Annotated in this window: 52 protein-coding genes and 8 tRNA genes (1 of these 60 only partly in view); 20 read left to right on the forward strand and 40 right to left on the reverse strand. The window is 72.9% G+C overall.

All coding sequences use genetic code 11. The features are described from left to right. Window positions 1-142 precede the first annotated feature (142 nt). The 8 genes from ACFC0Z_RS25650 to pgsA all read right to left on the reverse strand — a co-directional run bounded on the left by ACFC0Z_RS25650 (window position 143) and on the right by pgsA (window position 6545). Window positions 143-895 (reverse strand): YebC/PmpR family DNA-binding transcriptional regulator, encoded by a 753-nt coding sequence (locus tag ACFC0Z_RS25650; RefSeq protein ID WP_376442278.1) that lies wholly within the window; start codon window positions 893-895, stop codon window positions 143-145. A gap of 62 nt (window positions 896-957) precedes the next feature. Further along, window positions 958-1548 (reverse strand): pyridoxal 5'-phosphate synthase glutaminase subunit PdxT, encoded by a 591-nt coding sequence (gene pdxT, locus ACFC0Z_RS25655; RefSeq protein ID WP_376442281.1) that lies wholly within the window; start codon window positions 1546-1548, stop codon window positions 958-960. 6 nt (window positions 1549-1554) lie between these two features. Then, window positions 1555-2469, reverse strand: a complete 915-nt coding sequence (gene pdxS / locus ACFC0Z_RS25660; RefSeq protein ID WP_189804419.1) for a pyridoxal 5'-phosphate synthase lyase subunit PdxS — start codon at window positions 2467-2469, stop codon at window positions 1555-1557. Between the two features lie 114 nt (window positions 2470-2583). Next, window positions 2584-3126 (reverse strand): hypothetical protein, encoded by a 543-nt coding sequence (locus tag ACFC0Z_RS25665; protein WP_376442283.1) that lies wholly within the window; start codon window positions 3124-3126, stop codon window positions 2584-2586. 11 nt (window positions 3127-3137) lie between these two features. Continuing rightward, window positions 3138-3773: an N-acyl homoserine lactonase family protein gene (locus ACFC0Z_RS25670; protein WP_376442285.1), complete on the reverse strand. Its 636-nt coding sequence runs from the start codon at window positions 3771-3773 to the stop codon at window positions 3138-3140. Window positions 3774-3826: 53 nt separating this feature from the next. Beyond that, window positions 3827-4978: a glycosyltransferase family 4 protein gene (locus tag ACFC0Z_RS25675; protein ID WP_376442288.1), complete on the reverse strand. Its 1152-nt coding sequence runs from the start codon at window positions 4976-4978 to the stop codon at window positions 3827-3829. Then, complete coding sequence (locus tag ACFC0Z_RS25680; protein WP_376442291.1) at window positions 4975-5889, reverse strand: phosphatidylinositol mannoside acyltransferase; 915 nt, start codon at window positions 5887-5889, stop codon at window positions 4975-4977. The genes ACFC0Z_RS25675 and ACFC0Z_RS25680 overlap by 4 nt, the downstream gene beginning before the upstream one ends. Then, on the reverse strand, window positions 5886-6545 hold the full coding sequence (gene pgsA, locus ACFC0Z_RS25685) for a phosphatidylinositol phosphate synthase (protein ID WP_376442294.1): 660 nt from the start codon (window positions 6543-6545) through the stop codon (window positions 5886-5888). The genes ACFC0Z_RS25680 and pgsA overlap by 4 nt, the downstream gene beginning before the upstream one ends. Window positions 6546-6839: 294 nt before the next feature. On the opposite strand from pgsA, the gene ACFC0Z_RS25690 reads away from it, so the two are divergent. Then, window positions 6840-9047 (forward strand): elongation factor G-like protein EF-G2, encoded by a 2208-nt coding sequence (locus ACFC0Z_RS25690; protein WP_376442296.1) that lies wholly within the window; start codon window positions 6840-6842, stop codon window positions 9045-9047. A 166-nt stretch (window positions 9048-9213) separates the two neighbouring features. After that, window positions 9214-10869 carry a hypothetical protein gene (locus tag ACFC0Z_RS25695; protein WP_376442298.1) on the forward strand — a complete coding sequence of 552 codons (1656 nt, stop codon included), beginning with the start codon at window positions 9214-9216 and terminating at the stop codon, window positions 10867-10869. Between the two features lie 83 nt (window positions 10870-10952). Here ACFC0Z_RS25695 and ACFC0Z_RS25700 read toward each other — a convergent pair whose 3' ends face one another. Then, a complete protein-coding gene (locus ACFC0Z_RS25700) occupies window positions 10953-11516 on the reverse strand; it encodes an HIT domain-containing protein (RefSeq protein WP_376442301.1) in 564 nt (187 codons plus the stop codon). Between the two features lie 65 nt (window positions 11517-11581). On the opposite strand from ACFC0Z_RS25700, the gene ACFC0Z_RS25705 reads away from it, so the two are divergent. Further along, window positions 11582-12292, forward strand: a complete 711-nt coding sequence (locus ACFC0Z_RS25705; protein ID WP_376442304.1) for a potassium channel family protein — start codon at window positions 11582-11584, stop codon at window positions 12290-12292. A gap of 85 nt (window positions 12293-12377) precedes the next feature. Here ACFC0Z_RS25705 and thrS read toward each other — a convergent pair whose 3' ends face one another. The 3 genes from thrS to ACFC0Z_RS25720 all read right to left on the reverse strand — a co-directional run bounded on the left by thrS (window position 12378) and on the right by ACFC0Z_RS25720 (window position 16389). Continuing rightward, window positions 12378-14354: a threonine--tRNA ligase gene (gene thrS / locus ACFC0Z_RS25710; RefSeq protein ID WP_376442307.1), complete on the reverse strand. Its 1977-nt coding sequence runs from the start codon at window positions 14352-14354 to the stop codon at window positions 12378-12380. Window positions 14355-14512: 158 nt separating this feature from the next. Then, window positions 14513-15823 (reverse strand): hypothetical protein, encoded by a 1311-nt coding sequence (locus ACFC0Z_RS25715; protein ID WP_376442309.1) that lies wholly within the window; start codon window positions 15821-15823, stop codon window positions 14513-14515. Continuing rightward, window positions 15823-16389, reverse strand: coding sequence for a DUF4365 domain-containing protein (locus ACFC0Z_RS25720; protein WP_376442311.1), 567 nt, complete (start codon window positions 16387-16389; stop codon window positions 15823-15825). The genes ACFC0Z_RS25715 and ACFC0Z_RS25720 overlap by 1 nt, the downstream gene beginning before the upstream one ends. A 120-nt stretch (window positions 16390-16509) precedes the next feature. Here ACFC0Z_RS25720 and ACFC0Z_RS25725 point away from each other — a divergent pair, with 120 nt between their 5' ends. Further along, complete coding sequence (locus tag ACFC0Z_RS25725; protein ID WP_376442314.1) at window positions 16510-17238, forward strand: 3'-5' exonuclease; 729 nt, start codon at window positions 16510-16512, stop codon at window positions 17236-17238. Between the two features lie 67 nt (window positions 17239-17305). Here ACFC0Z_RS25725 and ACFC0Z_RS25730 read toward each other — a convergent pair. Together ACFC0Z_RS25730 and ACFC0Z_RS25735 are read right to left on the reverse strand one after the other, a co-directional pair. Next, window positions 17306-17377: transfer RNA gene (locus ACFC0Z_RS25730), tRNA-Val, on the reverse strand. 39 nt (window positions 17378-17416) lie between these two features. Continuing rightward, window positions 17417-17866, reverse strand: a complete 450-nt coding sequence (locus tag ACFC0Z_RS25735) for an SRPBCC family protein (RefSeq protein ID WP_376442317.1) — start codon at window positions 17864-17866, stop codon at window positions 17417-17419. Window positions 17867-17967: 101 nt separating this feature from the next. On the opposite strand from ACFC0Z_RS25735, the gene ACFC0Z_RS25740 reads away from it, so the two are divergent. Further along, the gene (locus ACFC0Z_RS25740; RefSeq protein ID WP_376442320.1) at window positions 17968-20523 is read left to right on the forward strand and encodes an SCO7613 C-terminal domain-containing membrane protein; all 2556 of its coding nucleotides are present in this window, start codon (window positions 17968-17970) and stop codon (window positions 20521-20523) included. Between the two features lie 59 nt (window positions 20524-20582). Here ACFC0Z_RS25740 and ACFC0Z_RS25745 read toward each other — a convergent pair. Both ACFC0Z_RS25745 and ACFC0Z_RS25750 read right to left on the reverse strand, forming a co-directional pair. Then, window positions 20583-20657: transfer RNA gene (locus ACFC0Z_RS25745), tRNA-Val, on the reverse strand. A 62-nt stretch (window positions 20658-20719) separates the two neighbouring features. Next, window positions 20720-21142, reverse strand: a complete 423-nt coding sequence (locus tag ACFC0Z_RS25750; protein WP_376442323.1) for a TIGR02611 family protein — start codon at window positions 21140-21142, stop codon at window positions 20720-20722. Window positions 21143-21331: 189 nt separating this feature from the next. On the opposite strand from ACFC0Z_RS25750, the gene ACFC0Z_RS25755 reads away from it, so the two are divergent. Both ACFC0Z_RS25755 and ACFC0Z_RS25760 read left to right on the forward strand, forming a co-directional pair. Next, the gene (locus ACFC0Z_RS25755) at window positions 21332-21745 is read left to right on the forward strand and encodes an SsgA family sporulation/cell division regulator (protein ID WP_015032345.1); all 414 of its coding nucleotides are present in this window, start codon (window positions 21332-21334) and stop codon (window positions 21743-21745) included. Between the two features lie 192 nt (window positions 21746-21937). After that, window positions 21938-22495, forward strand: coding sequence for a CGNR zinc finger domain-containing protein (locus ACFC0Z_RS25760; protein WP_376442325.1), 558 nt, complete (start codon window positions 21938-21940; stop codon window positions 22493-22495). 16 nt (window positions 22496-22511) lie between these two features. Here ACFC0Z_RS25760 and ACFC0Z_RS25765 read toward each other — a convergent pair whose 3' ends face one another. Next, on the reverse strand, window positions 22512-22670 hold the full coding sequence (locus ACFC0Z_RS25765) for a hypothetical protein (RefSeq protein ID WP_376442328.1): 159 nt from the start codon (window positions 22668-22670) through the stop codon (window positions 22512-22514). A 111-nt stretch (window positions 22671-22781) separates the two neighbouring features. Continuing rightward, on the reverse strand, window positions 22782-23195 hold the full coding sequence (locus ACFC0Z_RS25770; RefSeq protein WP_376442331.1) for a hypothetical protein: 414 nt from the start codon (window positions 23193-23195) through the stop codon (window positions 22782-22784). 148 nt (window positions 23196-23343) lie between these two features. Here ACFC0Z_RS25770 and ACFC0Z_RS25775 point away from each other — a divergent pair, with 148 nt between their 5' ends. Further along, window positions 23344-23859 carry a DsbA family protein gene (locus ACFC0Z_RS25775; protein WP_376442332.1) on the forward strand — a complete coding sequence of 172 codons (516 nt, stop codon included), beginning with the start codon at window positions 23344-23346 and terminating at the stop codon, window positions 23857-23859. Window positions 23860-23879: 20 nt separating this feature from the next. Here the strand turns inward: ACFC0Z_RS25775 and ACFC0Z_RS25780 are convergent, their stop codons facing one another. From ACFC0Z_RS25780 to ACFC0Z_RS25790, 3 genes are read right to left on the reverse strand one after another with little or no spacing between them, the layout of a single operon-like run. After that, complete coding sequence (locus ACFC0Z_RS25780; protein ID WP_376442508.1) at window positions 23880-24719, reverse strand: GNAT family N-acetyltransferase; 840 nt, start codon at window positions 24717-24719, stop codon at window positions 23880-23882. A gap of 58 nt (window positions 24720-24777) precedes the next feature. Continuing rightward, complete coding sequence (locus ACFC0Z_RS25785) at window positions 24778-25602, reverse strand: aminotransferase class IV (RefSeq protein WP_376442335.1); 825 nt, start codon at window positions 25600-25602, stop codon at window positions 24778-24780. Continuing rightward, complete coding sequence (locus tag ACFC0Z_RS25790) at window positions 25599-26666, reverse strand: chorismate-binding protein (RefSeq protein ID WP_376442337.1); 1068 nt, start codon at window positions 26664-26666, stop codon at window positions 25599-25601. Before ACFC0Z_RS25790 ends, ACFC0Z_RS25785 begins: the two co-directional genes overlap by 4 nt. A gap of 231 nt (window positions 26667-26897) precedes the next feature. Between ACFC0Z_RS25790 and ACFC0Z_RS25795 the strand changes: the two genes are divergently transcribed. From ACFC0Z_RS25795 to ACFC0Z_RS25820, 6 genes are all read left to right on the forward strand, one after another. Beyond that, window positions 26898-26970 (forward strand) — tRNA-Gly (locus tag ACFC0Z_RS25795). Between the two features lie 44 nt (window positions 26971-27014). Continuing rightward, a tRNA-Cys gene (locus ACFC0Z_RS25800) sits at window positions 27015-27088 on the forward strand. Between the two features lies 1 nt (window position 27089). Then, window positions 27090-27161, forward strand: a tRNA-Val gene (locus tag ACFC0Z_RS25805). Window positions 27162-27195: 34 nt separating this feature from the next. Beyond that, window positions 27196-27267: transfer RNA gene (locus tag ACFC0Z_RS25810), tRNA-Val, on the forward strand. 38 nt (window positions 27268-27305) lie between these two features. Continuing rightward, window positions 27306-27377, forward strand: a tRNA-Val gene (locus ACFC0Z_RS25815). 39 nt (window positions 27378-27416) lie between these two features. Continuing rightward, window positions 27417-27491: transfer RNA gene (locus tag ACFC0Z_RS25820), tRNA-Val, on the forward strand. A 41-nt stretch (window positions 27492-27532) separates the two neighbouring features. Here ACFC0Z_RS25820 and ACFC0Z_RS25825 read toward each other — a convergent pair. The 3 genes from ACFC0Z_RS25825 to ACFC0Z_RS25835 all read right to left on the reverse strand — a co-directional run bounded on the left by ACFC0Z_RS25825 (window position 27533) and on the right by ACFC0Z_RS25835 (window position 29176). After that, on the reverse strand, window positions 27533-27808 hold the full coding sequence (locus ACFC0Z_RS25825) for a zf-TFIIB domain-containing protein (RefSeq protein WP_376442340.1): 276 nt from the start codon (window positions 27806-27808) through the stop codon (window positions 27533-27535). Between the two features lie 76 nt (window positions 27809-27884). Beyond that, entirely contained in the window at window positions 27885-28856 is a 972-nt protein-coding gene (locus ACFC0Z_RS25830; RefSeq protein WP_376442342.1) for a phosphotransferase family protein, read from the reverse strand. 152 nt (window positions 28857-29008) lie between these two features. Next, window positions 29009-29176: a hypothetical protein gene (locus ACFC0Z_RS25835; protein WP_360810659.1), complete on the reverse strand. Its 168-nt coding sequence runs from the start codon at window positions 29174-29176 to the stop codon at window positions 29009-29011. 509 nt (window positions 29177-29685) lie between these two features. Here ACFC0Z_RS25835 and ACFC0Z_RS25840 point away from each other — a divergent pair. Further along, window positions 29686-30900, forward strand: a complete 1215-nt coding sequence (locus tag ACFC0Z_RS25840; protein ID WP_376442344.1) for a serine/threonine-protein kinase — start codon at window positions 29686-29688, stop codon at window positions 30898-30900. Window positions 30901-30923: 23 nt separating this feature from the next. On the opposite strand, the gene ACFC0Z_RS25845 is transcribed toward ACFC0Z_RS25840, so the two are convergent. The 8 genes from ACFC0Z_RS25845 to ACFC0Z_RS25880 all read right to left on the reverse strand — a co-directional run bounded on the left by ACFC0Z_RS25845 (window position 30924) and on the right by ACFC0Z_RS25880 (window position 42128). After that, window positions 30924-31742, reverse strand: a complete 819-nt coding sequence (locus ACFC0Z_RS25845) for a TrmH family RNA methyltransferase (protein WP_376442347.1) — start codon at window positions 31740-31742, stop codon at window positions 30924-30926. Between the two features lie 76 nt (window positions 31743-31818). Further along, window positions 31819-33051, reverse strand: coding sequence for a uroporphyrinogen-III C-methyltransferase (cobA, locus tag ACFC0Z_RS25850; RefSeq protein WP_376442349.1), 1233 nt, complete (start codon window positions 33049-33051; stop codon window positions 31819-31821). Window positions 33052-33258: 207 nt separating this feature from the next. Beyond that, a complete protein-coding gene (cobT, locus tag ACFC0Z_RS25855; protein ID WP_376442352.1) occupies window positions 33259-36837 on the reverse strand; it encodes a nicotinate-nucleotide--dimethylbenzimidazole phosphoribosyltransferase in 3579 nt (1192 codons plus the stop codon). Window positions 36838-37141: 304 nt separating this feature from the next. Next, window positions 37142-38416, reverse strand: a complete 1275-nt coding sequence (gene cbiE / locus ACFC0Z_RS25860) for a precorrin-6y C5,15-methyltransferase (decarboxylating) subunit CbiE (protein ID WP_376442355.1) — start codon at window positions 38414-38416, stop codon at window positions 37142-37144. A 162-nt stretch (window positions 38417-38578) separates the two neighbouring features. Further along, window positions 38579-39214: a GNAT family N-acetyltransferase gene (locus ACFC0Z_RS25865; RefSeq protein WP_376442358.1), complete on the reverse strand. Its 636-nt coding sequence runs from the start codon at window positions 39212-39214 to the stop codon at window positions 38579-38581. Window positions 39215-39418: 204 nt separating this feature from the next. Beyond that, window positions 39419-40282, reverse strand: a complete 864-nt coding sequence (locus ACFC0Z_RS25870) for a MetQ/NlpA family ABC transporter substrate-binding protein (protein ID WP_376442361.1) — start codon at window positions 40280-40282, stop codon at window positions 39419-39421. Between the two features lie 113 nt (window positions 40283-40395). Then, the gene (locus tag ACFC0Z_RS25875) at window positions 40396-41064 is read right to left on the reverse strand and encodes a methionine ABC transporter permease (RefSeq protein WP_225799536.1); all 669 of its coding nucleotides are present in this window, start codon (window positions 41062-41064) and stop codon (window positions 40396-40398) included. Then, window positions 41061-42128, reverse strand: coding sequence for a methionine ABC transporter ATP-binding protein (locus ACFC0Z_RS25880; protein WP_376442363.1), 1068 nt, complete (start codon window positions 42126-42128; stop codon window positions 41061-41063). The genes ACFC0Z_RS25875 and ACFC0Z_RS25880 overlap by 4 nt, the downstream gene beginning before the upstream one ends. A 594-nt stretch (window positions 42129-42722) precedes the next feature. Between ACFC0Z_RS25880 and ACFC0Z_RS25885 the strand changes: the two genes are divergently transcribed. After that, complete coding sequence (locus tag ACFC0Z_RS25885) at window positions 42723-43085, forward strand: hypothetical protein (protein WP_376442366.1); 363 nt, start codon at window positions 42723-42725, stop codon at window positions 43083-43085. Between the two features lie 2 nt (window positions 43086-43087). Next, window positions 43088-43525 carry a hypothetical protein gene (locus tag ACFC0Z_RS25890; protein ID WP_376442369.1) on the forward strand — a complete coding sequence of 146 codons (438 nt, stop codon included), beginning with the start codon at window positions 43088-43090 and terminating at the stop codon, window positions 43523-43525. A gap of 6 nt (window positions 43526-43531) precedes the next feature. Here ACFC0Z_RS25890 and ACFC0Z_RS25895 read toward each other — a convergent pair whose 3' ends face one another. The 3 genes from ACFC0Z_RS25895 to ACFC0Z_RS25905 all read right to left on the reverse strand — a co-directional run bounded on the left by ACFC0Z_RS25895 (window position 43532) and on the right by ACFC0Z_RS25905 (window position 45937). Next, window positions 43532-44026, reverse strand: coding sequence for a GNAT family N-acetyltransferase (locus ACFC0Z_RS25895; protein ID WP_376442370.1), 495 nt, complete (start codon window positions 44024-44026; stop codon window positions 43532-43534). Window positions 44027-44062: 36 nt separating this feature from the next. Continuing rightward, window positions 44063-44644, reverse strand: a complete 582-nt coding sequence (locus tag ACFC0Z_RS25900) for a sigma-70 family RNA polymerase sigma factor (protein WP_376442372.1) — start codon at window positions 44642-44644, stop codon at window positions 44063-44065. A 114-nt stretch (window positions 44645-44758) separates the two neighbouring features. Then, entirely contained in the window at window positions 44759-45937 is a 1179-nt protein-coding gene (locus tag ACFC0Z_RS25905; RefSeq protein ID WP_376442374.1) for a glycerophosphodiester phosphodiesterase, read from the reverse strand. 230 nt (window positions 45938-46167) lie between these two features. Here ACFC0Z_RS25905 and ACFC0Z_RS25910 point away from each other — a divergent pair, with 230 nt between their 5' ends. After that, window positions 46168-46839 (forward strand): lysophospholipid acyltransferase family protein, encoded by a 672-nt coding sequence (locus tag ACFC0Z_RS25910; protein WP_376442376.1) that lies wholly within the window; start codon window positions 46168-46170, stop codon window positions 46837-46839. A 71-nt stretch (window positions 46840-46910) separates the two neighbouring features. On the opposite strand, the gene ACFC0Z_RS25915 is transcribed toward ACFC0Z_RS25910, so the two are convergent. From ACFC0Z_RS25915 to argH, 3 genes are all read right to left on the reverse strand, one after another. After that, window positions 46911-48455, reverse strand: a complete 1545-nt coding sequence (locus ACFC0Z_RS25915; protein ID WP_376442379.1) for an MFS transporter — start codon at window positions 48453-48455, stop codon at window positions 46911-46913. Beyond that, window positions 48452-49006 carry a TetR/AcrR family transcriptional regulator gene (locus tag ACFC0Z_RS25920; protein ID WP_376442381.1) on the reverse strand — a complete coding sequence of 185 codons (555 nt, stop codon included), beginning with the start codon at window positions 49004-49006 and terminating at the stop codon, window positions 48452-48454. The genes ACFC0Z_RS25915 and ACFC0Z_RS25920 overlap by 4 nt, the downstream gene beginning before the upstream one ends. A 109-nt stretch (window positions 49007-49115) precedes the next feature. Then, complete coding sequence (gene argH / locus ACFC0Z_RS25925; RefSeq protein WP_376442383.1) at window positions 49116-50543, reverse strand: argininosuccinate lyase; 1428 nt, start codon at window positions 50541-50543, stop codon at window positions 49116-49118. Window positions 50544-50751: 208 nt separating this feature from the next. Between argH and ACFC0Z_RS25930 the strand changes: the two genes are divergently transcribed. Both ACFC0Z_RS25930 and ACFC0Z_RS25935 read left to right on the forward strand, forming a co-directional pair. After that, entirely contained in the window at window positions 50752-52098 is a 1347-nt protein-coding gene (locus ACFC0Z_RS25930; RefSeq protein WP_376442385.1) for a hypothetical protein, read from the forward strand. A 90-nt stretch (window positions 52099-52188) separates the two neighbouring features. Beyond that, entirely contained in the window at window positions 52189-52899 is a 711-nt protein-coding gene (locus ACFC0Z_RS25935) for a L,D-transpeptidase (protein WP_376442388.1), read from the forward strand. A gap of 25 nt (window positions 52900-52924) precedes the next feature. Here ACFC0Z_RS25935 and ACFC0Z_RS25940 read toward each other — a convergent pair whose 3' ends face one another. Together ACFC0Z_RS25940 and ACFC0Z_RS25945 are read right to left on the reverse strand one after the other, a co-directional pair. Then, the gene (locus tag ACFC0Z_RS25940) at window positions 52925-53455 is read right to left on the reverse strand and encodes an arginine repressor (RefSeq protein WP_033206443.1); all 531 of its coding nucleotides are present in this window, start codon (window positions 53453-53455) and stop codon (window positions 52925-52927) included. 7 nt (window positions 53456-53462) lie between these two features. Beyond that, a protein-coding gene (locus ACFC0Z_RS25945; protein ID WP_376442391.1) for an acetylornithine transaminase crosses the window boundary here: on the reverse strand, window positions 53463-54109 show its 3' portion. 562 nt of this gene lie beyond the right edge of the window; the window shows 647 of its 1209 coding nt (coding positions 563-1209); its start codon lies off the right edge, out of view; it ends in the stop codon at window positions 53463-53465.

Genomic DNA, 54109 nt, shown 5'->3' on the forward strand with positions numbered 1-54109 from the left:
GGGGGCACCCCCTTCCCCCCGCCGGGGCCCCCGGCCGGCCCCGTTTGGCCTAGGGTGTGGGGGGGCGGGCGCGGGCCCCCCCCCCCCCCCCCGGGGCGGGGGGGGGGGGGGCCCCCGGCCCCCCGCTGCGGAACGGCCGTGATCAGGCGTCGACCTTCGCCATGACCTCGTCGCTGACGTCGAAGTTGGCGAAGACGTTCTGCACGTCGTCGCTGTCCTCCAGCGCGTCGATCAGCTTGAACATCTTGCGCGCGCCCTCTTCGTCGAGCTCGACCTGCATGGTCGGGACGAAGCTGGACTCGGCCGAGTCGTAGTCGATGCCGGCGCCCTGGATGGCGGTACGGACCGCGACCAGGTCGGTGGCCTCGCTGATGATCTCGAAGGACTCGCCGAGGTCGTTGACCTCCTCGGCACCGGCGTCGAGGACGATCTCCAGGACGTCGTCCTCGGACAGCTCGCCCTTGGGGATCACGACGACGCCCTTGCGGTTGAACAGGTACGAGACCGAGCCCGGGTCGGCCATGGAGCCGCCGTTGCGGGTCATGGCCACGCGCACGTCGGAGGCGGCGCGGTTGCGGTTGTCGGTGAGGCACTCGATGAGCACCGCGACACCGTTCGGGCCGTAGCCCTCGTACATGATCGTGTCGTAGTCGGCGCCGCCGGCCTCGAGACCCGCACCGCGCTTGAGCGCGGAGTCGATGTTCTTGTTCGGGACCGACTGCTTCTTCGCCTTCTGGACGGCGTCGAACAGCGTCGGGTTGCCCTCCAGGTCGGCACCGCCCGTACGGGCCGCGACCTCGATGTTCTTGATCAGCTTCGCGAAGAGCTTGCCGCGCTTGGCGTCGATCACGGCCTTCTTGTGCTTCGTCGTAGCCCATTTAGAGTGGCCGGACATCTGCCTGTCTCCTTCGCGTAACCCATTACTGAACGAACCCGAGAGATCCTACCGGGATCGAGTCACCGCGCCGCGCGCACCATGTCGACGAACAGGGCGTGAATGCGGTGATCACCCGTGAGCTCGGGGTGGAACGAGGTCGCCAGGGCGTTGCCCTGACGTACGGCGACGATGTGGCCGCCGTGCTCGGCGAGCACCTCGACCTCGGCGCCGACGGACTCGACCCACGGGGCACGGATGAAGATGCCCTCGACGGGACCGTCCTCGATGCCCTTGACCGAGACACCGGCCTCGAACGACTCGTTCTGCCGCCCGAAGGCGTTGCGGCGGACGATCATGTCGATGCCGCCGAAGGTCTCCTGGCCCGAGCGCGGGTCGAGGATCTTGTCGGCGAGCATGATCATGCCGGCGCAGGTGCCGTAGACCGGCATCCCCGCGGCGATCCGCTCGCGCAGCGGCTCCGTGACACCGAAGAGCGCGGACAGCTTGGAGATGGTGGTGGACTCACCACCGGGGAGGACCAGGCCGTCGACCTCGGCGAGCTCCTCGGGGCGCCGGACCGGCCTGGCCACGGCGTCAGCCGAGGCCAGGGCGATCAGGTGCTCCCGTACGTCGCCCTGGAGCGCCAGGACACCGATGACGGGGGTGCTCATGGGTGCTTACCAGCCCCGGTTCGCGTAGCGCTCGGACTCGGGAAGGGTGTCGCAGTTGATGCCGACCATGGCCTCGCCCAGGTTGCGGGAGGCGTCCGCGATGACCTTCGGGTCGTCGTAGAAGGTGGTGGCCTTCACGATGGCGGCGGCGCGCTTGGCCGGGTCGCCCGACTTGAAGATGCCGGAGCCGACGAAGACGCCCTCGGCGCCGAGCTGGCGCATGAGCGCGGCGTCGGCCGGGGTGGCGACGCCACCGGCGGAGAACAGCACGACCGGGAGCTTGCCGAGCTCGGCGACCTCCTTGACGAGCTCGTACGGGGCGCGCAGCTCCTTGGCGGCGGCGAAGAGCTCGTTGTTGTCGAAGCCGCGCAGCTTGGCGATCTCGTTCTTGATCTGGCGCAGGTGGCGGACGGCCTCGACGACGTTGCCGGTGCCGGCCTCGCCCTTGGAGCGGATCATGGCCGCGCCCTCGGCGATGCGGCGGAGGGCCTCGCCCAGGTTGGTGGCGCCACAGACGAAGGGGGTCGTGAAGGCCCACTTGTCGGAGTGGTTGACCTCGTCGGCCGGGGTCAGGACCTCGGACTCGTCGATGTAGTCGACACCGAGGGACTGCAGGACCTGCGCCTCGACGAAGTGGCCGATGCGGGACTTGGCCATCACCGGGATGGAGACCGCGCCGATGATCTCCTCGATCATGTTCGGGTCGGACATGCGGGCCACGCCGCCGTCCTTGCGGATGTCCGCGGGGACCCGCTCCAGGGCCATGACGGCCACGGCGCCGGCGTCCTCGGCGATCTTCGCCTGCTCGGCGTTGACCACGTCCATGATCACGCCGCCCTTGAGCTGCTCGGCCATGCCGCGCTTGACGCGCGCGGTGCCGGTCTCGGGGGACTGGAAGGTGGTGGAAGGCGTGGTGGACACGGATACCTCACTCGTGACAACAGGGGTTGACGACAAGAAGAGGAAACAGGCCACCTGAGCCGCACATCAAGGGCCAATGTGGACCCGGTGGATCGTTTTCGCTGGTTAGGGGGGTCAGACAGGGCGATCCGCAAGGGCCACCGGCGGCTCGTCGTCCATTTCGAAGGCCAGCGGGAAGGGGGCGTGGCCGGCCAGCCGGAACCAGCGGACCTTGCGGTGGCGGCGCAGGGCGCGGGCGGCGCGTACGGCGTCGTTGTGGAATCGGCGGGCCATCGGCACCCGGCGCACGGCCTGGGCGAGCTCCCCCGCGGTCTCCTCGCCGCCCGGCGCCTCCCGTACGACCTCCACCTGCTCCGGCTCGCCGAAGACCGCCCGCAGCGCCTGGCTGAGCTCGCTCTCGGCGACCTCCCGCTGGTCCTCCTCCGCCTGCCGTGCCGCGTGCGCGGCCTCGTACAGCACGATCGAGGCGGCCGGGTCGAGCACCCCGGAGGTGGCCAGCTCCTGCGCGACCGAGGCCCGGCGCAGCAGCTGCGCGTCGAGCGCGGCACGGGCGGCGTCGATGCGCGTGTGCAGCCGGTCGAGCCGCCCGGCGGTCCAGCTGAGATAGACGCCGATGAGAATCAGCCCGACAACGGTCCAGATCAGGGTTTCGGTCACGGGCGCACAGGCTACCGGGGCGGCGGCAGCACACCTTCCCAAAGGTCGTGGTCATGGGCGAACAGGACACGGGCCGGGCGCCCGTCGGCGAGCTCGGCGAGACGGTCGAGCCAGGGGCGGTACGGCGTGCCGAACTCGGCCGCGACGTCGTACGCCTGGCCCGCCAGGACCGTCACACGGTCGCCCTCGTCGAGGAGCAGCGACTGATGGCCCTCGGTGTGCCCCGGAGTCGGGACGACGAGGACGCCCGGAGCGACCTCGTGCTCCCCGTCGAGCTCCTCGTACCGGACGCCGGGCAGGAGCGAGTCGATCGTGTACCCGCCGGCACGGGCGGTGGCGAGCTCGACGCGCTGGACGAGGACGGGCGTGTCGGGGAAGCGCTGGTTGCCGCCGATGTGGTCGAAGTGGAGGTGGCAGTTGACGACGAGGTCGACGTCGTCCGACCCGACGGGCAGCGGACGGCGGACCGGGCGGTAGTGGGCATCGGTTTCCGGGGAGCCGACGCCCATGCCGGTGTCGAAGAGGATCCGGACCTCGGGGTGGCGCACGAGATAGGCGAAAGCAGGCTCCACGCGCGCGTGCGGCCCGCCCCACTCGGTCGCGGGACGGGTGAGGTGACCGAGGTCGAGCCGGGTGACGGACAGCATGCCGTCACCCTGCCCCCTTCCTGGCCGGCCAACCCCGGGGTCGGCCGGCGGCCCTACAGGCCCAAGCGGGCCCTGAGGCCCACGCGTTCGTCGGTGTCGACCGCCGCCGCGCCGTCCGTCACCGTTTCGTAGACGGCGAGGATGTCCGCCCCGACCGTCGACCAGTCGAAGCGGCGGACGTGGGCCGAGCCGCGTTCGCTCAGTGCCGTGCGGCGCTTCTCGTCGCCGAGGAGCCGGATCGCCGCGTCCGCGAGCGCGTCCGCGTCCTCGTTGGCGAAGAGTTCGCCCGCCGCCCCCTGGTCGAGGACCTGCGCGAACGCGTCGAGGTCGGCGGCGAGCACCGGCGCGCCCGCCGACAGCGCCTCGACGAGGATGATGCCGAAGCTCTCGCCGCCGGTGTTCGGCGCCACGTACACGTCGACGCTGCGCAGCAGCCGCGCCTTGTCCTCGTCGCTGACCATGCCGAGGAATTCGACGCGGGAGCGCATCTCCGGCGGCAGGGTGGCCACCGCCTCCTCCTCGTCCCCGCGCCCGGCGACGAGAAGCCGCGTCCCCGGCCGCTCGGTGAGGATGCGGGGCAGCGCCTTCATGAGGACCGGCAGGCCCTTGCGCGGCTCGTCGATGCGCCCGATGAAGCCGAGCGTCTCGCCCTGCCACTCCGCCTTCGGCTCGGCGCGGGCGAAGAAGTCCACGTCGACGCCGTTGGGGATGACGACCGCGTCGCCTCCGAGGTGCTCGACGAGCGTGCGGCGCGCGTACTCGCTGACCGCGATCCGGGCGCTGATCTTCTCCAGGGCCGGCTGGAGGATCGGGTACGCGGCGATCATGGCGCGCGACCGCGGGTTGGAGGTGTGGAAGGTGGCCACGATCGGCCCCTGCGCCGCCCAGCAGGTCAGCAGCCCGAGCGACGGAGAGGTCGGCTCGTGGATGTGGACGACGTCGAAGGTGCCGTCGTGCAGCCAGCGCCGTACGCGCGCGGCGGACAGGAAGCCGAAGCTGAGCCGGGCCACCGAGCCGTTGTACGAGACGGGCACCGCCCGGCCCGCCGAGACGACGTACGGCGGGAGCGGCGTGTCGTCGTCGGCGGGCGCGAGGACGGAGACCTCGTGCCCGAGCCGGATGAGGTGCTCGGCGAGGTCCCTGATGTGGAACTGGACGCCGCCCGGCACGTCCCAGGAGTACGGGCAGACGATCCCGATCTTCACGTGCTCGGCCCCTCCCGCTCCTCCAGGTCCGCGAGCCACAGTCGTTGCAGCATGTGCCAGTCCTCCGGGTGGTCGGCGATTCCGCCGGCGAAGGCGTCGGCGAGGGCCTGCGTCATCAGAGACGTCTTCTCGGCCCGCGTACCTGACTCGGGTACGTCGACGGGCGGGTGGATCCGCCCGTGCATGGTCGACCCGTCCTCGTACCAGAGGGTCACCGGGAGCAGCAGCGCGCCCGTCTGCTGCGCCAGGATCGCGGGACCGGCCGGCATCCGCGCGGTGTCCCCGAAGAACGAGACCTCGACCCCGGAGGCGGACAGGTCGCGGTCGGCGACCAGGCAGACCAGGCCACCGGACCGGAGCCGCCGCGCGAGCGTCCCGAAGGCGGACCCTCCGGTGTGCGGCAGGACCTCCATGCCGAGCGACTCGCGGTAGGCGACGAAGCGGTCGTACAGCGACTCCGGCTTGAGCCGCTCCGCGACGGTCGTGAACGGCACGCCCTGCGCGCGGGTCACCCAGACGCCCGCCAGGTCCCAGTTGGCCAGGTGCGGCAGCGCCAGGACGACGCCCCGCCCGGCGGCGAGCCCCTCGTGCAGGTAGTGGGCGCCCTTGATGTCGACGTCGGCGGCGACCCGCTCCTTGCTCCAGGTCGGCAGCCGGAAGGACTCCATCCAGTACCGCATGTACGAGCGCATGCCGGCCTTCGACAGCTCGGCGAGCCGCTCGGGCGTGGCGTCCGGCACCACGCGCGCGAGGTTCGATTCGAGGCGCAGCACGCTCTTGCCGCGGCGCTTCCACGCGGTGTCGGCGATCTTCCGGCCGAGCGCCGTCGCCACCGGCTCGGGCAGCTTCTTCACGGTCGCCCACCCGAGGCCGTACACCCCGTCGGACAGCCTGTCCTTCCACGCGCTCACGAGCCGGCCTCGCTGCCCCGGGCCGCGGCGTCCGCCTCGGCGGACTCCCGCCGCACGGTCACGACCCGCTGCCCCAGGGTCACCGCGGAACCGACCGCGACGATCCACAGGGCGATCGGCAGCAGCACCTGGACGCCGGGCACGCCGAAGGCGTGCAGTCCGGCGAGGCCCGCGGCGACCAGCGAGATGACGAGCCGCTCGGCGCGCTCGACGAGACCGTTGACGGCGACCGGCAGACCAATCGATTCGCCACGGGCCTTGGTGTACGAGACGACCTGGCCGCTCGCGAGGCAGAAGATCGCGACGGCGCACATCACGTTGTCGTCGCCCTTGCCCGCGTACCAGAGCGCGAAGCCGCCGAAGATCGCGCCGTCCGCGACGCGGTCGAGCGTCGAGTCGAGGAAGGCGCCCCAGCGGCTGGTGATCCCCGCCTGCCGGGCCATGTTCCCGTCGACGAGGTCGGAGAAGACGAAGAGGGTGATGACGATCGTGCCCCAGAAGAACTCGCCCCTGGGGAAGAAGACCAGCGCACCGGCCATCACTCCCGCCGTGCCGATGAGCGTGACCGCGTCGGGGCTGACGCCCCGGCGGAGCAGAAACGCGGCGAACGGTGTGAGGACACGCGTAAAAAATGCACGCGCGTACTTGTTCAGCATGGCCTTCCCGAGGTTCGTCGGGCCGCGCGGCCCTTATGACCACCGGCTCACCCATCGTAGCCACGCGCCACCCCGCCGACGTTGCGGGCACCCGCTCCCGCCGCGTCGCCGTCCCCCGTCGGGCCCGTCCGCGTACGACGTACGGCCCTGTCGGTGCCCGACGTATGGACGCCTCCCGACGCCGGTGCAAAGCTCGAAGGACCACCGCGGGCACCCGAGGAGCCGCACCGCGACACGCCACTCCCCCGCGCCCGCGTTCCGCCGCACCGCGTGAGCAGTCGGGAGGAACAGACCATGGGTGACAAGGCGAACACGGCCGCCGGAGCCGCCGGCAGGGCCCTGACGGCCGACCGGCCCGCGTCCGTACGGAACGTGGTCCTGGTCGGCCACAGCGGATCCGGCAAGACCACCCTCGTCGAGGCCCTCGCCCAGGCCACGGGGGCGCTCAACCGGGCCGGGCGCGTCGAGGACGGCGGCACCGTCTCCGACTACGACGAGGTCGAGCAGCGGCGGCACCGCTCCGTCCAGCTCTCCCTCGTCCCCGTCGGCTGGGACGGGTACAAGATCAACCTCCTCGACACCCCCGGGTACGCCGACTTCCTCGGCGAGCTCCGGGCCGGCCTGCGCGCGGCGGACGCGGCCCTCTTCGTCGTCTCGGCCGCCCAGGAGGCCGACGCCCTCGCCGCCGCCACCCGCATGGTCTGGGAGGAGTGTGCCGCCGTCGGCATGCCCCGCGCCGTCGTCGTCACCCACCTCGACACCGCCCGCACCGACTTCACCGAGCTCACCGCCGTCTGCGCCGACCTCTTCGGCCACGACGACCCCGACGCCGTCCTCCCGCTCTACCTGCCCGTCCGCGGCTCCGAGGGCGCCGACGGCCACGCACCGGTCACCGGCCTCGTCGGCCTCCTCTCGGGGAAGGTCTTCGACTACGCGTCGGGCGCCCGGAGGGAGGAGGAGCCCTCGGAGGAGCAGCGCGCGACGATCGCCGAGGCCCGCGCCCGGCTCATCGAGGGGATCATCACCGAGAGCGAGGACGAGACCCTGATGGAGCGCTACCTCGGCGGCGAGGAGATCGACCTCGCGACCCTCGTCGGCGACCTGGAGAAGGCCGTCGCCCGCGGCGCCTTCCATCCCCTGCTCGTGGCCGCCCCCGCCGCCGACGGCGGCACCCAGGGCCTCGGCACCCTCGAACTCCTCGAACTCGTCACCGGCGGCTTCCCCTCCCCCCTCGAACACGAGCCGCCCGCCGTCACCACCCCCGACGGCCGGCCCCGCCCGCCGCTCACCTGCGACCCCGACGGCCCCCTCGTCGCCGAGGTCGTCAAGACCACCGCCGACCCCTACGTCGGCCGCGTCTCCCTCGTCCGCGTGTTCTCCGGCACGCTCCGCCCCGACCTGACCGTCCACGTGTCCGGCCACGGCCTGGCGGACCGGGGCCACGAGGACCACGACGTCATCGAACGCGTCGGCGGTCTCACCTCCCCCTTCGGCAGACAGCAGCGCCCGCTCCCGGCCTGCATCGCCGGAGACCTCGCCTGCGTCGCGCGCCTCGGCCGCGCCGAGACCGGCGACACCCTCTCCGCCCCGGACGACCCGCTCCTCATCGAGCCCTGGAGCATGCCCGAACCCCTGCTCCCCCTCGCCGTCGAGGCCCACGGCAAGGCCGACGAGGACCGTCTCTCCCAGGGCCTCGCCCGGCTCGTCGCCGAGGACCCCACCCTGCGCCTCGAACAGAACCCGGACACCGGCCAGGTGGTCCTGTGGTGCCTGGGCGAGGCCCACCAGGACCTCGTCCTCGAACGGCTCCGCGGCCGGTACGGGGTCCAGGTCGACGCCGTCGCCCACGAGGTGGCCCTGCGCGAGACCTTCGGCGCCCCCGCCACCGGCAGGGGCCGGCACGTCAAACAGTCCGGCGGCCACGGCCAGTACGCCATCTGCGAGATCGACGTCGAGCCCCTCCCGGCCGGCAGCGGCATCGAGTTCGTCGACAAGGTCGTCGGCGGCGCGGTCCCCCGCCAGTTCATCTCCTCCGTCGAGAAGGGCGTACGGGCCCAGGCCGCCCGCGGCGTCACGACCGGCCACCCCCTCGTCGACGTCCGGATCACCCTCCGCGACGGCAAGGCCCACTCCGTCGACTCCTCCGACGCCGCCTTCCAGACCGCCGGGGCGCTCGCCCTGCGCGAGGCCGCCGCCGACGCCTCCGTCCGCCTCCTCGAACCCGTCGCCGAAGTCCAGGTCCTCGTCCCCGACGAGTACGTCGGCCCGGTCATGACCGACCTGTCCGGCCGCCGGGGCCGGGTCGTAGGCACCGAACAGGCCGGACCCGGACGGACCCTCGTACGCGCCGAGGTCCCCGAGCGGGAGATCAGCCGGTACGCCGTCGACCTCCGCTCCCTCTCCCACGGCACCGGCCGGTTCGACCGCACCTACGTCCGGCACGAGCCGATGCCCCCGCAGCTCGCCGGGAAGACCCGTGAACAGGCCGGAAAGAGCCCCTGACTGACGGTGCGGCAGCGGCGCCCGCCCCCGGCGCCGTACGGCATTCGGCCGGGTTGTCCACAGCCGGTGACGCATCAGCCGCCACCCGGTTACGCTGTGGTGCCCAGCTCAGAAGGTGTGCGGGGCACGGCAGTTGGGAAACAGCCCGCACAAGTACTCGCGCGCGATGGGGGCGGCAGTGGCGATCAGCGGTTTCGGACCCGGGGCACAGATCCCCGTCCAGGGTTCCGGCGGTGGCACGGGGGCGACGAACGCCCTCGCCTCGATGGCGTACCGGGACAGCCCTCTCGCGGCCATCCAGGGCGCCGACAACGAGCACTACAAGACCGCGGTGAAGGAAGGGAAATGGGCCCTCTTCCGCCCCGACCTCGGCGAGGCCTTCTCCCGGGCCGTCCAGGTCCGCACGCTCGGCGGCGCCCGCAAGCCCCTCATCCAGTCCTTCGGCGCCGATCCCCAGCCCGTCGTCGAGCACTGCCTCGCGGCCACGCACATCCGACGGCAGCGTGACTCCAAGCTCACCCTCGTCACGTTCCTCTGCGGCGTCCTCTTCCTCCCCGGGCTGCTCCTCTGGCTCGCCGTCATCCAGCTCCGCCGGGCCGTCGCGGGCTCCGAGAACAAGCGCAACAACGCCATCGGCACCGCCGTCCTGATCGTCGCCGGAATCGTCGCCGCCATCGCCGTCCTCCGGCTGCCCTTCGACGGCCTCCTGCCCAACTACATCCGCGCGATGATCGTCGCCCCCGTCGTGGGCTGGTTCCTCGCCCAGCGGATCTGCCTCACCGCCGCCGTCGACCTGCGCGAGCGCTGGGCCGGTCTGCTGGGCGGCGGCGGCCTCGGCCCGCACGTCCCCAAGTCCGCCCCCCAGGACCCGAACGACAAGGCCGCGGAGGAGCTCCGGGTCAACCTGGAGAAGCTCGCCGCCGAGCAGCAGTCCAACGTGGTCTTCTACGCCGGGACCAAGGGCATCCTCGGCCTCGGCACCCGCTGGGGCAGCTGGACCCTCGCCGAGAACCTCGTCGCCAAGCCCGGCCTGCAGATCCACGACTTCCGCGCCTGGGACGTCATACGGAAGATCCACGAGCAGCTGACCCTGCTCGACCGGGGCTCCCTCAAGTCCGGATTCCCCAAGCCGACCGTCACGCACTGGATCGTCTCGCCGGTCGGCGAGGGCGCCGACGAGGTGGCCCGGCCCGAGGGCGACAGCGTCGTCCACTACCAGGTCAAGCCCCACGAGATACAGCGCATCTGCAACGAGCAGCAGTTCGACGCGGGCAACCGCCACTACCTCGGCGTGCAGTTCGCCCTCTGGCAGGGCAACCTCGTGCTCACGATGCTCGTGACCGTCACCTCGCTCCACCACACGCTGCGCGTCGAGGTCACCGGCCACGCGCTCGGCCCCCTGAGCGGCCCCTTCGGCGACAAGCCGAAGGCCAAGACCAAGGAGGTCTCCAAGTCCGTCCGCTTCTGGGAGACCAAGGAGATCCAGCAGCCCCTCCTGGAGACGGAGGACGTCGTGCGGCTCGCCGTGCGCGCCCCGCTCAGCTGGTACCCGCCGATCCTCGACTACCTCGGCGGCAAGATCACCCTCCCCGAGCCCTTCGGCCTCCGGCACGTCTGGGCCGGCCCGCCCTGGAAGCACCGCTTCATGGCCGACGACGCCATCCGCATGGCGACCCCGGTCGTGCGCGCGGTCCACGCCGCGACGATCGCGATGCTCGACGAGCACAACGTGGACACGGAGCGCTTCACCACCCGCTCCGTGGTCGTCAGCGGCCTCATCCAGGACGTGTCGGCGCGGAAGGCCGACGTCTACGACGCGTAGACGCCGGCCCGGGCTCCGGCTCCGGGATCGGGATCGGGATCGGAGGCGTACGGATCAGGGCCGTACGACCGGAGGCGTACGGATCAGATGGTGGCCGGCCAGGCGTCGGCCAGCATCTTCCGCGTGTCGGCCAGCAGCTGCGGCAGCACCTTCGTGTGCCCGACGACCGGCATGAAGTTGGTGTCGCCACCCCAGCGCGGCACCACGTGCTGGTGCAGGTGCGCGGCGATCCCGGCACCCGCGACGGCGCCCTGGTTCATGCCGATGTTGAAGCCGTGCGCCCCGGAGGCGGTCCGCAGCGCGACCATCGCCCGCTTGGTGAAGTCCGCGAGCTCCACCGTCTCCGCCGTGTCCAGATCCGTGTAGTCCGCGACGTGCCGGTACGGGACGACCATCAGGTGCCCGCCGTTGTACGGGTACAGGTTGAGCACCGCGTACACGCTCTCGCCGCGGGCGATCACCAGGCCGTCCTCGTCCGACTTCGCCGGGATCGAGCAGAACGGACAGCCGTCGTCGGCCCCCGGCCCGGTCGGCTTGTTCTCACCCTGGATGTACGCCATCCGGTGAGGCGTCCACAGTCGCTGGAACGCGTCCGGCGTCCCGACCCCGATCTGCTGCTCCGGCTCAGTCGTCATGCCGAGCAGCATATTGCGTCGTCCGTTCGGAACGTGTCGTCGGGGCGGAAGATCACTCCAGCCGCCATGCTGATCCGATGAACGACAGGCCGCCGAAACCGCCCCGCATGGAACGCTGGGACCACCGCCTGGAGATCCCCCTCGCCGTGGCCTCCCTCGTCTACCTGGCGGGCTACGCGATCCGGGTCCTCGGCCGGGGCAACCTGCCCCCGGCCTGGCTCGACCTCTGTCTCGCCATGACCCTCGCGTCCTGGGCGCTGTTCGTCGTCGACTACGCGGTACGGCTCCACCTCAGCGGCCTCGGCCCGTTCCGCTTCCTCCGCACCCACCTGCTGGACACGGTCGTCGTGGTGATCCCGCTGCTGCGCCCAGTACGGATCTTCACCTTCTACGACCGCGTCCAGCGCCGCCGCGACCAGCCCCGGCTCAGCCTGTACGCCCGGGTGATGGTCTACGCCGGGCTCACGGTCACGCTCCTCGGCTTCGCCGGCGCGCTCGCCGTCTACCACCAGGAGCGCGACGCCCCCGGCGCCACGATCCTCACCTTCGGCGACTCGATCTGGTGGACCTGCGCCACGCTCGCCACGGTGGGGTACGGGGACGTGGCACCGGTGACCCCGATGGGCCGCCTGGTGGCGGTGGGCCTGATGGCCTGCGGCCTGGCACTGCTCGGCGCGGTGACGGGTTCCTTCTCGTCCTGGCTGATCCAGGCGTTCACCCGGGAGGACGAGAGGGAGGCCCCGCCCGCGGGCGCGGAAAAGCCCCCGGGGGGTTCCCCGGGGGCTTGATCCCCCGCGTGAGCGGGGAGCACGCCGTGCCTTAGATCCGCTGAAGCATCGGGTTGGGATCACCCCCGCTCAGGCGGGGAGCAACTCACACCTGGACGCGGCGCTCCACTACATCAACGAGCTTCGCCAGCGCCTCGTCACGGGCGATGCCGTTCTCCTGCGAACCGTCGCGGTAGCGGAAGGAGACGGTGCCGGCCGCCATGTCCTCGTCACCGACGATGATCATGAACGGCACCTTCAGCTTCTGCTGGGTACGGATCTTCTTCTGCATCCGGTCCGAGGACGCGTCGACGTCGACCCGCAGGCCCAGCTTCTTCGCGTCGGCCGCGAACTCCTGCAGGTACTCGACGTGCGAGTCGCCGATCGGGATGCCGACCGCCTGGACCGGGGCCAGCCACGGAGGCATGGCGCCCGCGTAGTGCTCCAGGAGCACGGCGAAGAACCGCTCGATGGAACCGAACAGCGCGCGGTGGATCATGACCGGGCGCTGCTTGGTGCCGTCCGGGGCGGTGTACTCCAGGTCGAAGCGCTCCGGCAGGTTGAAGTCGAGCTGCACGGTCGACATCTGCCAGGTACGGCCGATGGCGTCGCGCGCCTGCACCGAGATCTTCGGGCCGTAGAACGCGGCGCCGCCCGGGTCGGGGGTGAGCGGGAGGCCCTGCTTCTCGGCCACCTGCTGGAGGACGGCGGTGGCCTCCTCCCAGACCTCGTCCGAGCCGACGAACTTCTCCGGGTCCTTGGTGGACAGCTCCAGGTAGAAGTCGGTCAGACCGTAGTCGCGGAGCAGGTTCAGGACGAAGGTGAGGGTCTTGTCGAGCTCCTCCGCCATCTGCTCGCGGGTGCAGTAGATGTGCGCGTCGTCCTGGGTGAAGCCGCGGGCCCGGGTCAGGCCGTGGACGACGCCGGACTTCTCGTACCGGTACACGGTGCCGAACTCGAAGAACCGCAGGGGCAACTCACGGTAGGAGCGCCCGCGGGCATCGAAGATCAGGTTGTGCATCGGGCAGTTCATGGGCTTGAGGTAGTAGTCGGTACCACCGTCGAGCTGCATGGGGGGGTACATGCCCTCCGCGTACCAGTCGAGGTGGCCGCTCTTCTCGAAGAGGGCGCCCTTGGTGGCGTGCGGCGAGTAGACGAACTCGTAGCCCTCCTCCTCGTGCCGCTTGCGCGAGTAGTCCTCCATGACCCGGCGGATGATGCCGCCCTTGGGGTGGAAGACCGCGAGGCCGGAGCCGATCTCGTCCGGGATGGAGAAGAGGTCGAGCTCGTTGCCGAGCTTGCGGTGGTCGCGCTTCTCGGCCTCGGCGAGGAAGTCGAGGTGGGCCTTCAGCTCGTCCTTCGACGGCCACGCGGTGCCGTAGATGCGCTGGAGCTGCTTGTTCTTCTCGTTGCCCCGCCAGTACGCCGAGGCATTGCGCATGAGCTTGAACGCCGGGATGTTCCGGGTGGTCGGCAGGTGGGGACCGCGGCAGAGGTCCTTCCAGCACAGGTCGCCGGTCTTGGCGTCGAGGTTGTCGTAGATGGTCAGCTCGCCGCCGCCCACCTCGACGTTCGCGCCGTCGTCGGTCGACGCGGAGCCCTTGATGCCGATGAGCTCCAGCTTGTACGGCTCGTTCGCGAGCTCCTCGCGGGCGGCCTCGTCGGTCACCACGCGGCGCGCGAAGCGCTGGCCGCGCTTCTGGATCTCCTGCATCTTCTTCTCGATGACCTTGAGGTCCTCGGGAGTGAAGGGCTTCTCGACGTCGAAGTCGTAGTAGAAGCCGTCCCGGACCGGCGGGCCGATGCCCAGCTTGGCCTCGGGGAAGAGCTCCTGCACGGCCTGGGCCATGACGTGCGCGGTGGAGTGGCGCAGGATGTCGAGGCCGTCCGGGGAGGAGATCTCGACGCCCTCGACGACATCGCCTTCGGCGAGCTCGTACGAGAGGTCCTTCAGCTCGCCGCCGACGCGGGCGGCGATGACGGTGCGGTCGTCGGCGAAGAGGGCACCGGCGGTGGTGCCCGCGCTCACCGCCCTCTCCTCTGCTTCGGAGCCGGACTGGACGGTCACACGGACTTCGGACACGGTGTTCTTCTTCCTTAGGGGCACGGGCAGACACGAGGTGCCGGTGCCGATGGCGCGCGGCAGAGACGAGGTGCCGCGTCGCCGCCGATCTTACCGACCGGTCGGGTCCGCCCGCGAAACGGTTTCCCCTCCCCCCGTAGGTCCCCGTACGCCCCCGCTCACTCCTCGTCCGGCCCGCACGCCTCCCCGAAGAAGTCCAGGTCCTCGGCGTTCCCCTGCGTCGACTTCATCAGCCGGTCCCGCTCCGCCTCGTCCACCTGCACGGGGACGACGTCGGACGCGTCGGTCAGCCGCCGGAAGCCTCCCCTGCTCTGCAGGCGGCCCACGAGCCGGATCGGGAGCCCGGCCAGATGGGCGTGGACGGCCGTGCGGTACGCCTCCTCGTCGAGGGTGACGCGGACGTGCGGGACCTCCGCGCCGCCGAGCACCCGGAGCCGTACGGTGCCGTCCCCGCGCGGCCCGGAGCGGCGCATCCGCACCACTGCCCCGGTGATCCGTACCGGTACGGAGGGCTCGTCCGTCAGGTAGCGGGCGCTCGCCTCGCGCAGGGCGGGCAGGTCGCCGGGCGAGAACTCGACGGGCTCGGGACGGGCGGCGCAGCCCTCGGGGGTTCCGCCGGCCGGGGCCCATTCGAGCGCGATCCTGGCGCCCTCGGTGCCCCGGACCAGGGCGACGAGGGCCTCGGTGAGCTCGCGGCTGACGCCGGCCCGGACGGCGGCGTCGAAGGCCTCCATGCCGCCGGTGGCCCGCTGGTAGTCGGTGGCCTCGCGGGCCGCGTACAGCGCGTGGTAGAGCACGACGGCGACGGGACGGCCCGGGTCGACGGGCAGGAAGGCGGTCAGGCCGCGGCCGCCGGAGGCCGTGCCGACGACCGCCGTCTCCAGGAGCGCCCGGGCGGAGCGGCGGTGGCGGGCGCCGTGGTAGCCGGCGCGGCCGCGCGCGGCGAGGGCTCCGGCGAGCAGGAGCTGCCGGGCCGCGGAGCCGAGCTGCTCCTGCACGGGCCACGGGACGGTGCCGGCCGGTCCCGGCGGGACGTCGCGCCACCAGCGGATCTCGTCGCTGGGGACGGCGAGGCCGGTGAGCACCTCGCGGGCGGAGGGCGTACCGCTGTGGGCGAGGGCGGCGAGCGCCTCGCCGATGAGGTCCTCGCAGTCCGGGAAGGCACGGCTCTCGGGTACGAGGAGGCTCGTCCCGCCGCTTCCGGTGCCGGAGGAGACGGGCGGGGTCCAGCGGCTGTAGCGGCCGGCCGCGCCGCCGCGCCTGCGCCAGCCGTGGCGGGCGAGCAGGGCGCCGAGGACGCGCGGGTCGACGCGCCCCGGGTCGGGGGTGTCGCCGGTGATGTCGCCGGGGGTGTCGCCCGGGGTGGGGTGGGGCCGGTAGGGCGGCGGTACGGAACCGGAGCCGGGCCCGCCGCCGGGCCGGGCTCCGGTTCCGTACCCGCCGTCCGGGTCGTCGATCGGTCGGTGCATCAAGGTCTCCCTCCCACGCCGACCCGCGTCATGATCTCGCACAGCGCCCGGTCGTCGAAGATCCGTGTCGTCGGGACGCGCACGGTGGTCCGGCGCCGTCCCGTGACCGGGTGGCCGGCCAGGTTGATCCAGTAACAGCAGTGCCGCAGGTCGAGCCGGTCGTGACTCGCCCGGAGCCAGTCCTCGGGCGACCTCGGGACGAGCATCACCACGAGGATCTTGTGCACGGACACGGGGGTCCGGGCGAGCTTGACCAGGTGGTCGTTGTCGAGTGTGAACGAGAACGCGTTGCCCGGCGGGCGCGGCGGTATCTGGTAGGTGCACTTGAGCTGCACCTTGATGGTCACCTCGTCGTCCACGGTGTGGGCCGGAGAGCCGTGGCTGACGTGCCAGTCGATGCCGTTGTCCGGAAAGGGCTGGGACAACGAGCAGCCGGCCGCCGCGGCGACCGCGTGGAGGTAGCCCACCTGGAGGGTCTCCATGCAGGCGGTGGTGGCGAGTGAGCCGCGTGTCGAAGCTGCCCGCTGAGGCGGCAGCCCTCCCGACTCGGGCTGGGCGAGCGCCATGTGAGTGTCCTTCCCCGTCCCTGGTGTTGTGACCGGTCCGCGTACGGCGCAAACAGTGCGGGTATCACCGTCTCGGCAGGGGGGTTGGCCATCTGCCGTTGGGGTGCGAGGAGTTCGGGGATGACGACGCACTGGTACGAAGGGCCCCTGGCCGCTTTCGACACGGAGACCACGGGAGTTGACGTCGAGGAGGACCGGATCGTGTCGGCCGCCCTCGTCGTGCAGGACACGGCGGGAGCGCGGCCGCGGGTGACGCGCTGGCTGGTGAATCCCGGCATACCGGTGCCGGAGGGCGCGACGGCGATCCACGGCCTGACGGACGATCACCTCCAGCGCAACGGCCGGTGGCCGGCGCCGGTGATGGAGGAGCTGGCGCGGGCGCTCGCCGAGCAGACGGCGGCGGGGCGGCCGCTGGTGGTGATGAACGCGCCGTTCGACCTGACGCTCCTGGACCGGGAGCTGCGGCGGCACCGGGCGTCCTCCCTGGGGACGTACATGGCGAGTTCGCCGTTGTGCGTGCTCGACCCCCGGGTCCTGGACAAGCACCTGGACCGGTACCGCAAGGGCCGCCGGACGCTGACGGACCTGTGCGCGCACTACGAGGTGGAGCTGGCGGGGGCGCACGACGCGGCGGCGGACGCGACGGCGGCGCTGGAGGTCGTCCGGGCGGTGGCGCGGCGCTTCTCGTCCCGTCTGGAGCGGCTGACGCCCGGGGAGCTGCACACGCTCCAGGCGGTGTGGCACGCGGCGCAGGCGCGCGGTCTCCAGGCGTGGTTCACGCGTCAGGGGACGCCGGAGACGGTGGATCCGTCGTGGCCGTTGCGTCCGGAGCTGCGGACGGCGGCGTGACCGGTGCCACGACCGGTCGCGGCATGACAAAGGCCGGTCCGTCTTTCGACGAACCGGCCTTTCCCGGTGGGCGATACTGGGATCGAACCAGTGACCCCTTCGGTGTGAACGAAGTGCTCTCCCGCTGAGCTAATCGCCCGGGAACGGGTTGAACCATACAGGCCTTCCGGCCCTTCCTTCAAACCGATCGCAGGAGGGCCGCGAGCCCCTTCCTGCCGCCGCGCATCATGAGGGCGTGGTTGGCGCGGAAGACCGGCCGACCGGGGACGGCCAGGACGCGCAGCAGCCTGGCATGGACCTCGACCTCCTGCTCGTACACGGCGAGGGTGCCGGCCGTCCCGTCCGGGGTGAGGGTCCAGCGGACCCTCCCCTCCAGGTCGCCTTCGAGGCCGATCTCCAGGACCCGTGCGACGGGATCGCGGCGCAGGGCGCGGGCGGTGACGACGAGGTCGTACGGGAGGAGGGAGCGGAAGCGGGCCGTGCCGGTGGTGTCGTCGAGGGGGCGGACCTCGCGGACCTGGGGCCACCAGCGGGGGTATTCCTCGGGGCGTTCGAGGACGGCGTAGACGGCGTCGGGCGGCGCGGCGAGCCGCCAGACGCTGCGGAATCGGTAACGGCACCAGTCCATGCCCCCAGTGTGGGTACTCAGTCCCGGATCGCGCGGATCCGAGGCGGATCTGAGTACGACAACGCATTCCCGCCACGTGTGGCCGGCGCCACACTCCCGGTATGGACACTTCCCTGCCGCCGGCCGACGAGCTGGTGCTCGTCGACCGCGAGCTGGCGCAACTCGACGCGCGCCGCACCCAGTTGCTCGTACGACGGGCCTGGCTGGTCCAGGTGCTGTACCCGCCGCTGCCGGTGGCCCCGCCGTCCGGTCCCGGCCCGGCGCCGGCGGACTCGACCCCGCGGAGCGCGCAGAACGTGCTGCTGACGCTCGGCGGGACGCTGCTGACGATCGCGGCGATCGCCTTCACCCTGGTGAGCTGGGGCTCGATGGGGATCGGCGGCCGTGCGGCGGTGCTGTCCGTGGTGACCTCGGCGGCGCTCGCGGTGCCGGTGGCGCTGCTGCGCAAGGGCCTGGTCTCGACGGGCGAGTCGGTGGCCGCGCTGGGTCTGGTGCTGATGGTGCTCGACGCGTACGCGCTCCACCGGGTGGCCCTGGAGGGCACGGACGGGCTCGGGTACACGGCGGTGGCCTCGGCGGTCCTCGCGGGCGCGTGGACGGCGTACGGCTCCGCGCTGTCCCGGCTGCGGATTCCGCTGCCGGCGGCCGTGGTCGCCGCCCAGCTGCCGCTGCCGCTCGGGGTGCTCGCGGCGGACGGCGGGCCGACGGCCTTCGCCTGGGCGGCGCTGGCGACGGCGGCCGGGGACGTGGCGGTGGCGCTGTGGGCCCGCCCGGTCGCGGTCCGGGTCACGGCGGTCGTCGGGGCGGTGACACTGGGCGGCTGGGCGCTGCTGACCGGCGGCTGGCTCTCCCTGGCCGCGCCGTGGCGCGGTGCGCCGCTCCTCCTGGCGGGCGCGGCGCTGCTCCTGTACGTGGCCTGGCGGAGGCCCGCGCTCGCGGTTCCGGCCGGTGCCCTGGCGGGTCTCACGGCGACGGCGTCCCTCGGCGGCCTGCTCCGCGCGGCCGTCCCGGCGGACTGGGCGGTCCCGGGGTACGTGCTCTGCGGCCTGGCGCTGGCCGCCCTGTGGCGGCTGACGGGCCCGGAGGTGGCTCCGGAGGCGGCCCCGGCGGCTTCATCCCCTGCCGAGGCCTCCCCCGTCGAGGCCGGGACGGACACCGCCCGTGGTCGCGTCTGGCTGCCGCGCGGGGTGCGGCTCGGGCTGGGCGTCGCGGGGGCCGGGATCGTGGGGCTCGGGGTCGTGTGGGCGCTGCCGCCCGCCGTCGCCGGGCTGCTGGGACCCCTGGCCCGGACGACGGCCGTGTGGTCCGGCGAGCACACGGACCGCGTCCTGACCTCGTTCCCGGGGACGGCCGCCCTGGTCCTCCTGGTCGCCGCCGCCGCGCTCGCGGCCGTTCCCCGGCTCTGGGCCCGCTGCGGGGCGCTGGTGCTGGTCTGGGCGCTGCTGACGGCGCTGCCGGTCTCGCTCGGTCTGCCGTACGGGGTGACGCTCGCCCTTCAGCTGGCCACGACGGCGGCGTCCCTGGGGTTCGCCGTGCGTCCCGGCGTCCTGGGGCGCGGCCTGCCGGCCCGCCCGGAGGCACCCGCGCCCGCCCCGGCCCCCGCGGCTCCGGCGGCTCCGGCGGCTCCGGCTCCGGCTCCGGGCACCTGGGGTCCGCTGCGGCCGGTGGCTCCGGCGAAGGCCGTGGAGCCGGGCGCGGTGCTCGGGTGGAGCGCGTACGCGGTGGGGCTGGCGTCCGCCGGGAGCGCGCTCGCGCTGTCCCTGGACGTCCGCGCGGCCACGTTCACGGTGCTCGGGGTGGTCCTGGCGCTGCTCGCCGCCGTCGCGGTGGCCGGCGAGGGCGGGCGCCGGGTGGCCTCCGGCTGCCTGGCGGTGCTCGCGGCGACGGGGCTGGTCCTCGCGGTGGCGGCCGCCGCCGAGTTCGAGGAGCAGTGGACGGCTCTGGCGCTGCTCCTGGTCCCGGCGGCGACGGCGGCCGTCGGCGCCTGGGTGCGCCGGGGTCCGGCGGTCCTGGCGGTCGAGGTGACCGGCGCGTCGGTGGGGCTGCTCGCCCTGGGGTTCGCGGAGGCCCGGCCGGCCTTCCTGGCGCTCGTGCTCGCCCTGGGCGGGGTGATCGCGGCGGCGACGGCCGTGCGGCCCGAGCGGCGCCGGTTCGCCTCCTGGACGGCGGCGGGGCTGTTCCTGCTGGCGACCTGGGTGCGGCTCGGGGTCTGGGAGGTGTCGGCCCCGGAGGCGTACAGCCTGCCGGTGACCGTGCCCGCGCTCGTGGTCGGGTTCCTGCGGCGGCGCCGCGACCCGGAGGCCTCGTCCTGGACGGCGTACGGCCCGGGGCTCGCGGCGACGCTGCTGCCGAGCCTGGTGGCGGCCTGGGCGGACCCGGACTGGATGCGCCCGCTGCTCCTGGGGGTGGCGGCGCTGGTCGTGACGCTGCTCGGGGCACGGTTCCGGCTCCAGGCGCTCCTGGTGCTGGGCGGCGTGACGCTGGCCCTGGACGGGCTGCACGAGCTGGCGCCGTACGTGGTGCAGGTCGTGGGCGCGCTGCCCCGCTGGCTGCCGCCGGCGGTCGCCGGGCTGCTGCTGCTCGCGGTGGGGGCCACGTACGAGCAGCGGCTCCGGGACGCCCGGAGGCTGCGGGAGCGGCTGGCCCGGATGCGGTGACCGGGCGGGGAACGCCGAAGGCCCGGAGACGGTGTTCGTCTCCGGGCCTTCGGGCCGGGTGGTGGGCGATACTGGGTTCGAACCAGTGACCCCTTCGGTGTGAACGAAGTGCTCTCCCACTGAGCTAATCGCCCGGCGCACCGCAAACATTACCCCATGTCAGCGGGGCTTCCGAACCACTGGAGGGCCGCGTGGGCTACTCGGTGATCTTCCACGGCATGACGAGGCCGAACTTCCAGAGGTAGACGCCGAGCAGGGCGCCGATGATCACCAGGCCGACGGTGGTGAGGATGATGTTCCTGCGGCGGACCTTGGGGTCGAGGGCGCGCTGGGCGGCCTCGGTGACCTTCCGCTTGGTCCAGCGGAGCACCAGCTGTGCCCACACGAACTCGGTGGCCCAGATCGCCATGCCGCCGAAGATGACCAGCCAGCCGGGTCCGGGCAGCGGCAGCATCACGACGCCCGCGCCGACCACGGCGAGTCCCACGATGAAGACGCCGACCTGCCAGCTCAGGTGCAGGCTCCGTCGGGACTTGATGAACTGCGGCGCGCGGGATCCCAGTTCGGCGTCCTGGCCGCTCGCCGAGTCCCCTGCGCGCTCGTCACTCTCCGCATGCATGGCCCCAACTTACCGGACACAGGGGCCCCACTGGTATGGCGGTATTACCCCTGGTTACGTGCAGCCATTCGAGCTACCTGGACGATCACAAAACGGACAGAGGGGTTTACAACGGCCACAGAGGTGGCATGTCGATTTCGCCGACGTGCGAATCCCCGAGCGCACACTGAGCGAAAGGCCCTGGCGCTTATGAACACCACGGTCAGCTGCGAGCTGCACCTGCGCCTCGTTGTGTCGAGCGAGTCCTCACTGCCTGTACCCGCGGGCCTGCGGTATGACACGGCCGATCCGTATGCCGTGCACGCCACCTTCCACACCGGAGCCGAAGAGACGGTCGAATGGGTCTTCGCCCGCGACCTTCTCGCCGAGGGGCTGCACCGGCCCACCGGCACGGGCGACGTCCGCGTCTGGCCATCCCGTAGTCACGGCCAGGGAGTCGTCTGCATCGCACTGAGCTCTCCCGAGGGAGAAGCCCTGCTCGAGGCCCCGGCGAGGGCCCTGGAGTCGTTCCTCAAGCGGACCGACGCTGCCGTGCCACCGGGCACCGAGCACCGGCACTTCGACCTCGATACGGAGCTCTCCCACATCCTGGCGGACAGCTGAGCCAGGCCGAGAGCCGCACGGCGCCGTCCGACTCGGGGCGACGGCGCCGCGTGGGCGATCACCCAGCCAGGACAACGGCGCTCTCCACCGCGCAGCCGGCGCGGTGGTGGGCGCCGTTGTCCCGTTCCGGGCCGCGCTAGAGTCAGCGCCAGTTCCACGGGCGCCCGCCCGCGGCCGGCCAGGGAGCGAATCGTGCTGATCCCCCACGACACCCGGATCGCCCTCGACAGCGTCGTCGATCTGATGAACACCGCCCCGCAGGGCGACCGCCCCGACGGGCTGGCGGACCTCGACGGGCTGCGGTCCTTCGTGCACGCCCACAAGATCAGCGACGTGGGCGACCTCGGGCCCGACGACCTGCGGGCCGTGCGGGAGGTACGGGAGAAGTTCGCCGCGATCTTCTCGGCCCCCGAGCCCCGGATCGCGGCCCCGCTGATCAACCAGCTCGTGGCGGCCGCGGGCACCACCCCGCAGCTCACCGACCACGACGGCTACGAGCTGCACGTGCACTACTTCGCGCCCGGCGCCTCGGTGGCCGACCACCTCGGCGCCGACTGCGGCATGGCCCTCGCCTTCATCGTCGTGGCCGGCGAGCAGGAGCGGCTGCGGCGCTGCGAGGCGCCCGACTGCGGCCGGGCCTTCGTCGACCTCTCCCGCAACCGCTCGCGCCGCTACTGCGACAGCCGTACCTGCGGCAACCGCCTGCACGTGGCCGCGTACCGGGCGCGCCGCAAGGAAGCCGCCGGCTGAGCCGACACCGACCGGGTCACAGCAGGAACAGGTCGTGCACGGCGGCCATGAGGAGCAGGCAGCCGATCACTGCCAGGAAGATCATCAACGGCGGCTGCGAGAGCGCGAACAAGCAGCCTCGCGGCTCGGCGGGGGCATCGGCGGCGGGGGCGGACTCCCGCGAGGTATCCAGCATCTCGGGGGGATGATGACGCACATTCCACCCCGGAAATCCCGCAACACACCTTGTTGACAAGGCCGTTCACCCCTTCCCGTGGTTCTCGGGAAAGGGAAGCGTCAGAAGTGATCAGATTCCGTGCTTCTTCAGAATCGCCTCGATGTCGCTGAAGTCGTCGGCGGCCGCCTTCGGGGGGACGGCACGGGGCGCGGACGCGGTCGGCGCCACGGCCGTCCGCTCCGCTCCGCCGACGGTCCCGGCTCCCCCGGCCCCGTCGGTCCGTCCGCCGCGGCGCCGCTCGATCGCCCGCGTCGACGAGAGGAGCAGCCAGGCGCCGCCGAGGACGCCGAACCCGGCCCAGGCCACCGGGCTGAAGGCGGTGTCCGCGAGCCACTCCACGGCGCCGGTCATCACGAGGCCGAGCGGCACCAGCGCGTAGGCCGCGATGCGGGCGGCGGAGAGGTAGCGCTTCCGGTACGCCGCGACGGCGGCGATGCCCAGGCCCGCCGCGGCGGCCGCGGAGCAGATGGTCTCGGCCAGCATGCGATCCTCCTGGTTCCGGCTGTTACGTCCCTTCCATCCTGCACCGCCGACCACGGCCGGTGCCACGCCCCGGGGCGCATCTCAGGGAGATCTCCGGGTCCCCCCGACCGGATCTCCTCCGCAGGTGCCGGTAGGGGAGACTGCTGTCATGAGCGACACCACCACCGCACCCGTCTCCCCCGTCGTCCTGGAGGCCTGGTTCGACCTCCAGTGCCCCGACTGCTTCGCGGCCCTCGACGACGTCCGCGCGCTGCGCGACCACTTCGGCGACCGGCTCGACGTCCAGCTGCGCCACTTCCCGCTGGCGAAGCACAAGCACGCGTACGCCGCCGCCCAGGCCGCCGAGGAGGCCTTCGCGCAGGGCCAGGGCTGGCCGTACGTGGAGGCGCTGCTCGCCAGGACCGAGGAGCTCGGCGACCGGGGCGAGCAGCTCCTCCTCGACGTCGCGACCGGGCTCGGCCTGGACGCCGAGGAGATCGACACGGCCCTGATCGACGGCCGTCACCTGCTGACCGTCGACGCCGACGAGGCCGAGGGCAAGGCGATCAAGGTCACCGGCACCCCGACCTACGTGATCGGCGGCGAGCGGCTGGACGGCGGCCAGAGCCAGGAGGGCCTGCGGGAGCGGATCACGGAGATCGCCGAAGGCCTCCTCAAGGACTGAGCGCACGCGGGCCCGAAGGCCTACAGCAGCGCCTTGGCGCTGTTGACGAACGTCGTGCGGAAGCCGAGGGACTCGTAGAGCCGGATGGCCGGGGTGTTGCCCGCGAAGACGTGGAGGCCGAGCCGGTCGTCCCCGGCCTCCCGGGCGACCCGCTCGGCGAGCAGCATGAGCGTGCGGCCGTGGCCGCGCCCCCGGTGGGCCTCGTCGACCTCGATGTCGTACACGAAGGCGGCCCACCGCCCCGGTTCGAGCTCGATGCGTCCGGTCCAGATGTGGCCGGCGACCTCGCCGTCCTCGACGATCACGTGGATGGCGACGCCGGGGCTGGCCAGGCCCTGCGGGAGGTACCGGCGGTGGCTGTCCTCGGCCTTGGCCCTGGCCTGGTCCTCGGGGACGCCGCGGTCGATCCAGCTCTGCGCGTAGAGCGCCTTGGCCCGCTCGTCCCACACCACGAACTCGGCCTCGGTCATGGGCCGCACCTCGGCGTCCCCGGGCAGGGCGGGCGCTTCGGCGCCGAGCTCCTTCACCATGTTCCGGCTGCGCTCGGTGTAGCCGAGCGTGACGGCCATCCGCAGCGCCGCCTCGGCTGCCGCGGGCACCGATATCTGCACCTCGGCGCAGCCCCAGCCGCGCAGTACCTCCTCGGAGGCGAGCGCGGCGACGGTGCCGCGGCCCCTCCGCCGGTCGGGCTCGTCGATCCCGAGGCCCTCGATCACTCCGGAGGCGGCGCCGAAGCCGGGATCGGTCGAAAGGCGGACGGAGCCGACGCGGCGGCTGTTCACGCACACGTCGTAGGTACGGGAACGGCCGCCGTCGGGCGTCTGCTGAAGCGGCTCGGCCGGCCGCAGGGTGGTGGTCATCATGGTGGTTCTACCCGCCGATGCCCCACTCGTCATCCGGTTTTCGGTGTCCGGCGCCTCAGACGCGCGGGTCCCGGTCCTGGGCCGCGCGCTCGTCGAAGATCCGCATGGCCTTGGCGGTGACCGGGCCGGGGGCGGCGAACTCGCGTCCGTCGACCCGGTGCACGCCCTGGACGTCGCGGAGGGTCGAGGTCAGGAAGATCTCCTCGGCGCTCTCCAGGACGTCGAGCGGCAGGTCGGTCTCCTCGGCGCCGGTCCACTCGACCGCGAGGGCGCGGGTGATGCCGGCGAGGCAGCCGGAGGCGACGGGCGGGGTGTGGATGCGGCCGTCGAGCACGACGAAGACGTTGGAGCCGGTGCCCTCGCACAGCTGCCCCACGGTGTTCCCGAAGAGCGCCTCGCTGGCGCCCGCCGCGTGCGCCCTGGCGAGGGCGACGACGTTCTCCGCGTACGAGGTGGTCTTCAGGCCCGTGAGCGCGCCGCGCTCGTTGCGGGTCCAGGGCACGGTGATCACGGCGGTGGAGTCGGCGCGGCGGCTCGTCTCGCCGAGGCCGACGACGAGGCTCGTACCGGCGTCGCCGCGCTCCGAGCCGAGCGGGGAGAGACCGCCGGTGTACGTGATCCTCAGCCGGCCGAGCTCCATCGGGTTGGCGTCGAGGACGGCGGCGCAGGCGCGGCGGACCTCGTCGAGGTCCGGGTCCGGCAGCCCGAGGCCGCGGGCGGAGCGGGTGAGGCGCTCCAGGTGGGCGGTGAGGGCGAAGGTCTCGCCGCGTTCGGCCTTCACCGTCTCGAATATGCCGTCGCCGACGGTCAGACCGTGGTCCAGGACGGAGACCTGGGCGGTCTCCGCGTCGTGCAGCCCGCCGTTGACCCAGATTTTCATCGAGAGATGGCCTTTCCGCTCGCCTCGTGGGCGCCTGACTCGTAGGCGCCCGACGCTATCGCGACCAGTCGGGCCGCCTTGAGCTCGGTCTCCTCCCACTCGCGCTCGGGGTCCGAGCCCCAGGTGATGCCGGCGCCGGTGCCGAAGCGGAGGACGCCCTCGGGGCGGTCGATCCAGAAGGTGCGTATGCCGACGGCGAGCTGGGCGGTGTCCGCGTCGGCGTCGACCCAGCCGATGCCGCCGCAGTACGGGCCCCGGGGCGCCGTCTCCAGGGCCTCGATGATCCGCAGGGCGCTGGACTTGGGCGCGCCGGTGACGGAACCGGGCGGGAAGGTGGCGGCGAGCAGCTCGGGCCAGCCGGCGTCCTCGCGCAGGAGGCCGGTGACGGTGGAGACGAGGTGGACGAGGCCGGGGTGCTCCTCGATCTCGCAGAGGCCGGGGACGGCGACCGTGCCGGTCTCGCTGACGCGGCCGAGGTCGTTGCGGACCAGGTCGACGATCATCACGTTCTCCGCGTGGTCCTTGGGGAGGAGGTCGGCGGCGGTGCGGCCGGTGCCCTTGATGGGTCCCGAGGTGATGAGGGCTCCCTCGCGGCGGAGGTAGAGCTCGGGGGAGGCGGTGGCGATCTCCACGCCGTGGGCGGGCAGCCGAATCGTTCCGGCATAGGGAGCGGGGTTGCCCCGGGCGAGGAGCGCGGTGAGGGCGTCGACGTCGGCGCCCGCGAGGTCCGGGAGCGGCGCGCTCAGTACCCGGCAGAGGTTCGCCTGGTAGACCTCGCCGCGCGCGATGTGCTCGCGCACGCGCCGTACCCCCGCGATGTACGCGGCGCGGTCGAGGGAGGACGTCCAGTCACCGGCGCCGGGTCCGCGCCAGGCGCCCGGGACCGGTGTGGGTACCGGATCGCGCCGCACGTCGCCGAAGCGCGCGCAGGTCAGGCGGCCCTCGAAGTCCGCGCAGACGGCCCAGAAGCCGGTGGAGTCCAGTGCCTCGGGGTCGTGGGTGACGTCCCGGAGGTCGGTCGCGACGAGGCCGCCGAAGCGGGCCAGAGGAGCAAAGTCGTGCACGCATCGAGTCTAGGTCGGCCGACGCCGGGACCTCCGGTTCGAACGGACAGGGGCTTCCGGCCCCCGGGGAGCACGGCGAGTGAACGCCACCCGAACCCTCCGCGACGGCCCGCCGGGCGCCCTGATCGCCTCGCAGGTCAGCACGCTGCGGAAACGCGTTTTTGTACTGGCCCAGGAATCCGCTAGAGTTCAACACGTCGCCGGGACGCGCAAGCGAAACGGAAACGACAAGCGGACGTGGCTCAGTTGGTAGAGCATCACCTTGCCAAGGTGAGGGTCGCGAGTTCGAATCTCGTCGTCCGCTCGATGTGGGGGATCTTCCCGAACCCCTGTATTAGCAACACTCCTGGTGGAGTGGCCGAGAGGCGAGGCAACGGCCTGCAAAGCCGTCTACACGGGTTCAAATCCCGTCTCCACCTCCAAGGACGATTAGCTCAGCGGGAGAGCGCTTCCCTGACACGGAAGAGGTCACTGGTTCAATCCCAGTATCGTCCACTGGATCTCCGGATCCTGGATCTTCGGATCACCCGCGCGATTAGCTCAGCGGGAGAGCGCTTCCCTGACACGGAAGAGGTCACTGGTTCAATCCCAGTATCGCGCACACAGTACGGAGCACGTCGGTCACGACGTGTGGACCCCGCGCGATTAGCTCAGCGGGAGAGCGCTTCCCTGACACGGAAGAGGTCACTGGTTCAATCCCAGTATCGCGCACGCAGTACGCGTCACCTTCGGGTGCGGCGTGCACATCCCGCGCGATTAGCTCAGCGGGAGAGCGCTTCCCTGACACGGAAGAGGTCACTGGTTCAATCCCAGTATCGCGCACCACAGGAGGAAGCCCCCGGTCTCGGCCGGGGGCTTCTTCGTGCTCAGGAGGAGAAGAGCATCCGGCCGAAACCGCGCTGACGGTAGTGGCCGCCGTGGTGGCCGCCGTGCTGCGGGGCGCCCCAGGCGGGCTGGGCCGGGTAGGCGGCCGGCGGCGCCTGCGGCGGCGGGGCCTGCTGGGCCCACTGCGACTCCAGACGGGTCAGGGCCTCCAGCTCGCCGAAGTCCAGGAATATGCCGCGGCAGCCGCTGCACTGCTCGATCTGGACTCCGTTGCGGTTGTACGTGTGCATGGCCGCATGACACTTGGGACACTGCATGCTCGGCTCAACTCCCTGACGTCGCCGTTCGAATGGTGGCTTCACTGTACGGGGACGCCTCCGGGCCCAGGTCGGTTCACTGAGCGGTGATACGCGCGCAGGTGTCGATCATCACCTCCTCGACCTCGTCGAGCGGCCGTCGCTCGGCCGTGGACTTGGCGAGGGCCAGGGCCGCCGTCTGGACCGTCAGGGACCGGGCGGGGACGTCGAGTCGGGCCCACGGGTCGGCGCCGACGGCGGGACCGCCGGCCGCCTCGTACGCGCCGAGGAAGCGGGTCCACACGTCCGGGGGCAGGATGCCCGCGGCGAACCAGGCGGCGGGGCGGGCGAGATCCCAGGCCGGGTCGCCGAGTCCGAGGTCGTCGACGTCGATGAGACGCCAGGGGTACTCCCCCGCCGGCGCGCCCACCGGCCGTGGAACGCGGACCAGTTGGCCCAGGTGGAAGTCGCCGTGGCAGAGCAGCCGCCGTCCGGTCGCATCGGCGCCCGCGTCGGGAACCGTTCGCCAGGCGCGCAGCACGGTCGCCGCGGCCGGGTGGCCGGGCGCGGTCCGGCGCATCCGGTCCACGGCGAGGGACACCTTGAGCGGGGCCCGCATGCCGGGGAGGCGCGGGGCGAGGCCCGGCGGGGGCGGGGTGCGGTGCAGCAGGGCGAGGAGGCGGGCCGCCTCCTCCCAGGGGGCCGCGTCCGGGTCCGCGGGGTCGACGGGCGGCCCGTACGGCCAGACGGTGACGGGTCGTCCGTCGAGCGCGCCGGAGGCGCCGGGGCCGTCCGGCGGGAGCGGCAGGGGCGGCAGGAGGACGCCGTCGACGTCGGGGCGGGCGGCCAGGGCCAGGCGTGCGCGGTGCGCTTCGGGATCGGTGCCGGGGGCGTGCGCCTTGGCGACGAGGGCCCCGTGGCGTACGACCGTGCCGTCGTCCCGGTCGGCGAGCACGCCGACGTGGGCGCCCGCGCAGTCGCAGGGCGCGCCGGGGCGGTGGGCGGCGGCCCGCGCGAGGGCGGTGAGGCGGGCGAGGGTGCCGGGGGGCGTCCGGGGTGCGGGGTCCACGTCGGGAGCGTACGGGGCGGGCCGGGACGCGCGAAGGCCGGTCAGCTCCCCAGCTGACCGGCCTCACGCTGCCGTCCGTCACACCCCCGTCCCCACGGGGTTGAACGGGACCGATGTCCCGACCCGGGCCGCTCTCCCGGGTGCGGGCGCTGTCAGCGCCCCAACATCACGCCCACGGACGACGCCTGGGTGACCACCGCGTCCCAGCCGCCGAAGACGACGACGAGCAGGGCCGCGAGAGGGAGGACCATGGCCGTGGCCACCAGGGGGTGACGTCGGCCCGAAGGGCTGCTGGTCGACCGCGGTGCCGTGTACGCCATGGTTCCTCTCCTGTCTGGTCTGGCGCGATGGGTGCGTGACCTCGGGGGACGAGTGCCGCACCCACCGCTGAGAACAACAGTAGGGAGCGGGCGGGGCCGGGGCGTCATGCCCGCGTACCGGCTTTCGGGCCTCCCGGAGGATGACGCCTGCCCGGGCGGCGTACTCCCCTGGGTGGAGACGGCGGCCCGGAACTGGGGGTCATCCCCCAGGGGACAGGGGGGTCGCCGACGGGTCACGGGGAGTGACATGGCTCACGTCACCGGGTGGAGCCTCCGCCTCCGGTCCCCCGGGTGCCGTCGGCGGACGGCCTCCGACCGGACCGGTTTCCGCGCTCTCGGGTCAAGTGATCGACACACAAGGGGGGTTGAGGGGTGGACAGTCCATCCGGACGGCTGTCGTCCGTCCCCCTCAGCACTGACAATCGATCCCGGTGCGAGGGCGCGGCCTATGAGCGCGTCCGGGCGCCACTACGTAAGCTGTGCCACGTCGAACGGACGAGGGGACGGACATGGCGATGATGCGGCTCCGGCGCGAGGATCCGCGGATCGTCGGGTCGTTCCGGCTCCACCGCAGGCTGGGGGCCGGCGGTATGGGTGTCGTGTACCTCGGGTCCGACCGGCGCGGGCAGCGCGTGGCGCTCAAGGTGATCCGGCCGGATCTGGCCGAGGACCAGGAGTTCCGCTCGCGTTTCGCCCGTGAGGTGTCGGCGGCCCGGCGGATCCGCGGCGGCTGCACGGCACGGCTGGTCGCCGCCGATCTGGAGGCCGACCGCCCCTGGTTCGCCACCCAGTACGTGCCCGGGCCCTCCCTGCACGACCGGGTCGCCGAGGAGGGCGGGCTGCGCGCCGCCGACGTGGCCGCGATCGGGGCCGCGCTCTCGGAGGGGCTCGTCGCCGTCCACGAGGCCGGCGTGGTCCACCGCGACCTGAAGCCCTCGAACATCCTGCTCTCCCCCAAGGGCCCCCGGATCATCGACTTCGGCATCGCTTGGGCGACCGGCGCGAGCACCCTCACCCACGTGGGCACCGCCGTCGGCTCGCCCGGCTTCCTCGCGCCGGAGCAGGTGCGGGGCGCGGCCGTCACCCCGGCCACGGACGTCTTCTCGCTGGGTGCCACCCTCGCGTACGCCTCGATGGCCGACTCCCCCTTCGGGCACGGCAGTTCCGAGGTCATGCTCTACCGGGTGGTGCACGAGGAGCCGCAGCTGCACGGTGTTCCCGACGCCCTCGCCCCGCTGATCAGGGCCTGCCTGGCGAAGGACCCGGAGGAACGTCCCAGCACGCTCCAGCTGTCGATGCGGCTGAAGGAGATCGCCGCGCGCGAGGCGCAGGGGCTGCCGGTCTCGCGTCCCCCCGTGCAGCGCGAGCGGGCCGAGGAGCGGAACATCGCCCGGCCGACCGAGCGGTACACGGAGCGCGACACGCGCGGGCAGGGGTCCGAGCGGGAGGCGGACCGCGAGCAGCGGGGGCAGCAGCGCGGCTCCGGCCCGTCCTCGCGGCCCTCGGCGGGCCCGCGGACGGGCGGCTCGCGCACCGGCGACTCCCGTACGGGCGGCTCGCGTGCCGGGCAGTCCCGCCCGGGGACGCGTCCGGGTGCCCGGACGACGTCGACGGGCCGCCGCCCCGCCAATCCGCGGCTGCTGCGGCAGCGGCTCTTCGTCTTCGTCGTGGTGACGCTGGTCGTGGCCCTGGGGATCGCCGCGGCGCAGGCCCTCCAGGGCTGACCCTGACCCCTAGGGGGCCGGGGTCAGGACTCCGGGCGGCCCGTGGCCACCGCGTAGAAGGCGACCGCCGCCGCCGCTCCGACGTTGAGCGAGTCGACGCCGTGGGCCATCGGGATCCGGACCCACTCGTCGGCGGCGCGCAGCGCCTGCGTGGAGAGGCCCTCGCCCTCCGCGCCGAGCATCAGCGCCACCCGCTCCAGGCGGTGCGGGGCGGCCTCGTCGATGGAGGTCGCCTTCTCCGCCGGGGTGAGCGCGAGGAGCTTGAACCCGGCTTCCCGTACGGCTTCCAGGCCGCGGGGCCAGCTGTCCAGGCGGGCGTACGGGACGGAGAAGACCGCGCCCATCGAGACCTTGACCGAGCGCCGGTAGAGCGGGTCGGCGCAGTCCGGGGAGAGCAGGACGGCGTCCATGCCCAGGGCGGCGGCGCTGCGGAAGATGGCGCCGATGTTGGTGTGGTCGTTGACCGACTCCATGACGACCACGCGCCGGGCGCCCGCGAGGAGCTCGGTGGCGTCGGGGAGCGGCTTGCGCTGCATGGAGGCGAGGGCGCCGCGGTGCACGTGGTAGCCGGTGACGCGCTCGGCGAGGTCCGGCTGGACGGCGTACACCGGTGCCGGGACCTCGTCGATGACGTCGCGCATGACGTCGACCCACTTGGCGGAGAGCAGCATCGACCGCATCTCGTACCCGGCCTGCTTGGCCCGGCGGATGACCTTCTCACCCTCGGCGATGAACAGGCCCTCGGCGGGCTCGCGTCGGCGCCGGAGCTCGACATCGGTCAGGCCGATGTAGTCGCGCAGGCGCGGGTCGTCGGGGTCGTCGATCGTGATGAGTTCGGCCACGGGGTGATACTGCCTTGTCCGGGGAGTCGTGCCAATGTGCGGGGCGGGGTACGGCGCGAAGCGCGGTGACCTCTGGTTACTTCACCAGCTTGTCGGGGCCCTCGGTGACGACGTCGCCGATGACGATGACGGCCGGAGGGCGTACCTCCTGGGCCTTGACGGTCTCCGCGACGGTCGCGAGGGTGGCGTCGACGCGCCGCTGGGCGGCGGTCGTGCCCTCCTGGACCAGGGCGAGCGGGGTGTCGGGCGACTTCCCGTGGGCGACGAGCGCCTCGGCGATCTTCCCGATCTTGTCGACGCCCATGAGGATGACGAGGGTGCCGGTGAGCTTGGCGAGCGAGGCCCAGTCGACGAGGGAGCGCGGGTCGTCGGGGGCGACGTGGCCGCTGACCACGGTGAACTCGTGGGCGACGCCCCGGTGGGTGACCGGGATGCCGGCCGCGCCGGGAACCGAGATGGAGCTGGAGATGCCCGGGACGACCGTGCAGGCTATGCCCTCGGCGGCGAGCGCCTGGGCCTCCTCCATGCCGCGGCCGAAGACGAACGGGTCGCCGCCCTTGAGCCGGACGACGGACTTGCCCGCCTTGGCGTGCTCGATGAGCGCGTTGTTGATGGCCTCCTGGGCCATGAACCGGCCGTACGGGATCTTCGCCGCGTCGATCACCTCGACGTGCGGCGGCAGCTCGTCCAGGAGGTCGCGGGGGCCGAGCCGGTCGGCGATGACGACGTCCGCCTCGGCGAGCAGCCGGCGGCCGCGGACCGTGATGAGGTCGGGGTCGCCGGGGCCGCCGCCGACGAGGGCGACGAAGGGGGTACGGGAGCGGTGCGCGGGCGCGGCGAGGGAGCCCTCGCGCAGGCCCTCGACGATCGCGTCGCGCACGGCGGCGGAGCGGCGGGGGTCGTGGCCGGTGAGGACGGCGACGGTGACGCCCGCGTCGCGGCCGGTGGCCGGGGTCCAGGCGGTGGCGGCCTCGGCGTCGTCGGAGCGGACGCACCAGACGCGGGAGCGCTCGGCCTCGGCGGAGGCGGCGGCGTTGGCGGCCGGGTCGGTGGTCGCGACCAGGACGTACCAGGCGCCGTCGAGGTCGCCTTCCTCGTACCGCCGCTTGATCCAGGTGATCTCGCCGGTCTCGGCCATCACGTCCACGGAGGGGGTCGCCGACGGGGAGACGAGCGTGATGTCGGCGCCCGCGGCGATCAGCGCGGGAAGGCGGCGCTGGGCGACCTGACCGCCGCCGAGAACGACGACGCGGCGGCCGGCGAGGCGCAGTCCGACGGGGTAGGCGGGGTGCTCGGCGGGCTCGGCCATGGGTGAGCGGCTCCTCGGAGGGCGGTGCGTGTGCGGGCCGCTGCTGCGGTGAAGCGGCGGGAAGGATGGGCGGGAGGGCCCGGTGCCCACGATATCCGTGGCGGGGAGTCGCCACTCTGTGACGGATCTCCCCGTGGGCCATCCCGGCGCGTCCCCCACTCCCGTACGGGGAGGGGGGACGCGCGGGGTGGTTCCGGGGGGCTGGTCCTACTTCTCGGTGACGCCCGCCGAGTCGAACGTGGCGACCTCGTGCATCGCGCGGGCCGCGCTCTGCACGAGCGGGAGCGCGAGCAGGGCGCCCGTGCCCTCGCCGAGGCGGAGGTCGAGGTCCACCAGCGGGCGCAGGCCCAGCTTGTTGAGCGCGGCCACGTGGCCGGGCTCGGCGCTGCGGTGGCCGGCGATGCAGGCGGCGAGGGACTCGGGCGCGATGGCCCGGGCCACGAGCGCCGCCGCGCCGGTGGAGACTCCGTCGAGGATGACCGGGGTGCGGAGCGAGGACGCGCCCAGGATCAGGCCGACGAGGGCCGCGTGCTCCAGGCCGCCGATGGCCGAGAGGACGCCGATCGGGTCCGCCGGGTCCGGCTTGTGGAGGTCGAGGGCGCGCCGGACGACGTCCACCTTGCGGGCGTGCGTCTCGTCGTTGATGCCGGTGCCGCGGCCGGTGACCTCGGCGGCGTCGACGCCCGTGTAGACCGAGATGAGGGCGGCGGACGCGGTGGTGTTCGCGATGCCCATCTCGCCGGTGAGGATCGCCTTGTTTCCGGCGGCGACCAGGTCGCGGGCGGTCTCGATGCCGACCTCGATGGCGGCGAGGACCTCGTCGCGGGTCATCGCGAGCCCGGTGGTGAAGTCGCCGGTGCCGGGGCGGACCTTGCGGGGCAGGAGGCCCGGGGTGGCCGGGAGCTCGGTGGCGACGCCGACGTCGATGACGCAGACCTCGGCACCGACCTGGTTGGCGAACGCGTTGCAGACCGCTCCCCCGCCGAGGAAGTTGGCCACCATCTGGCCGGTGACCTCCTGCGGCCAGGGGGTCACGCCCTGGGCGTGGACCCCGTGGTCGCCGGCGAAGATCGCGACGGCGGCGGGCTCGGGGATCGGCGGCGGGCAGACCCGGGAGAGCCCGGAGAGCTGCGCGGAGATGATCTCCAGCATGCCGAGCGCGCCGGCCGGCTTGGTCATGCGCTTCTGCCGCTCCCAGGCCTCGCCGAGCGCCTTGGCGTCGAGCGGGCGGATGTTGGCGACGGTCTCCTGAAGCAAGTCGTGCGGCTCCTCGCCGGGAAGGGCGCGACGGCCGTACGTCTCCTCGTGGACCACCCAGGCGAGCGGGCGGCGCTTGGACCAGCCCGCCTGCGCCAGCTCGGGTTCGGCGGGGAACTCGTCGACGTAACCGACGCAGAGGTACGCGACCACTTCGAGGTGCTCGGGAAGGCCGAGGGTACGGACCATCTCGCGCTCGTCGAAGAAGCTGACCCAGCCGACGCCGAGGCCCTCGGCGCGGGCGGCGAGCCAGAGGTTCTCCACGGCGAGCGCGGAGGAGTACGGGGCCATCTGCGGCTGCGTGTAGCGGCCGAGCGTGTGGCGGCCGCCCCGGGTGGGGTCGGCGGTCACGACGATGTTGACCGGGGTGTCGAGGATGGCCTCGATCTTCAGTTCCTTGAACTGCTTCGCGCGCGCCTTCGGCAGCGACTTGGCGTACGCCTCGCGCTGGCGCTGGGCGAGCTCGTGCATCGTCTGCCGGGTCTCGGCGGAGCGGATGACGACGAAGTCCCAGGGCTGCGAGTGGCCGACGCTGGGGGCCGTGTGGGCGGCCTCCAGGACGCGGAGCAGCACCTCGTGCGGGATCGGGTCGGAGCGGAAGCCGTTGCGGATGTCGCGGCGCTCGCGCATCACGCGCAGGACGGCCTCGCGCTCGGCGTCGTCGTAGCCGGGGGCGCGGGGGGCGGGCTCGGCGTCGGCGTCCTCGTCCTCCGCGGGGGCCTCGGCCTCGGGGGCCTGGGCCGCGTCGGCGGCGGGCGCGAGGTCGGCGGCGTCCACCAGCTCGGCGGCGTCGACGAAGCCCTCGGGGTTCTCGGGCGCCTGGGGCACCTCGGGGGCCTCGGCGGGCCGGCCGGGCTCGGAGACCTCGGAGACCTCTGCGGCTTCGGCGGCTTCTGCGGCTTCGGCGGCTTCTGCGGCTTCGGCGACGAGGTCGGCCTCGGGGGCGGTCGCCCCGGCGGGCTCCTCCTCGGCCTGCGGGATCTCGACCACGGGGGTCTCCGCGACGGGAAGGTCCTCGGCGGGGACCTCGGCGACGGGCTCCGCGGGCTCCTGCGGCTGCTCGGGGGCCTGCTCCGCCGGGGCCACGGGCTCCACGACGTCCTCGGCCACGGCCTCGACGGCGGTCTCGACGACGCCCTCGGGGGCGGTCTCCGCGGCGGTCTCCGTGAGCTCGGGCTCGGCAACCGGCTCTGCCGCGACCGCGGCCTCGGGGGCCTGCTCGGCCTCGACGGCCGTCTCGACGGCGGGCTCCGCCACGGGCTCGGCGACGGGCTCCGCGGCCTGGACGAGGCCCTCGGCCGCGGGCTCTCCCTCGCGCGGCGCGGGAACGGTGGCCTGGGGCTCGGCGAGGACGGCCTCGGGGGCGGTCTCCCCCGTCTCCTCGGGCGCCTCGGCGGCCTCGACCGGCTCCCCGGCCTCGGCGACGAGCGTCGGGGCCAGGTGCGGGGCCGTCGGGAGGGAACCGTCGACGGGAACGAACTGTCCGGCCGCCGGGACGACCGTTTCTGCGGGAGCCGGCGCCTGCGGCGCCACGGCCTCCTGCGGCTGCGCGGCCCACGGCTCGGCGCCCTGCGGCGCGAGCTGGCGGTCCTGCGGGATGTCGAAGTACTCGGGGCCGGTGGTGGGCGGTCCCGGGTTGCGTACGGGCACGGGCGCGGGCCCGGTGGCCACGACAGGTGTCGGTACGGGCGCGGGCTGCGGAACCGGCGCGGCGGCCGGGCCGCGGTCGGCGAGCGAGAGCACGACGCCACCGGTGGCGTCGGGCACCGGCGGGCCCATGTGCAGCGGGCGGCGGGCGGGCGGCGGCGTCGGGGCGCCGGCCGGCGGCGGGACGCGGACGCCGCCGAGGTCGACGGAGCCGGAGTCGCGGCCGGCGGCCTCGTGGGCGCCGGTGTCGAGGATGCCGGGCTCGTAGCCGTGGTCGGTGACGACGGGCTCCTGCGCGGCGGGGACGCCGTGGGCCTCGGCGCCCGGGACGGGGGTGCCGTGCGCGGGCGTGCCGGGGATCGGGAAGCCCTCGGCCGGGGTGGCGCCCTGCGGGACGGTGAAGCCCTGCGCGGCCGGCACGCCCTGCGGCGGGGTCTGGCCCTGAGGGGCGGTCAGCACGTCGGCGAGGACGAAGGCGTCCGGGACCGGACCCGTGAGCGGGTCGGTCAGCGGATCGGTGAGCGGGTCCGGCAGCGGGGCGGTGAGCGTGTCCCCCAACGGGACCTCGGCCTCCGGGCCGGCCGGGTGCGGAACGCCCTGGTGCGCGGCCTGGTTCGGAACCAGGGGCGCGGCGGGGGCCGCGGGGTTCAGGGACATGTCCTGCGGGGCCGGTACGGCCACCGGCGCCGCGGGCACGAAGCCCGGCGGGTGCTCGCTCCAGGCGCCCTGGGCGCCCGGCATGAGAAGGATGTCGTCGTCCTCGGCTGCGTGCTCGGAGGGGTCCAGGAAGGTGTACGCGCCCGGAGCGGGGATGCCCGGCTGCTCGACCATGCCTGCGTTCTCCGGCTGCCCCTCGCCCGGGACCTGGCCGGTGTCCGTCATGCGTACCCCTCGCCCATCGCTTGTGTTCCTTCGGACCTGCGCCCGTCGACAACAACGAGCGCGTGCGCCACGCGGCACGAAGGACGCGCGGACACCCACTCATTGTCGCGGCCGTAGGCCGTCGCGGAAGGCAGATCCGCCGCGATGGGCTGTGGACTGCGCCACGTCGCGCGGTTCCCCCAGGTCCCGTACCACATCAGCGACCGTGTGGGGCCGCCGATCCGGACGCGTTCGAACGACATGCCGAACGTCCCGGTGCGGTACAACAATCGGCCAGCCTACCCGCCCTGACGCCCCGGAGGGATCACGGGGCGTGTTCCGTCCTGCGGCCGGCCAACAGGAAGACCACCGAACGCTCGCGCTCCGACCAGTCGACGGGGTCGAGGCCCACGGTCTGGAGCAGCAGGCTCTCGACCGCGTAGCCGCCGTCGGCGAGGGCGGTGCCGATGGCCTCGGCCTCGTCGCGGGTGGAGGCGTGGGTGACGATGCGCTCCGGACGGCGCTCCGTGCAGGCGGTGACCACGGGGACGCCGCCGGCCCCGATCCGTACGACGTCGGGTTCCGGCAGGTTCTCCAGGACGTGCGGGGCGCGGCCGGGGACGGTCTGGAGGAGGACGCCGTGGCGGCGGGCGGCCGCCTCGGTGCGGGCGCAGGCGGCGGGGTCGGTGTCCACGGCGATGACGGCGGCGCCGAAACGGGCGGCCTCGACGGCGAACGCGCCGCCCGCGCAGCCGATGTCCCAGACGAGGTCGCCGACGCGGGGCCCGAGGCGCGCGAGTTGGGCGACGCGCAGCGCGGGGTCCTCGCCCGCCGTGGGACGTTGGGAGGGGGCGGCCGGGGGCTCGCCGGGCCGTCGGACCCCGCCGCCGGCGCCGTCGGAGGCGTACTCCTCCGGGGGCAGGCCCCAGCCCCGTACCGACCGCACGGCCGGGTCCTGGCCCGCCAGCCAGGGCGGGGCGGGCGTTCCGCCGCCGCCCGCCCCGCCGATGACGAGGACGACGTTGGGGTCCCGCCAGGAGTGGTCGGCGGCGCGGTCGGAGGTGAGGACGGAGACCTGTTCGCGGTCGGTGCCGAGCTCCTCGCAGACCACGAAGGTGCGGTGGACGCCGTCGAGGAGCAGGGCGAGTTCGGCGGGTCCCGCTCCCGGGGAGGTGAGGACGGCGACCTTGGGGTGGGCGCGGCAGACGTTGACGGCGCGGCGCAGGGTGCGCTGGTGGGCGACGACGGTCCGGGCGTCCTCCCAGGGCATTCCGGCGCGGGCGAAGGCGGCGGCGACGGAGGAGACGGCGGGGACGACCTCGACCTCCAGTCCGTGTTCGGGGGCGCGCAGGGTGCGGACGACGCCGAAGAAGCCGGGGTCGCCGTCGGCGAGGACGACGGCGGTGCCGCGGTGGCCGGCGATGCGGCGGGCCGCGATGTCGACGCTGCCGAGGCGGACGCGTTCGGCGGCCGGGGGCACTTCGGGGAGCGCCAGGTGGTGGGCGGCGCCCGCCACGAGGGTGGCGGCGGCGAGCGCGGACCTGGCGGCCGCGGTGAGGGGCGAGCCGTCCCAGCCGATCACCGTGACCCGGTCGGCCATCGTCGTCAGTCTCCTGTGGTGTCGTCGCAGGTCGGGAGCGTGCCGAGCGTACCCCGGCGGGGGCCTCGCGGCGTGCTTCCCGTGCGCGGTTCGCGCACCTGTTCCTGACCGGTCCCGGTCAGTTCCGGCTCAGTCGCGGCTCAGTCGCGGCTCGGCTCCCGCTCAGCTCCACTCGGTGTACGAGGAGTACCCGGCCTCGGCCATCTGGTCGGCGACGCCGTCGAGGTCCTCGGGGAGCAGGCCCCAGAGGATGAAGTCGGTGCGCAGGTCGGTCCAGCCGCCGTCCTCGGTGCGGGTGCGGGCTATGCAGGCGTTGCGCAGGACGCCCTCGCTGATGCAGCCGATCTTCTGGGCGACCTGCTGGGAGGCGGTGTTGTCGGCGGCGGTGCGGAGCTCGATGCGCTCGAACTTCTGGTCGCCGAAGAGCCATTGGGCGGTGGCGAGGGCGGCCTCGGAGGCGTACCCCTCACCGCGCGCCCAGGGGGCGACGATGTACGAGAGTTCGGTGGAGCGGACGCGCCAGTTCGTGTTGCTCAACTGGACGACGCCGACGAGGCGCTGGGTGAGGAACTCGGTGACGCCGAGGTCGAGGCCGCGGCCGGCGGCGCGCTCGGTGGGGGCGTACTCGGTGATCCAGCGGCGGGCGGCGGCCTCGGTGTACGGCTGGGGGACGGCGGTCCAGGCGCCGACCTGGTCGTCGTTCATCATCTCGGCGAGAGCGGGGGCGTCCCCGTCTTCGAGCGCGCGCAGCACCAGCCGGTCCGTGTTGATGGAGATGTCCGGGAAGGTGGTAGTCATGCTCAGCTCCATGCCGTGGACCGACCGAATCGACCGTGAACGCACAGCATGCAGCATGCGGCCGTCGGCGCGCATGGCCGGGTCGCCCGGGGTCGCCCGGGGCCGCGGGCGGGAGGACGCGGGGCGGGCGCGGGGCGGACGCGACGAAGGCCCCGCGCACCGGGGCGGTGCGGGGGCCCTCGTCGAACGGACCTGGCCGGTGCCTTACTTGGCGGCGGGACCGAAGGCCGGGATGACCGAGCCCTTGTAGGTGTCCTCGATGTACTTCTTCACCTCGGGCGAGTTGAGGAGCTTGGCGAGCTTCTGCACGCGGACGTCCTTCTCGTTGCCCTCCTTGACGGCGAGGAAGTTGGCGTACGGGTTGCCCTCCGCCTTCTCCAGGACGAGGGCGTCCTTCGACGGGGAGAGCTTGGCCTCGATGGCGTAGTTGCCGTTGATGACGGCGGCGTCCACGTCGTTCAGGGCGCGGGGCACGGTGGCGGCCTCCAGCTCCTTGAACTCCAGGCCCTTCTTGTCGGTGATGTCGGAGAGCTTGGCGTCGGTGCCGACGCCGTCCTTGAGGGTGATGAGGCCGTTCTCGGCGAGCAGGTGGAGCGCGCGGCCCTCGTTGGTGGTGTCGTTCGGGACGGCGATCGTCTGGCCGGCCTTGATGTCCTTCACCGACTTCAGGCTCTTGGAGTAGAGGCCCAGCGGCTCCAGGTGGACGTTGACCACGGGGACGATGGTGGTCTTGTTCTTCTTGTTGAAGTCGTCGAGGTACGGCTTGTGCTGGAAGAAGTTGGCGTCGACCTGGCCGGACTGGGTGGCGGTGTTCGGCAGGACGTAGTCCGTGAACTCCTTCACCTCCAGCTTCAGGCCTTCCTTCTCGGCCAGGTTGTCCTTGACGAAGTTGAGGATGTCGGCGTGCGGCGTCGGGGACGCGGCGACGACGAGCGGCTTGGAGGTGTCGCCGGAGCCGGCCGCGTCCTTGGAGGTGGACGGGTCCGAGGAGGTGCCGCAGGCGGTGAGGCCGAGGGCGAGGGCGGCGGTGGCGGCGATACCGGCGGTGAGCTTGATGTTCTTACGCACGAAGAGTGCCTCTTTCCGGTGGTGCGGTGGACGCCTGGACAACAAGTCCGGGCTGTTTCTTCGCCATCCTTCGAGATGCCCCGAAGGAGGAAGTCGGGGTGGCCGGGGAGCCGTTACGCGGTACGGCCCCGGCGGGCGAGGAGTCGGACGACCCCGTCGCCGATGAGCTGGACGACGGTCACGATCAGGACCAGGACGACGACGGTGACCAGCATGAACGTGGTGTCGAAGCGCTGGTATCCGTAGGTGACGGCCTTGGAGCCGAGGCCTTCGCCGCCGACCGCGCCGGCCATCGCCGAGTACCCGATGAGCACGATGACGGTGGTGGTGACGGCCGAGACCAGCGAGGGCAGGGCCTGCGGGAGCAGGACCTTGCGGACGATGGTGGGGATGCCGCCGCCCATGGCCTGGACGGCTTCGACGAGTCCGTGGTCGACCTCGCGGATCGCGGTCTCGACGAGGCGCGCGAAGAAGGGGATGGCGCCGATGGCCAGGGGCACGATCATCGCGGTGGGACCGATGAAGGTTCCGACGACAAAAGTGGTGAAGGGGATCAGGGCGATCAGCAGGATGATGAACGGCAGCGAACGCCCGACGTTCACGATCGCACCGACGACCTTGTTGACCGGCCGGTTCTGGAGCAGTCCGCCCTTGTCCGTGAGGACGAGGAGGATGCCGAGCGGCAGGCCGCCGACGATGGTGACGACGGTGGCCCAGAGGACCATGTAGAGCGTGTCGACGGTGCCCTGCTCCAGGAGGGGCTGCATCTCCGACCAGGTCACTTGGCACCTTCCTTGACCAGTACGGGCGTGGCGCCCGGCTGTGCGTCCTGCGGCTGCGCGTCCGCTTCCACGAGCTCGACCTGGAGGCCCTGCTCGCGCAGGAAGCCGACCGGGACGACGTTGTCCTCGTACCGTCCGGGGAGCTCGATCCGCATCCGGCCGATCTGCTTCCCGCCCACGGTGTCCATCGCCGCCCCGAGGATCGAGATGTCGATGTTGTAGGTGCGGGAGAGCTGGGAGATGACCGGCTGGGTCGCGGACTCGCCGTGGAAGGTGACGTCGACGACCGTGCGGTCCGGGCCCGTGGGGGCGCCGCTGACCGGGAAGAGCTCGGCCGCCAGCTGGGAGCCGGGGGTGGCGAGCAGTTCGCCGACGGTGCCGGTCTCGACGACGCGGCCGTGCTGCATGAGCGCGGCGGAGTCGCAGATCGTCTTGACGACGTCCATCTCGTGCGTGATGAGCAGGACGGTGAGGCCGAGCTGCTGGTTGAGGTCGCGCAGGAGCTGGAGGATGGAGCGGGTGGTCTCCGGGTCGAGGGCGCTGGTGGCCTCGTCGGAGAGCAGGACCTTGGGCTTGCCGGCGAGGGCGCGGGCGATGCCGACGCGCTGCTTCTGGCCGCCGGAGAGCTGGCCCGGGTAGGCCTTGGCCTTGTCGGCGAGGCCGACCAGGTCGAGGAGTTCGAGGGCGCGGCGGGAGCGCTCGGCGCCGGAGACGCCGAGGATCTCCAGGGGAAGTTCGATGTTGTCCTTCACCGTGCGGGAGGACAGCAGGTTGAAGTGCTGGAAGACCATGCCGATGCTGCTGCGGGCGCGGCGGAGGTCCTTGCCGGCGCGGCGGCTCTTCCCGGCGAGGGCGGTCAGGTCGACGCCGTCGACCGTCACGGTGCCGGAGGTGGGGCGCTCCAGGAGGTTGACGCAGCGGATGAGCGAGGACTTGCCGGCGCCGCTCTGGCCGATCACGCCGAAGACCTCGCCCTCGCGGACGTGCAGGTCGACGCCGTCCAGAGCGGTGACCTGGCGGCCGCGCGACTCGTAGACCTTGGTCAGGCCCGATGTGGTGATCACAGGATTTCCGTCACTGTCGAGTGCGCGGCGCGGGTTCCGCCGGGCACGTGGCGTTCGTCGTTCGGACAGTCGGCGCACATCAAGCCGGTCCGGCGGGTGGCCGGGAGTCAGCGGGGTGCGCGGGGCAGGCACGGTCCGCCGCCGGATGGCGGGAGGATCGGCATGGCCGTCGGGTCTCGCTTCGGGGCGCGAAACTCAGGCGGGGGCCCTCAGAAGGCGCACATTCGACACATACAACGAGCACCGGGCGTCGTGATCGCCTCGGTCGCAAGGGTGCGGCTGCTCGTCGTGGTCATGTCTGCAAGTAAAGCATGCGCAGTCGCGAACGAAAGAGGAGTGTCCGAATAGCGGACGCCGTTGAGATGCCATACGGACACCTCCTCGGCCGCCCGGGAAGCCGCTCCCCCCTGCGCGGCCTGCGCGGAACGGGTCCCGGGGGCACGCCGACGACGGCCGGTTCCCGCCCCCGGGCGGGCGTCCGGTGTGGCCAAGGCCACGCGTACCCCGCGTGCCCCGCGCACTCCGGGCGCCGCGGGCCCCCGGCGGCAGGGGGCGCGCCACTCGGGCCCTTCGGCCCGTAATACCCTCGTGCGCATGCTCGACGCCCTGACGGTCACGGTCTCCGTGGCCGCGCTCGCCCTCGCCGCCTGGTGCGGCTTCGCCGCCTACCGCGACCAGCCGACCAAGGACTGGCACTTCATCGGCATGGCCGTGGTGACCTTCCTCGTCCTGGTCCAGCTGATCGTCGGCATCGTGCAGCTCGCGCGCGGCGAGAAGGCCGAGGAGGGCGCGACGATCTTCGTCGCCTATCTGCTGGGCGCGCTGTGCGCGGTCCCCATCGCGGGCTTCATGTCGCTCGCCGAGCGCAGCCGGTGGGGTTCGGCGACGGTGGCGGCCGGCGCGGTCGTCCTCGCCGTGCTCGAAGTGCGTCTCTACGACATCTGGACGGTGGGCTGACCATGACCGCGACACAGGAGAAGGCCGCACCCGGCGCGCGGAAGCGGCTCGTCACGGGCCCGGGCATGCTGCTCGTCTGGCTGTACGGCGTGATGTCGGTCGGCGCGGTCTCCCGCTCGATCTACCAGATCGCCACCGAGTTCGACCGCGCGCCGCTCGCGTACAGCCTGTCGGCGCTGGCCGCGGTCGTCTACGTCTTCATCACGTACACGCTGGTACGCGGCGGGGAGAGGGCCCGCAGGGCGGCGCTGGTCTGCTGCGCCGCCGAGCTCGCGGGCGTGCTGATCGTGGGGACCTGGACGCTGGCCGACCCGTCCGCCTTCCCGGACGCGACGGTCTGGTCGGACTTCGGGTACGGCTACGTCTTCATCCCCGTACTCCTGCCGCTGACCGGCATCTGGTGGCTTCGCAAGGCGGCCAGGGCCGACCAGGGCTCCTGACGCCTCCTAGGCGGCCTTCTCCAGGGTCACCAGGGTGATCCTGGGGCCGATCTCGCGGGTGGAGACCTGCTCGTAGCCCCTGCTGCGGTAGAGCCGCAGGTTGACCTCGCTGCGGTGGCCGGTGAAGAGCTGGAAGCGCTTGGCGGGCACTTCGGGGAGCTGCTCGGCACCGGAGCCGTAGTGGCGCTCGATGCCGTCGAGCAGACGGGTGCCGAGGCCGTGGCGCTGCATGCGCGGGTGGACGATGAGCTTGGCGATCCGTACCGTCCCGTCCTCGTCGAGGCGGGCCCGTACGGAGGCGACGACCTCGTCGCCGAGCCGGGCCACGAGTCCGTACCCCTCGGCCAGCTCCGCGCGGAGGGCGTCGAGCGTCTGGGTGAGCGGCTCGATGGACCAGTCTCCGTACAGCTCCGCCTCGCTCTGGTAGCAGAGGTACTGCAGCTTCAGGATGTGCTCCGCGTCCCGCGCGTCCGCTGCCGAGATGGTCACGCTCAGGCCCATGTGTGCCGCCTCCCGCTCATGTGCTTCGCCGTCGGTTTATCGCACCCTTCCCCGTCGGCCGGGGACGGGAACCTCTGCAGCCAGCATTCTGCGCAGGCATCCCAGGCAACGGGAACGCATCGGCCCCAGACTGCCCTGTGAGATACCCAACTCTCCTGCGATTTCCCGGTAGGTGGGGTCCTCCGGGTCGAGCATGGCGGCGAGCACCCGGGGGCAGCGGCCGGGCGTTCGGGTGACGGCGGCGCGCAGCGTGCGGTGCCGTTCGGCGACGAGGAGCGAGCCCTCCGGAGAGCCGTGCGGGGTGTCGGCGTCCGGCCTCGGGGCGGGTTCCCCGGGGTACTCGCCGGGGTACGGGCGCTCCCGGTCCGCGTGCCTGCGGGCCCTGCGGGCCTCGGCGCGGACGGCGCGGCGCAGCCAGTCGGCGGGACGGTCGGGGGCGCCGGTGTCGCGCAGGCGCTCCAGGAGGCGGAGCCAGACGGCCTGTTCCAGGTCGCCGGGGTCGACTCCGGCGGCGGGGGCCTCGGCGTCGGACTCGGCGGCGAGGAGCGGGGCGAGGGCGGCGAGGAGGCCGGGGGCCGAGCGGGGGTCGGGCGCGGCGGGGGTCACGGGGGTGGTCATGACCGGCACGATGTCCGGCTGTGCGCCGACGGTTGCCGGGCCGGGCCCAAACCACCCGTGAGGGGGGCGTACGAGCCCGGCGGCGGCCGAACCGTACGCCCCCCCTCCACGGGCTCAGCCCCGGTCGGCGTCCGTGAGGTCCGCCGCCGCGAGCAGGGCCGTGTCCGCGTTGTCGGAGAAGATGCCGTCGATCCCCGTCTCCAGGTACCTCTTCAGCGCGCCGAAGGCGTCGCCGTACGCCGTCGGGTCCGTGCCCCGGCGGAAGTCGGCGGGCAGGAAGGCGTTCTCGTTGCGGTGCGTGTACGGGTGGAGGATCAGGCCCTCGGCGTGCGCGTCGCGGACGAGCGCGGTCGGCGCGGTGAGGCGGCCCGTGGCGTCCTTCGGGATCACCAGGTCGAGCGTGGGGCCGATGCCCTGCGCGTACGAGGCGATCCAGCGCAGGCCCTCGGGCGTGACGAGGTCGGCGACCGTGCGCGGGTCCCCGGCCTGCACGAAGTCCCAGGGGCGGGTGGCCGGGCCGGAGAGCAGGACCACGCGCGGGGAGTCGACCAGGCGCGCGAGGCGCTGGATGCTGCTCGGCTCGAAGGACTGGAGGAAGACCGGGGAGTTCGCGCGGTGGCGGCCGTACCGGCGCAGCAGCTTCGCGAGGCGCTCCTCCAGGCCGAGGCCGAGGGAGCGGAAGTAGGTGGGGTGCTTGGTCTCGACGTGGAGCCAGATCTCGCGGCCCCGGCGGCGCCCCTCCTCCTCGGCCCAGCGCAGCACCTCCTCGAAGGTGGGGACCGTCCAGCGGCCGTCGTAGAGCGTGTTCTCCTGGCGGGTGGCCGGGATGCGCTCCTTGGCGCGGAGGGTCTTGAGCTCGGCGAGCGTGAAGTCCTCGGTGAACCAGCCGGTGATCGAGGCGCCGTCGACGCTCTTGGTGGTCTTCCGGGAGGCGAACTCGGGGTGGTCGGCGACGTCGGTGGTGCCGGTGATGTCGTTCTCGTGGCGGCAGACGAGGTGGCCGTCCTTGGTGGGGACGAGGTCCTGCTCGATGACGTGGGCGCCGAGGTCGAGGGCGTGGCGGTAGGAGCCGAGGGTGTGCTCGGGGCGGTAGCCGCTGGCGCCGCGGTGGGCGATGACGGTGGGGACGGGCAGGGAGCGGTAGCCGCGGCCGGCGCCCCTGCCTTCCTTCCGCGCCTCGTCGGCGTGCGCGGTGCCCGCGGAGAAGGCGGTGGAGGCTCCCAGTACCGCCGCCGCTCCGGCCGCTCCGAGAACGGTCCGCCGTGCCGGCGTCCGGTGCGCGCCCTGTGTCATGAAGACTCCTCGTGTGTGATGTCCCGCACCTGTCAACGGGGGCTTCCGACGCTAGGCACGGCGCCCCTCCAGCGGCTTGACCTCCGCCGAACATGGCGGAAACACACGTCAACACTGCGTATCCGGTCGATGAACCCGATGTGCGGACGACCGGGACCCGCGAGTATCGTCCACAGCTGCACCGTCAGCTCGACAGGTCGACCGACCCGCGTCCCACCCCGGAGGAACCGTTGTCCCGTCTCGCGATCATCAAGGCAGTGCTCGGGCCGGTCATGCGCCTGATGTTCCGCCCCCGCGTGGAGGGCGCCGAGAACATCCCGGGGACCGGGCCCGTGATCCTCGCGGGGAACCACCTGACCTTCATCGACTCGATGATCATGCCGATCTGCCTGGACCGTCCGGTCTATTTCATCGGCAAGGACGAGTACGTGACGGGCAAGGGCGTCAAGGGCCGGGCGATGGCCTGGTTCTTCACCAGCGTCGGCATGATCCCGGTGGACCGGGACGGCGGCCGCGGCGGTGTCGCGGCGCTGATGACCGGGCGCCGGGTCCTGGAGGAGGGCAAGATCTTCTCGATCTACCCGGAGGGCACCCGCTCCCCCGACGGCCGTCTGTACCGGGGCCGTACGGGCATCGCGCGGCTGACGCTGATGACGGGCGCGCCGGTGATTCCGTTCGCGATGATCGGCACCGACAAGATCCAGCCGGGTGGCGCGGGCTTCCCGCGCCCGGGCAAGGTGACGGTCCGCTTCGGCGAGCCGATGGAGTTCTCGCGGTACGACGGGATGGACCGCGACCGGTACGTGCTGCGCGCGGTGACGGACTCGGTGATGACCGAGGTCATGCGGCTGTCCGGCCAGGAGTACGTGGACATGTACGCCACCAAGGCGAAGGCCGCGTAAGCCTCGTATACACAGGAAGGTGCCCCGTACGGCCGATGGCCGTACGGGGCACCTTCTTCTGTCCGTACGCGTCAGTGGCTGACGCCGTCCTCCAGCTTCTGGCCCTTCAGGAGGAACCAGGCGGCGACCGCGGCCGCGAGGAGGAACGCCGCGCCGACGCCGGCGGCGATGCGCAGGCCGTCCACGAAGGCGTCCTGGGCGGCGGTCACCAGGGCGGTGGCCGCCTCCGGGTCGAGGGCCCCGGCGGCCTCCACCGCGCCGCCGAGGGACTCGTGGGCGGCCGAGGCGACACCGGAGGGGACACCGGCCGGGGTCGCGAAGCCGCTGTAGACACCCGTCACGATCGAGCCGAGGACGGCGATGCCGAGGGCGGCGCCGAGCTCGTACGCGGTCTCGGAGACGGCGGAGGCCGCGCCGGCCTGTTCCTTCGGGACGCTGGACAGGATCACGTCGGCGGTGACGGTGAAGGCGAAGCCGCTGCCCACACCGACGACGAGGAGGCTCGCGCCGAGCATCGGGTAGCCGGTGGACTGGTCGATGCTCGTCAGGACCGCGAGGGAGAGTCCGATGGCGGCGAGACCGCCCGCCACGACGGACCGCACGGAGAACCGGCGGGCGACGAGACCGGCGGCGAGACCGGCCGTGACGGCGCCGATCGCGGCGGGGAGTTCGGCGAGACCGGCCTCCAGGGGCTGGCGGCCCTGGACCAGCTGGAGGAACTGGGAGAGGAAGAAGACCAGGCCGGAGAGGCCGAGGATGGTCAGCAGGTCGGCGAGGACGGCGCCGGAGAAGCCGCGGTTGCGGAACAGGCGCATGTCCAGGAGCGGGATCGGCAGGGTGAGCTGCCTGCGGACGAACCCGGTCAGGGCGGCGGCACCGGCGAGGGCGGCCACGACCGCGTCGAGGGAGAGGCCGTGGGAGGCCAGTTCCTTGATCGCGTAGACGACGCCGATCATGCCGACGAGGGAGAGGCCGACGCTGGGAAGGTCCCAGGGGCCCGGGTTCGGGTTCTTCGACTCGGGGATCAGCTTGGCGCCGACGAGGACCAGGACGGCCATGACGGGCAGGTTGATGAGGAAGACCGAGCCCCACCAGAAGTGCTCCAGGAGGAACCCGCCGACGACCGGTCCGACGGCCATGCCGGCCGAGGCCATGGCGCCCCAGATGCCGATGGCGAGGCTGCGCTCGCGCGGGTCGTGGAAGAGGTTGCGGATGAGCGCCAGGGTGGACGGCATGAGGGTCGCGCCGGCGACGCCGAGGAGGGCGCGGGCGGCGATCATCATCTCGGGGCTGGTCGCGTAGGCGTTCAGGACCGAGACGGCGCCGAAGGCGGTGGCGCCGATGAGCAGCAGCTTCTTGCGGCCGATGCGGTCGCCGAGGCTGCCCATGGAGACGAGGAGACCGGCGATGACGAAGGAGTAGACGTCGCCGATCCAGAGGAGCTGGGTGCCGGTGGGCTGGAGGTCCTCGGAGAGGAACGGGGTCGCCAGGCCCAGGACCGTGGCGTCGACGGCCACGAGCAGGACGGCCAGGACGAGGACGGAAAGGGCGAGCCACCGGCCGGGGCGGTGCGCGCCCTCGATATGGCTCTTGGTCTTGAGGGTGCTGGTGGTCACTTCTCCACGCTCCTGCGTGCTCCGCCGAGCAACAGCTCGACGATCATGTACTGGAAGTCCTTGGCGGCTACCCGGCCGTCCTGCACGGCCCAGGCGCCGGAACCGATGAGCCCGTAGAGGGCCTCGGTGAGCCAGGCGGGGGTCAGATCGATCCGGAAGACGCCCTGTTCCTGGCCGCGCCGGAAGAGGTCGGAGACCCGGGCGTCGAGCCGTTCCCAGCCCGCGTTGACCTGGTCGCCCTCGAAGAGCTGGTTCTCGGTGACGAGGAACGAGAGCAGGGGGGCCACGGTCTCCACCTCGGCGACGAGCCGTCGTACGGCCTCGTCGGCCGGGCCCTCGCCGGTGCGGGCCCGGTCGTGGGCCGCCTCCAGCTCCTGGATCCCGAGCTCCTCGAGCGCCCGCACCAGGGCGTCGCGCCCCGCGAAGTACCGGTGCAGCGTGGCCCGGCCGATCCCGGCGGCCCGCGCGACCTCGTCCATGGTGGCGGTCGCTTTGCGGGAGAGCAGGGTGGCGGCGCTGCGGAGCACCTGGGTGCGGCGGTCGTCTGACATGAGACGACCATACACCGAATGAGACATCAATGTCTCACCCGAGACATGATTGATCTAAAAAGCGCCGCCGCCCTCCCGGAGGAGAGCGGCGGCGCCGTGACGCGAGGGGCTACTTCTTGGCGTCGGCCCAGGCGTGCTGGATGACCAGGTCGGCCTTGACCTCGACGAGCTGGGTGGCGACGGCCGAGGGGGCCGTGCCGCCGCGACCGTCACGGGAGGCGAGGGCGCCGGGCACGTTGAGGACCGTGCGGACCTCGGGGGTGAGGTGCTCGGAGATCTTGGCGAACTGCTCGTCCGAGAGTTCGTCGAGCTCCTTGCCCTCCGACTCGGCGACCTTCACGCACTCGCCGGCCACCTCGTGCGCCACCCGGAACGGCACGCCCTGCTTGACCAGCCACTCGGCGATGTCCGTCGCGAGGGAGAAGCCGGCCGGGGCCAGTTCCTCCATGCGCTCGCGGTTGACCGTGAGGGTGGCCATCATGCCGGTGAAGGCGGGGAGCAGGACCTCCAGCTGGTCGCAGGAGTCGAAGACAGGCTCCTTGTCCTCCTGGAGGTCGCGGTTGTACGCGAGCGGGAGCGCCTTCAGGGTGGCGAGGAGGCCCGTCAGGTTGCCGATGAGACGGCCCGACTTGCCCCGCGCCAGCTCGGCGATGTCCGGGTTCTTCTTCTGCGGCATGATCGACGAGCCCGTGGAGAAGGCGTCGTGGAGGGTCACGAAGGAGAACTCCTTCGTGTTCCAGATGATGATCTCCTCCGCGATCCGCGAGAGGTTCACGCCGATCATCGCCGTGATGAAGGCGAACTCGGCGACGAAGTCACGGGAGGCCGTGCCGTCGATCGAGTTGCCGACCGAGCCGCGCTCGAAGCCGAGGTCCTTGGCGACCGCCTCCGGGTCGAGGCCGAGCGAGGAGCCCGCGAGGGCGCCGGAGCCGTACGGGGAGACCGCCGTCCGGGTGTCCCACTGGCGCAGCCGCTCGGCGTCCCGGGAGAGGGACTGGACGTGGGCCAGGACGTGGTGGGCGAAGAGCACCGGCTGGGCGTGCTGGAGGTGCGTACGGCCGGGCATGGCGACGTCCGCGTGGGCCTCGGCGAGGCCGACGAGCGCGTCCTGGAGCTCGGCGACGAGGCCGCCGATGATCCGGGCGTGGTCCCGCAGGTACATCCGGAAGAGCGTCGCGACCTGGTCGTTCCGCGAGCGGCCGGCGCGCAGCTTGCCGCCGAGGTCGGCGCCGAGGCGCTCCAGGAGGCCACGCTCCAGGGCGGTGTGGACGTCCTCGTCGGCGATGGTGCCGACGAAGGAGCCGTCGGCGACGTCCGCCTCCAGCTGGTCGAGTCCGGCGAGCATGCGGGTCAGCTCGTCCTCGGTGAGCAGGCCCGCCTTGTGCAGCACACGGGCGTGGGCGCGGGAACCGGCGATGTCGTACGGCGCGAGGCGCCAGTCGAAGTGGACCGACGCGGACAGCTTCGCGAGGGCCTCGGCGGGACCGTCGGCGAAGCGCCCGCCCCAGAGCCGGACGTCACCGTTGTTGCTGCTCACTGCTGCTCCTCGTTCGGACGTGGTCGGACGTGGGCGGGGGGCACGCGGCCCACCCTGGTAGGCATAACTATGCGGACCGCCGTATGTTTTGTCAATCGAGGTTCATGCGCCCCACCATCCGCGCGGCCCTCGCATCCGTGCGGCCCTCGCATCCGTGCGGCCCGAAAACCAGGGGCACGCGCGCGTGCCCCTCTCCTAGGCTCCGCCCATGGAAGACACGGACGCCACCGCGGCCGCACGCCTGGCGAGCGGTCTCCCGCTCCACGCGGTGATCGACATCTCGGACGCCGCCGCCTGGACCGCGCTCGACCTGGACCTGCGCGAGCTCGCCCGCACCCGCCCGTCCGCCCTTCCCCGCATGTCCTGGGCGACCGGCCGCCGCTTCCACTGGTCCTGGGACGCGCCCCTGCCCACCCTCGACCTCAGGCGCCGCGAGCCCGACGAGCCCGCGATCGCCGTCGCGCTCTGCCACGCCGACGGCCGGATCCGCGAGACCGCCCTCCGGCACGCGGCCCGCCTTCCCGCACCGGCCCTGCGCCCTCTCCTCCCTCTCGTGGCGATCCGCTGCGCGGACTGGGCGGAGCCGGTCCGCGAGCCCGCCCGCGACCTGCTGCGCTCCGCCCTGCCCGGCGTCGGGCCCGGAACGGCCGACGTCCTCGCGGCCGTCGTCCTGCGCGTCGCCGCCCGCAAGTACGGGGACGCCGCCGAGACCCTCCTGGAGGCGGCGCTCAGGGAGAGCCCCGCGCCCGTCCTCGACGCCGTCCTCGCGAGCCGGGACCGGGCCACCCGGCGCCTGGCCCACCGGATCGCGGTCGAACGGCGCCACCTCTCCCCCGAGCGGCTCTCCGAGTCCGCCGCCACCGACCCGGACCTGGTGATCCAGGACCTCTGCGCCGCCGGCACGGTGGCCCGGGTGACCCCTTCGAGCGCGCACGAGCTCCTCGCACCGCTGCTGCGCTCCCCGCACGGCCGCGTCCGCTCCGCCGGCGTGACGGCGCTGCGGCGGGCCGGGCGCCCGCAGGACGCCGAGGCCTTCCTCGCCGACCGGTCGGCCCTGGTGCGGGCCTGCGCGCGGTACGTGCTCCGGCAGTCCGGCGTCGAGGCCGCCCCGCTCTACCGGGAGCTGTGCGCGGGCGACGCGGTGCCCGGCCCGGCGCCCCTCGGCCTCGCCGAGTGCGGCACCCGCGAGGACATCGCCCTGCTGTGGCCGCTCACGGAGCACCCGGTCTCCGGCGTGCGCGCCCACGCGGTGGCCGGACTGCGCCTCCTGGAGGCGACGGACCTCCTGCGCCTGCTGCCGCTGCTCGACGACCCCTCGCCCCGCGTCGTACGGGAGACGGTGACCGCCCTCGTACCGTGGTCGGAGCGGCTGCCGGTGGACGAGCTGCGGGCGCGGCTCGACGCGGTGGAGAACCCGCGGCACGTGCGCGTGGGAGCGTTCCGGCTGCTCGCTGTCGCGTACGCCGACGACGAGCTGTGCGACCTCGTCTCGTGGCTGCTCTTCGACGAGGACGACAAGCTGCGGGCGTACGCCCACGCCACACTCTGCTGCTGACGGGCCCCCGGGGCACCGCGGGCCGCCGAACGGCCCCGTACGGCCCTGTACGGCGGGCGGGGACGTACGGACCGGCCTAGCGTCGCGGCCATGCGCACCCTGCTCGTCCTCGGCACCGCCCTGCTCTCGCTCGCCGCCGCGCCCGCACCCGCCCGCGTACCCGCCCCCGTTCCCGTAACGCTGCCCGGACGGATGGCGGACACCGGCGGCGGCTCGCAGCTGATCACGGCCGAGGCCGCCGACACGGGGGCCACGACGGGGGTCCTGACGTGGTGGGACCTGCGGGGCGGGCAATGGGTGCGGGCCGGGTCCGCGCCGGCGCGGTTCGGGGCCAACGGGCTCACCGAGGGGGCGACGCGGCGACAGGGGACGTCCACGACGCCGACCGGGCTGTTCCGGCTGCCGTACGCCTTCGGGACCGCGCCCGCGCCGCCGGGGAACGCGTACCGCTACGCGCGCGTGACGCGGGATTCGTGGTGGTGCCAGGACAACGACGCGCGCGCGTACAACCGCTGGGTGGAGGGGCTGCCGGAGGACTGCCGGGCCGCCGAGGCCGAGCACCTCGCCACGTACGACCCGCAGTACACGCACGCGCTCGTCGTCGGGTTCAACTACGACCGGCCGGTGCGCGGGCGCGGGGCCGGGATCTTCCTGCACGTGAACGGGCGCGGGACGACCGCGGGTTGCGTCTCGGTGCCCCTGGAGGCCATGCGCGCGGTGCTCGCCTGGGCGGACCCGGGGCGCGCACCGCACATCGCCGTCGGAACCAGGAGCGGTCCGACGGCGATCACGCGGTACTGAGCGGTACTGAGGTGCGCGGGAGCGGCTACTTCTGGGCCAGCTTCAGCAGGTGGTCGGCGAGCGCCTGGCCGCCCGTCGGGTCGCGGCTGATCAGCAGGAGCGTGTCGTCACCCGCGATCGTGCCGAGGATGGCGTGGAGTTCGGCCTGGTCGATGGCCGACGCGAGGAACTGGGCCGCGCCCGGCGGGGTCCGCAGGACCACGAGGTTCGCGGACGCCTCGGCGGAGATCAGCAGTTCACCGGAGAGGCGCCGCATGCGCTCCTCCTTGGCGGACTCGCCGAGCGGCGCCTGCGGGGTACGGAAACCGCCCTCGCTGGGCACCGCGTAGATGAGTTCGCCCCCGGTGTTGCGGATCTTCACCGCGCCGAGCTCGTCGAGGTCACGGCTGAGCGTCGCCTGGGTGACGCTCAGTCCGTCGTCCGCGAGGAGCTTGGCGAGCTGGCTCTGCGAGCGCACCGGCTGCCGGTTGAGGATGTCGACGATCCTGCGGTGGCGTGCGGTGCGGGTCTGCGGAACGGACGGCCCGCCGTGCTCGTTCTCCTGCGCGTCGGTCATCGTCGTCTCATTCTCCGCTTCGTCCTTGCCCGTTCGCCACGTCGAGGACCCCGGGCAGCGCCTCGACGAAGGCGTCCGCCTCGGCGTCGGTGAGGACCAGCGGAGGCATGATCCGTACGACGTCGGGGGCGGGCGCGTTGACCAGGAAGCCGGCGTCCTGAGCCGCCTGCTGCACCTGGGGTGCGAGGGGCTCGGTAAGCACGATACCCAGCAGGAGGCCCGCACCACGGACGTGGGAGACCAGCGGGTGGCCCAGACCCTCGATTCCCTGGCGCAGCCGCTCCCCCACCGCCTTGACGTGGTCGAGGGCCGCGTCGGCCCCGAGGACGTCGAGGACGGCGAGTCCGGCGGCGCAGGCGATCGGGTTGCCGCCGAAGGTCGTGCCGTGGTGGCCGGGGGCGAAGAGCTCCGCGGCCTCGCCGAAGGCGACGGTCGCGCCGAGCGGCAGGCCGCCGCCGAGGCCCTTGGCGAGGGTGACGACGTCGGGCTCGATGCCCTCCTCCGCCTGGTACGCGAACCAGTGGCCGCAGCGGCCGATGCCGGTCTGGACCTCGTCGAGGACGAGGAGCGTGCCGGTGGCGCGGGTGATCTCCCGGGCCGCCTTGAGGTAGCCGGCGGGCGGGACGACGACGCCGTTCTCGCCCTGGATGGGCT

Origin of the sequence: Streptomyces sp. NPDC056144 (assembly GCF_042264145.1) — a bacterium.
GTDB lineage: Bacteria > Actinomycetota > Actinomycetes > Streptomycetales > Streptomycetaceae > Streptomyces.

What these genes read in the sequence shown, in the direction of transcription:
- ACFC0Z_RS25865 (WP_376442358.1), bottom strand. Translation starts at nt 39,214, where the DNA reads ATGACTACCACCTTCCCGGACATCTCCATCAACACGGACCGGCTGGTG.
- ACFC0Z_RS25765 (WP_376442328.1), bottom strand. Translation starts at nt 22,670, where the DNA reads ATGCTGGATACCTCGCGGGAGTCCGCCCCCGCCGCCGATGCCCCCGCC.
- ACFC0Z_RS25825 (WP_376442340.1), bottom strand. Translation starts at nt 27,808, where the DNA reads ATGCAGTGTCCCAAGTGTCATGCGGCCATGCACACGTACAACCGCAAC.
- ACFC0Z_RS25735 (WP_376442317.1), bottom strand. Translation starts at nt 17,866, where the DNA reads ATGGACTGGTGCCGTTACCGATTCCGCAGCGTCTGGCGGCTCGCCGCG.
- ACFC0Z_RS25775 (WP_376442332.1), top strand. Translation starts at nt 23,344, where the DNA reads ATGAGCGACACCACCACCGCACCCGTCTCCCCCGTCGTCCTGGAGGCC.
- ACFC0Z_RS25770 (WP_376442331.1), bottom strand. Translation starts at nt 23,195, where the DNA reads ATGCTGGCCGAGACCATCTGCTCCGCGGCCGCCGCGGCGGGCCTGGGC.
- ACFC0Z_RS25835 (WP_360810659.1), bottom strand. Translation starts at nt 29,176, where the DNA reads ATGGCGTACACGGCACCGCGGTCGACCAGCAGCCCTTCGGGCCGACGT.
- ACFC0Z_RS25890 (WP_376442369.1), top strand. Translation starts at nt 43,088, where the DNA reads ATGACCGCGACACAGGAGAAGGCCGCACCCGGCGCGCGGAAGCGGCTC.
- ACFC0Z_RS25900 (WP_376442372.1), bottom strand. Translation starts at nt 44,644, where the DNA reads ATGACCACCCCCGTGACCCCCGCCGCGCCCGACCCCCGCTCGGCCCCC.
- pdxT (WP_376442281.1), bottom strand. Translation starts at nt 1,548, where the DNA reads ATGAGCACCCCCGTCATCGGTGTCCTGGCGCTCCAGGGCGACGTACGG.
- ACFC0Z_RS25690 (WP_376442296.1), top strand. Translation starts at nt 6,840, where the DNA reads ATGGGTGACAAGGCGAACACGGCCGCCGGAGCCGCCGGCAGGGCCCTG.
- ACFC0Z_RS25650 (WP_376442278.1), bottom strand. Translation starts at nt 895, where the DNA reads ATGTCCGGCCACTCTAAATGGGCTACGACGAAGCACAAGAAGGCCGTG.
- ACFC0Z_RS25935 (WP_376442388.1), top strand. Translation starts at nt 52,189, where the DNA reads ATGCGCACCCTGCTCGTCCTCGGCACCGCCCTGCTCTCGCTCGCCGCC.
- ACFC0Z_RS25670 (WP_376442285.1), bottom strand. Translation starts at nt 3,773, where the DNA reads ATGCTGTCCGTCACCCGGCTCGACCTCGGTCACCTCACCCGTCCCGCG.
- ACFC0Z_RS25905 (WP_376442374.1), bottom strand. Translation starts at nt 45,937, where the DNA reads ATGACACAGGGCGCGCACCGGACGCCGGCACGGCGGACCGTTCTCGGA.
- ACFC0Z_RS25785 (WP_376442335.1), bottom strand. Translation starts at nt 25,602, where the DNA reads ATGAAAATCTGGGTCAACGGCGGGCTGCACGACGCGGAGACCGCCCAG.
- ACFC0Z_RS25885 (WP_376442366.1), top strand. Translation starts at nt 42,723, where the DNA reads ATGCTCGACGCCCTGACGGTCACGGTCTCCGTGGCCGCGCTCGCCCTC.
- ACFC0Z_RS25840 (WP_376442344.1), top strand. Translation starts at nt 29,686, where the DNA reads ATGGCGATGATGCGGCTCCGGCGCGAGGATCCGCGGATCGTCGGGTCG.
- ACFC0Z_RS25725 (WP_376442314.1), top strand. Translation starts at nt 16,510, where the DNA reads ATGACGACGCACTGGTACGAAGGGCCCCTGGCCGCTTTCGACACGGAG.
- ACFC0Z_RS25895 (WP_376442370.1), bottom strand. Translation starts at nt 44,026, where the DNA reads ATGGGCCTGAGCGTGACCATCTCGGCAGCGGACGCGCGGGACGCGGAG.
- ACFC0Z_RS25940 (WP_033206443.1), bottom strand. Translation starts at nt 53,455, where the DNA reads ATGACCGACGCGCAGGAGAACGAGCACGGCGGGCCGTCCGTTCCGCAG.
- pgsA (WP_376442294.1), bottom strand. Translation starts at nt 6,545, where the DNA reads ATGCTGAACAAGTACGCGCGTGCATTTTTTACGCGTGTCCTCACACCG.
- cobA (WP_376442349.1), bottom strand. Translation starts at nt 33,051, where the DNA reads ATGGCCGAGCCCGCCGAGCACCCCGCCTACCCCGTCGGACTGCGCCTC.
- cbiE (WP_376442355.1), bottom strand. Translation starts at nt 38,416, where the DNA reads ATGGCCGACCGGGTCACGGTGATCGGCTGGGACGGCTCGCCCCTCACC.
- ACFC0Z_RS25750 (WP_376442323.1), bottom strand. Translation starts at nt 21,142, where the DNA reads ATGCATGCGGAGAGTGACGAGCGCGCAGGGGACTCGGCGAGCGGCCAG.
- ACFC0Z_RS25720 (WP_376442311.1), bottom strand. Translation starts at nt 16,389, where the DNA reads ATGGCGCTCGCCCAGCCCGAGTCGGGAGGGCTGCCGCCTCAGCGGGCA.
- ACFC0Z_RS25780 (WP_376442508.1), bottom strand. Translation starts at nt 24,719, where the DNA reads ATGACCACCACCCTGCGGCCGGCCGAGCCGCTTCAGCAGACGCCCGAC.
- ACFC0Z_RS25920 (WP_376442381.1), bottom strand. Translation starts at nt 49,006, where the DNA reads ATGTCAGACGACCGCCGCACCCAGGTGCTCCGCAGCGCCGCCACCCTG.
- ACFC0Z_RS25700 (WP_376442301.1), bottom strand. Translation starts at nt 11,516, where the DNA reads ATGCTGCTCGGCATGACGACTGAGCCGGAGCAGCAGATCGGGGTCGGG.
- cobT (WP_376442352.1), bottom strand. Translation starts at nt 36,837, where the DNA reads ATGACGGACACCGGCCAGGTCCCGGGCGAGGGGCAGCCGGAGAACGCA.
- ACFC0Z_RS25930 (WP_376442385.1), top strand. Translation starts at nt 50,752, where the DNA reads ATGGAAGACACGGACGCCACCGCGGCCGCACGCCTGGCGAGCGGTCTC.
- ACFC0Z_RS25695 (WP_376442298.1), top strand. Translation starts at nt 9,214, where the DNA reads ATGGGGGCGGCAGTGGCGATCAGCGGTTTCGGACCCGGGGCACAGATC.
- ACFC0Z_RS25740 (WP_376442320.1), top strand. Translation starts at nt 17,968, where the DNA reads ATGGACACTTCCCTGCCGCCGGCCGACGAGCTGGTGCTCGTCGACCGC.
- ACFC0Z_RS25715 (WP_376442309.1), bottom strand. Translation starts at nt 15,823, where the DNA reads ATGCACCGACCGATCGACGACCCGGACGGCGGGTACGGAACCGGAGCC.
- ACFC0Z_RS25705 (WP_376442304.1), top strand. Translation starts at nt 11,582, where the DNA reads ATGAACGACAGGCCGCCGAAACCGCCCCGCATGGAACGCTGGGACCAC.
- ACFC0Z_RS25755 (WP_015032345.1), top strand. Translation starts at nt 21,332, where the DNA reads ATGAACACCACGGTCAGCTGCGAGCTGCACCTGCGCCTCGTTGTGTCG.